Source organism: Pseudomonas sp. BW7P1 (assembly GCF_024981055.1).
Taxonomy (GTDB): Bacteria; Pseudomonadota; Gammaproteobacteria; order Pseudomonadales; family Pseudomonadaceae; genus Aquipseudomonas; species Aquipseudomonas bananamidigenes.
On sequence record NZ_CP103374.1, the window covers coordinates 5,621,951 to 5,662,500 of the forward strand.

General features: G+C 55.5%; 47 protein-coding genes, 4 tRNA genes and 2 rRNA genes (2 of these 53 running past the window's edge). 1 reads left to right on the forward strand and 52 read right to left on the reverse strand.

Going from position 1 to position 40,550, the window contains the following annotated elements; translation table 11 throughout:
* Positions 1-1,404, forward strand: partial view of an excinuclease ABC subunit UvrA gene (gene uvrA / locus NWV16_RS25360; protein WP_260521199.1) — the final stretch only. 1,431 nt of this gene lie to the left of the window's left edge; only the last 1,404 of its 2,835 coding nucleotides appear in the window; its start codon lies off the left edge, out of view; the stop codon is at positions 1,402-1,404.
* Positions 1,405-1,469: 65 nt separating this feature from the next.
* On the opposite strand, the gene bfr is transcribed toward uvrA, so the two are convergent.
* The 52 genes from bfr to NWV16_RS25620 all read right to left on the reverse strand — a co-directional run.
* Positions 1,470-1,937 carry a bacterioferritin gene (bfr, locus tag NWV16_RS25365; protein WP_065259514.1) on the reverse strand — a complete coding sequence of 156 codons (468 nt, stop codon included), beginning with the start codon at positions 1,935-1,937 and terminating at the stop codon, positions 1,470-1,472.
* A gap of 149 nt (positions 1,938-2,086) precedes the next feature.
* Entirely contained in the window at positions 2,087-3,541 is a 1,455-nt protein-coding gene (locus NWV16_RS25370; RefSeq protein ID WP_260521200.1) for a catalase, read from the reverse strand.
* A gap of 237 nt (positions 3,542-3,778) precedes the next feature.
* Positions 3,779-4,165, reverse strand: a complete 387-nt coding sequence (gene rplQ / locus NWV16_RS25375) for a 50S ribosomal protein L17 (protein WP_007955635.1) — start codon at positions 4,163-4,165, stop codon at positions 3,779-3,781.
* Between the two features lie 42 nt (positions 4,166-4,207).
* Positions 4,208-5,209, reverse strand: coding sequence for a DNA-directed RNA polymerase subunit alpha (locus NWV16_RS25380; RefSeq protein WP_003186012.1), 1,002 nt, complete (start codon positions 5,207-5,209; stop codon positions 4,208-4,210).
* Between the two features lie 22 nt (positions 5,210-5,231).
* A complete protein-coding gene (rpsD, locus tag NWV16_RS25385; protein WP_065259512.1) occupies positions 5,232-5,852 on the reverse strand; it encodes a 30S ribosomal protein S4 in 621 nt (206 codons plus the stop codon).
* Positions 5,853-5,870: 18 nt separating this feature from the next.
* Entirely contained in the window at positions 5,871-6,260 is a 390-nt protein-coding gene (gene rpsK / locus NWV16_RS25390; RefSeq protein WP_002555466.1) for a 30S ribosomal protein S11, read from the reverse strand.
* 30 nt (positions 6,261-6,290) lie between these two features.
* Positions 6,291-6,647 (reverse strand): 30S ribosomal protein S13, encoded by a 357-nt coding sequence (gene rpsM / locus NWV16_RS25395; protein ID WP_003186020.1) that lies wholly within the window; start codon positions 6,645-6,647, stop codon positions 6,291-6,293.
* A gap of 130 nt (positions 6,648-6,777) precedes the next feature.
* Positions 6,778-6,894, reverse strand: a complete 117-nt coding sequence (rpmJ, locus tag NWV16_RS25400) for a 50S ribosomal protein L36 (RefSeq protein ID WP_002555468.1) — start codon at positions 6,892-6,894, stop codon at positions 6,778-6,780.
* A 27-nt stretch (positions 6,895-6,921) separates the two neighbouring features.
* The gene (gene secY / locus NWV16_RS25405) at positions 6,922-8,250 is read right to left on the reverse strand and encodes a preprotein translocase subunit SecY (RefSeq protein WP_003228718.1); all 1,329 of its coding nucleotides are present in this window, start codon (positions 8,248-8,250) and stop codon (positions 6,922-6,924) included.
* Positions 8,251-8,688 carry a 50S ribosomal protein L15 gene (gene rplO / locus NWV16_RS25410; protein WP_011336169.1) on the reverse strand — a complete coding sequence of 146 codons (438 nt, stop codon included), beginning with the start codon at positions 8,686-8,688 and terminating at the stop codon, positions 8,251-8,253.
* A 3-nt stretch (positions 8,689-8,691) separates the two neighbouring features.
* Positions 8,692-8,868 carry a 50S ribosomal protein L30 gene (gene rpmD, locus NWV16_RS25415; RefSeq protein ID WP_003176408.1) on the reverse strand — a complete coding sequence of 59 codons (177 nt, stop codon included), beginning with the start codon at positions 8,866-8,868 and terminating at the stop codon, positions 8,692-8,694.
* Between the two features lie 2 nt (positions 8,869-8,870).
* Positions 8,871-9,371: a 30S ribosomal protein S5 gene (gene rpsE / locus NWV16_RS25420; protein ID WP_007955637.1), complete on the reverse strand. Its 501-nt coding sequence runs from the start codon at positions 9,369-9,371 to the stop codon at positions 8,871-8,873.
* A 3-nt stretch (positions 9,372-9,374) separates the two neighbouring features.
* Positions 9,375-9,725, reverse strand: coding sequence for a 50S ribosomal protein L18 (gene rplR, locus NWV16_RS25425; RefSeq protein ID WP_003186037.1), 351 nt, complete (start codon positions 9,723-9,725; stop codon positions 9,375-9,377).
* A gap of 10 nt (positions 9,726-9,735) precedes the next feature.
* The gene (gene rplF / locus NWV16_RS25430; protein WP_065259511.1) at positions 9,736-10,269 is read right to left on the reverse strand and encodes a 50S ribosomal protein L6; all 534 of its coding nucleotides are present in this window, start codon (positions 10,267-10,269) and stop codon (positions 9,736-9,738) included.
* A 12-nt stretch (positions 10,270-10,281) separates the two neighbouring features.
* Positions 10,282-10,674, reverse strand: coding sequence for a 30S ribosomal protein S8 (gene rpsH / locus NWV16_RS25435; RefSeq protein WP_260521201.1), 393 nt, complete (start codon positions 10,672-10,674; stop codon positions 10,282-10,284).
* Positions 10,675-10,882: 208 nt separating this feature from the next.
* On the reverse strand, positions 10,883-11,188 hold the full coding sequence (rpsN, locus tag NWV16_RS25440; protein ID WP_065259510.1) for a 30S ribosomal protein S14: 306 nt from the start codon (positions 11,186-11,188) through the stop codon (positions 10,883-10,885).
* 13 nt (positions 11,189-11,201) lie between these two features.
* Entirely contained in the window at positions 11,202-11,741 is a 540-nt protein-coding gene (gene rplE, locus NWV16_RS25445) for a 50S ribosomal protein L5 (protein ID WP_003194642.1), read from the reverse strand.
* 20 nt (positions 11,742-11,761) lie between these two features.
* Complete coding sequence (gene rplX / locus NWV16_RS25450) at positions 11,762-12,076, reverse strand: 50S ribosomal protein L24 (protein ID WP_003186046.1); 315 nt, start codon at positions 12,074-12,076, stop codon at positions 11,762-11,764.
* Between the two features lie 11 nt (positions 12,077-12,087).
* Positions 12,088-12,456, reverse strand: a complete 369-nt coding sequence (rplN, locus tag NWV16_RS25455; protein ID WP_002555479.1) for a 50S ribosomal protein L14 — start codon at positions 12,454-12,456, stop codon at positions 12,088-12,090.
* A 23-nt stretch (positions 12,457-12,479) separates the two neighbouring features.
* Positions 12,480-12,746: a 30S ribosomal protein S17 gene (gene rpsQ / locus NWV16_RS25460; RefSeq protein WP_065259509.1), complete on the reverse strand. Its 267-nt coding sequence runs from the start codon at positions 12,744-12,746 to the stop codon at positions 12,480-12,482.
* A 2-nt stretch (positions 12,747-12,748) separates the two neighbouring features.
* Positions 12,749-12,940 carry a 50S ribosomal protein L29 gene (gene rpmC, locus NWV16_RS25465; RefSeq protein ID WP_002555481.1) on the reverse strand — a complete coding sequence of 64 codons (192 nt, stop codon included), beginning with the start codon at positions 12,938-12,940 and terminating at the stop codon, positions 12,749-12,751.
* Positions 12,940-13,353, reverse strand: a complete 414-nt coding sequence (gene rplP / locus NWV16_RS25470) for a 50S ribosomal protein L16 (RefSeq protein WP_003228729.1) — start codon at positions 13,351-13,353, stop codon at positions 12,940-12,942. Before rplP ends, rpmC begins: the two co-directional genes overlap by 1 nt.
* Positions 13,354-13,365: 12 nt before the next feature.
* Complete coding sequence (gene rpsC, locus NWV16_RS25475) at positions 13,366-14,052, reverse strand: 30S ribosomal protein S3 (RefSeq protein ID WP_007924192.1); 687 nt, start codon at positions 14,050-14,052, stop codon at positions 13,366-13,368.
* Between the two features lie 13 nt (positions 14,053-14,065).
* The gene (rplV, locus tag NWV16_RS25480) at positions 14,066-14,398 is read right to left on the reverse strand and encodes a 50S ribosomal protein L22 (RefSeq protein ID WP_003304070.1); all 333 of its coding nucleotides are present in this window, start codon (positions 14,396-14,398) and stop codon (positions 14,066-14,068) included.
* Between the two features lie 11 nt (positions 14,399-14,409).
* Entirely contained in the window at positions 14,410-14,685 is a 276-nt protein-coding gene (rpsS, locus tag NWV16_RS25485; protein WP_011336172.1) for a 30S ribosomal protein S19, read from the reverse strand.
* Positions 14,686-14,701: 16 nt separating this feature from the next.
* The gene (rplB, locus tag NWV16_RS25490) at positions 14,702-15,526 is read right to left on the reverse strand and encodes a 50S ribosomal protein L2 (RefSeq protein WP_065259508.1); all 825 of its coding nucleotides are present in this window, start codon (positions 15,524-15,526) and stop codon (positions 14,702-14,704) included.
* 14 nt (positions 15,527-15,540) lie between these two features.
* A complete protein-coding gene (gene rplW, locus NWV16_RS25495) occupies positions 15,541-15,840 on the reverse strand; it encodes a 50S ribosomal protein L23 (RefSeq protein WP_002555488.1) in 300 nt (99 codons plus the stop codon).
* Entirely contained in the window at positions 15,837-16,439 is a 603-nt protein-coding gene (gene rplD, locus NWV16_RS25500; protein ID WP_260521202.1) for a 50S ribosomal protein L4, read from the reverse strand. The genes rplW and rplD overlap by 4 nt, the downstream gene beginning before the upstream one ends.
* 12 nt (positions 16,440-16,451) lie before the next feature.
* Positions 16,452-17,087 carry a 50S ribosomal protein L3 gene (rplC, locus tag NWV16_RS25505; protein ID WP_065259507.1) on the reverse strand — a complete coding sequence of 212 codons (636 nt, stop codon included), beginning with the start codon at positions 17,085-17,087 and terminating at the stop codon, positions 16,452-16,454.
* 80 nt (positions 17,088-17,167) lie between these two features.
* A complete protein-coding gene (gene rpsJ, locus NWV16_RS25510; RefSeq protein ID WP_003186070.1) occupies positions 17,168-17,479 on the reverse strand; it encodes a 30S ribosomal protein S10 in 312 nt (103 codons plus the stop codon).
* Between the two features lie 156 nt (positions 17,480-17,635).
* Positions 17,636-18,829, reverse strand: coding sequence for an elongation factor Tu (gene tuf / locus NWV16_RS25515; protein WP_010951775.1), 1,194 nt, complete (start codon positions 18,827-18,829; stop codon positions 17,636-17,638).
* Between the two features lie 33 nt (positions 18,830-18,862).
* A complete protein-coding gene (fusA, locus tag NWV16_RS25520; protein ID WP_065261905.1) occupies positions 18,863-21,010 on the reverse strand; it encodes an elongation factor G in 2,148 nt (715 codons plus the stop codon).
* Between the two features lie 30 nt (positions 21,011-21,040).
* Positions 21,041-21,514, reverse strand: coding sequence for a 30S ribosomal protein S7 (gene rpsG / locus NWV16_RS25525; RefSeq protein ID WP_007957592.1), 474 nt, complete (start codon positions 21,512-21,514; stop codon positions 21,041-21,043).
* Positions 21,515-21,623: 109 nt separating this feature from the next.
* Positions 21,624-21,995 (reverse strand): 30S ribosomal protein S12, encoded by a 372-nt coding sequence (rpsL, locus tag NWV16_RS25530; protein ID WP_003186084.1) that lies wholly within the window; start codon positions 21,993-21,995, stop codon positions 21,624-21,626.
* A 215-nt stretch (positions 21,996-22,210) separates the two neighbouring features.
* On the reverse strand, positions 22,211-26,410 hold the full coding sequence (rpoC, locus tag NWV16_RS25535; RefSeq protein ID WP_260521203.1) for a DNA-directed RNA polymerase subunit beta': 4,200 nt from the start codon (positions 26,408-26,410) through the stop codon (positions 22,211-22,213).
* A gap of 63 nt (positions 26,411-26,473) precedes the next feature.
* A complete protein-coding gene (gene rpoB, locus NWV16_RS25540; protein ID WP_260521204.1) occupies positions 26,474-30,547 on the reverse strand; it encodes a DNA-directed RNA polymerase subunit beta in 4,074 nt (1,357 codons plus the stop codon).
* Positions 30,548-30,767: 220 nt separating this feature from the next.
* Complete coding sequence (gene rplL, locus NWV16_RS25545; protein WP_065261908.1) at positions 30,768-31,139, reverse strand: 50S ribosomal protein L7/L12; 372 nt, start codon at positions 31,137-31,139, stop codon at positions 30,768-30,770.
* Between the two features lie 78 nt (positions 31,140-31,217).
* Positions 31,218-31,718, reverse strand: a complete 501-nt coding sequence (rplJ, locus tag NWV16_RS25550; RefSeq protein WP_040071288.1) for a 50S ribosomal protein L10 — start codon at positions 31,716-31,718, stop codon at positions 31,218-31,220.
* A 201-nt stretch (positions 31,719-31,919) separates the two neighbouring features.
* The gene (gene rplA, locus NWV16_RS25555) at positions 31,920-32,615 is read right to left on the reverse strand and encodes a 50S ribosomal protein L1 (RefSeq protein WP_065261909.1); all 696 of its coding nucleotides are present in this window, start codon (positions 32,613-32,615) and stop codon (positions 31,920-31,922) included.
* Positions 32,615-33,046, reverse strand: coding sequence for a 50S ribosomal protein L11 (gene rplK, locus NWV16_RS25560; RefSeq protein ID WP_003228756.1), 432 nt, complete (start codon positions 33,044-33,046; stop codon positions 32,615-32,617). Before rplK ends, rplA begins: the two co-directional genes overlap by 1 nt.
* A gap of 117 nt (positions 33,047-33,163) precedes the next feature.
* Positions 33,164-33,697 carry a transcription termination/antitermination protein NusG gene (gene nusG / locus NWV16_RS25565; RefSeq protein ID WP_007957598.1) on the reverse strand — a complete coding sequence of 178 codons (534 nt, stop codon included), beginning with the start codon at positions 33,695-33,697 and terminating at the stop codon, positions 33,164-33,166.
* A 9-nt stretch (positions 33,698-33,706) separates the two neighbouring features.
* The gene (gene secE, locus NWV16_RS25570; RefSeq protein WP_007916493.1) at positions 33,707-34,075 is read right to left on the reverse strand and encodes a preprotein translocase subunit SecE; all 369 of its coding nucleotides are present in this window, start codon (positions 34,073-34,075) and stop codon (positions 33,707-33,709) included.
* A 45-nt stretch (positions 34,076-34,120) separates the two neighbouring features.
* Positions 34,121-34,196 (reverse strand) — tRNA-Trp (locus tag NWV16_RS25575).
* A gap of 53 nt (positions 34,197-34,249) precedes the next feature.
* Positions 34,250-35,443: an elongation factor Tu gene (gene tuf, locus NWV16_RS25580; RefSeq protein ID WP_010951775.1), complete on the reverse strand. Its 1,194-nt coding sequence runs from the start codon at positions 35,441-35,443 to the stop codon at positions 34,250-34,252.
* 84 nt (positions 35,444-35,527) lie between these two features.
* A tRNA-Thr gene (locus NWV16_RS25585) sits at positions 35,528-35,603 on the reverse strand.
* A gap of 27 nt (positions 35,604-35,630) precedes the next feature.
* Positions 35,631-35,704 (reverse strand) — tRNA-Gly (locus tag NWV16_RS25590).
* A gap of 25 nt (positions 35,705-35,729) precedes the next feature.
* Positions 35,730-35,814: transfer RNA gene (locus NWV16_RS25595), tRNA-Tyr, on the reverse strand.
* Between the two features lie 144 nt (positions 35,815-35,958).
* On the reverse strand, positions 35,959-36,396 hold the full coding sequence (locus NWV16_RS25600; RefSeq protein ID WP_260521205.1) for a hypothetical protein: 438 nt from the start codon (positions 36,394-36,396) through the stop codon (positions 35,959-35,961).
* Positions 36,397-36,403: 7 nt separating this feature from the next.
* The gene (locus NWV16_RS25605) at positions 36,404-37,150 is read right to left on the reverse strand and encodes a pantothenate kinase (RefSeq protein ID WP_260521206.1); all 747 of its coding nucleotides are present in this window, start codon (positions 37,148-37,150) and stop codon (positions 36,404-36,406) included.
* Positions 37,140-38,093 carry a bifunctional biotin--[acetyl-CoA-carboxylase] ligase/biotin operon repressor BirA gene (gene birA, locus NWV16_RS25610; protein WP_260521207.1) on the reverse strand — a complete coding sequence of 318 codons (954 nt, stop codon included), beginning with the start codon at positions 38,091-38,093 and terminating at the stop codon, positions 37,140-37,142. Before birA ends, NWV16_RS25605 begins: the two co-directional genes overlap by 11 nt.
* 131 nt (positions 38,094-38,224) lie before the next feature.
* Positions 38,225-38,340 (reverse strand): 5S ribosomal RNA (rrf, locus tag NWV16_RS25615).
* 150 nt (positions 38,341-38,490) lie between these two features.
* Positions 38,491-40,550 (reverse strand): 23S ribosomal RNA (locus NWV16_RS25620); it runs 831 nt beyond the window's last position.

Here is a 40,550-nt window from a genome sequence, read left to right on the forward strand (position 1 = left end):
TCGCTGGATCGCAGCGCCGATACCCTGTCCGGCGGCGAAGCCCAGCGGATTCGTCTGGCCAGTCAGATCGGCGCCGGACTGGTCGGGGTTCTGTACATCCTCGATGAGCCGTCCATCGGCCTGCACCAGCGCGACAACGATCGCCTGCTCGGCACCTTGAAGCATCTGCGCGACATCGGTAACACGGTGATCGTGGTCGAGCACGATGAGGACGCGATCCGTCTGGCCGACTACGTCGTGGATATCGGGCCGGGTGCCGGGGTTCATGGCGGGCAGATCGTCGCCGAAGGCACGCCGGACGAAGTCATGGCGCACCCGGATTCGCTGACCGGCAAATACCTGTCGGGCCGGGTCAAGATCGAAGTGCCGGCCAAACGTACTCCCCGCAACAAGAAGCAGGTGCTCTCGCTCAAGGGCGCTCGTGGCAACAACCTGCGCAACGTCGATCTGGAGATTCCGATCGGCCTGCTGACCTGCGTGACCGGTGTTTCCGGCTCGGGCAAGTCGACGCTGATCAACAACACGCTGTTCCCCCTGAGCGCCACGGCACTCAACGGTGCAACCACCCTGGAAGCCGCGGCCCACGACAGCATCAAGGGTCTGGAGCATCTGGACAAGGTTGTCGATATCGACCAGAGCCCGATCGGGCGCACACCACGCTCCAACCCGGCGACCTATACGGGCCTGTTTACGCCGATCCGCGAACTGTTCGCCGGCGTGCCCGAGTCCCGCTCCCGTGGTTATGGCCCGGGGCGCTTCTCGTTCAACGTCAAGGGCGGTCGTTGCGAGGCCTGTCAGGGCGATGGCCTGATCAAGGTGGAAATGCACTTCCTGCCGGACATCTACGTGCCGTGCGACGTGTGCAAGAGCAAGCGCTACAACCGCGAAACCCTGGAAATCAAATACAAGGGCAAGAGCATCCACGAAACCCTCGAGATGACGATCGAGGAAGCGCGGGAGTTCTTCGACGCGGTGCCGGCGCTGGCGCGCAAGCTGCAGACGCTGATGGATGTGGGTCTGTCGTACATCAAGCTCGGGCAGTCGGCCACGACGCTGTCCGGTGGTGAGGCCCAGCGGGTCAAGTTGTCTCGCGAGCTGTCCAAGCGCGACACCGGCAAGACCCTGTACATCCTCGATGAGCCGACCACCGGTCTGCACTTCGCGGATATCCAGCAACTGCTCGATGTGCTGCATCGCCTGCGCGACCACGGCAACACCGTGGTCGTGATCGAACATAACCTCGACGTGATCAAGACCGCCGACTGGCTGGTCGATCTCGGCCCGGAGGGTGGTTCGAAAGGCGGTCAGATCATTGCTACCGGTACGCCGGAGGAAGTGGCCGAGATGAAGCAGTCTCATACCGGCCATTACCTCAAACCGCTGCTGATCCGCGATAGAGCCTGATTGACGGGCACGAAAAAGCCCCTGTCACTTCATCAGTGACAGGGGCTTTTTTGTAGCAGCTGCAATCAGGAGGTGTGGGATTGCAGATAGTTCTGGATACCGATCAGCTTGATCAGGCCCAACTGCTTTTCCAGCCAGTAGGTGTGATCTTCTTCAGTGTCGTGCAACTGAAGCTTGAGGATATCGCGACTTACGTAGTCGCCGTGCTTCTCGCAGAGCTCGATGCCTTTGCACAGTGCGGCACGCACCTTGTACTCCAGGCGCAGATCCGCTTCGAGCATGGTTTCCACCGTGGTGCCGACATCCAGATCATCAGGACGCATGCGCGGCGTGCCTTCGAGCATCAGAATGCGGCGCATCAAAGCGTCGGCATGACCGGCTTCTTCTTCCATCTCGTGGTTGATTCGTTCGTAGAGCTTGGTGAATCCCCAGTCCTCATACATCCGCGAGTGAACGAAATATTGGTCACGCGCGGCCAGTTCGCCGGTCAGCAACGTGTTGAGGTAATCGATAACGTCTGGGTGGCCTTGCATCGCCCTACATCTCCCTTCTTGAAAGTCTGTAGTTTGAACCAACCTGACTGTCAGGTCACTTACTTCGCGCAATAAAAGCGAAGAAATTCTGAGAAAAGCAGGTTAAATAACGCAAAAACCGCCCTAATGAGGGCGGTTCTGCTTCTCGTTTAGACTTCGTTAAGCTGTACGTTGAGCAGCTTTGCGATTGCTTCTCCATACGCCAGGTCGGCCTTGTGGAAATGCTGCAACTGACGGTCTACCACGTCACTCGAAACACCTGCCATCGCACCCGCGATATTGCTGACCAGCAGGGCTTTCTGCTCCTCACTCATCAAACGGAACAGTGCACCGGCATGGCTGTAGTAATCGGTGTCTTCCCGGTGATCGTAGCGATCAGCAGCACCGTTCAAGGCCAGTGCGGGTTCGGCGTAGTGCGACGCCTGTTTCGGCGACTCCACGTAACTGTTCGGCTCGTAATTGGGGGTCGCACCGCCGTTACTGCCGAATGCCATCGAGCCATCGCGCTGATAGGTGTTGACCGGACTGCGCGGAGCGTTCACCGGCAGTTGCTGGTGATTGGTGCCTACACGGTAGCGATGCGCATCGGCATAAGCGAACACTCGGCCTTGCAGCATGCGATCCGGCGAAAGGCCTACGCCTGGCACCATGTTGCTCGGACCGAACGCAGCCTGCTCGACCTCCGCGAAATAGTTGAGCGGATTGCGATTCAACTCCAGCTCACCGACTTCGATCAGCGGGAACTCTTTCTGCGACCAGGTCTTGGTCACGTCGAACGGGTTCTCGTAATGCGCCGCGGCCTGAGCTTCGGTCATGATCTGGATGCAGACCCGCCATTTCGGGAAATCACCGCGCTCGATGGCCTCGAACAGGTCACGTTGTGCGTAGTCTGGATCTGTGCCTGCCAGGCGTGCCGCCTCAGCCGGGGCGAGATTCTTGATTCCCTGCATGGTCTTGTAGTGCCACTTCACCCAATGACGCTCACCTTGTGCGTTGATCAGGCTGTAAGTATGACTGCCGAAACCATGCATATGGCGGTAGCCGTCCGGAATGCCGCGATCAGAAAACAGGATGGTGACCTGGTGCAGCGCTTCAGGTGAGTGCGACCAGAAATCCCACATCATCTGCGCACTTTTCAGGTTGCTTTGCGGCAGACGCTTCTGGGTGTGGATAAAGTCGGGGAATTTCAGTGGATCGCGAATAAAGAACACCGGAGTGTTGTTACCAACGATGTCCCAGTTACCTTCTTCGGTATAGAACTTCAGAGCGAATCCACGAGGATCACGCTCGGTGTCAGCCGATCCGCGCTCACCACCCACCGTGGAGAATCGCAGGAAAGTCGGTGTCTGCTTGCCTACAGCAGAAAACAGCTTGGCGCTGGTGTACTGCGTGATATCGCGTGTGACGGTGAAAGTACCGTAGGCGCCCGAGCCTTTGGCGTGTACACGGCGCTCCGGAATGTTCTCCCGGTTGAAGTGGGCAAGCTTCTCGATCAAGTGAAAATCATCGAGCAGCAACGGACCACGTGGCCCGGCGGAACGAGAGTTCTGGTTGTCGGCGACAGGCGCGCCGCTGGCAGTCGTAAGCGTCTTGTTCTGGCTCATGCGATTTTCTTCCTCTGTCAGTCTTGAACTGCCGGCTAATCGGCTTGTTGGGAGTATCGATCATCACTATGACAGCCACAAATTCATTAACTTATGGCTATCAATAGAAAAATACTAACGATAAACCCCGACATATAGTGCAGACCTCAACAGGGTAGAAGCTTGTACGAACGGCGCATTTCTTACAGACACAAAAAACCGGGCACTGGGCCCGGTTTTTTGTTTCAGACTGACGTCTTACTCAGCGGATACAGCTTCACCACCGACAGCACGATCAACCAGTTCGACATACGCCATAGGCGCGTTGTCGCCAGCGCGGAAACCGCACTTGAGGATGCGCAGGTAGCCACCCTCACGGGTAGCGTAACGCTTGCCCAGGTCGTTGAAGAGCTTACCAACGATAGCTTTCGAACGAGTACGGTCGAAAGCCAGACGACGGTTAGCAACGCTGTCTGTCTTGGCCAGAGTGATCAGCGGCTCGGCAACGCGGCGCAGTTCTTTGGCTTTTGGCAGAGTAGTTTTGATCAGCTCGTGCTCGAACAGCGACACAGCCATGTTTTGGAACATGGCCTTGCGGTGCGAGCTGGTGCGGCTCAGGTGGCGACCACTTTTACGATGACGCATGGTTCATTCCTTACCAAACACTACGTTCGGTGATTACGACGATCAGGCAGTCGCCTTGTCGTCCTTCTTAAGACTTGCAGGCGGCCAGTTGTCGAGGCGCATGCCGAGGGACAGACCGCGGGAGGCCAGAACGTCCTTGATTTCAGTCAAGGATTTCTTGCCCAGGTTCGGAGTCTTCAACAGCTCTACTTCGGTACGCTGAATCAGGTCGCCGATGTAGTAGATGTTTTCCGCCTTAAGGCAGTTAGCCGAACGTACAGTCAGTTCCAGATCGTCAACCGGGCGAAGCAGGATCGGATCGATCTCGTCTTCCTGCTCGACAACCACTGGCTCACTGTCACCTTTGAGGTCCACGAACGCAGCCAACTGCTGTTGCAGGATGGTTGCAGCACGACGGATAGCCTCTTCAGGATCCAGAGTACCGTTGGTTTCCAGATCAATAACCAGCTTGTCCAGGTTGGTACGCTGTTCCACACGGGCGTTTTCCACCACGTATGCGATACGGCGAACCGGGCTGAACGAAGAGTCAAGCTGCAAGCGACCGATGCTGCGGCTTTCGTCTTCATCGCTCTGACGCGAGTCGGCTGGTTCATAACCACGACCACGAGCTACGGTGAGCTTCATGTTCAGGGCGCCGTTAGACGCCAGGTTAGCGATTACGTGATCGGGATTAACGATCTCGACATCATGATCCAGCTGAATATCGGCAGCGGTAACCACCCCCGAACCCTTCTTCGACAAGGTCAGCGTAACTTCGTCACGGCCGTGCAGCTTGATAGCCAGACCTTTAAGGTTCAACAGGATTTCAATTACGTCTTCCTGTACACCTTCGATGGCGCTGTACTCGTGGAGCACACCGTCAATCTCGGCCTCGACTACTGCGCAGCCGGGCATTGAGGACAACAGGATGCGGCGCAGCGCGTTGCCCAGGGTGTGGCCGAAACCACGCTCGAGAGGCTCGAGAGTGATCTTGGCGCGGGTTGGACTGACAACCTGCACATCAATATGGCGGGGTGTCAGGAACTCATTTACCGAAATCTGCATGGATGCACCTATTTTCTAGCCCTTACTTGGAGTAGAGCTCGACAATCAGGCTTTCGTTGATGTCGGCGGACAGATCACTGCGAGCAGGAACGTTCTTGAAAACGCCCGACTTCTTCTCAGTGTCTACTTCTACCCACTCTACGCGGCCACGTTGAGCACACAGATCGAGAGCTTGGACAATGCGAAGTTGATTTTTTGCTTTCTCGCGAACAGCGACCACGTCACCAGCACGAACCTGGTACGAAGGAACGTTTACGGTTTGACCGTTAACGCTGATCGACTTGTGAGATACCAGCTGACGGGATTCGGCACGAGTCGAGCCAAAGCCCATACGGTATACGACGTTGTCCAGACGGCATTCGAGCAGTTGCAGCAGGTTTTCACCGGTTGCACCTTTCTTGCTGGCAGCAGTTTTGTAGTAGCTGCTGAACTGACGCTCGAGAACGCCGTAGATACGACGAACCTTCTGCTTCTCACGCAGCTGGGTGCCGTAGTCGGACTGGCGACCGCGGCGCTGACCGTGGATACCAGGTGCTGCTTCAATGTTGCACTTCGATTCGATCGCGCGCACGCCGCTCTTCAGGAAGAGATCGGTGCCTTCGCGACGAGCGAGTTTGCATTTTGGACCAATGTAACGAGCCATTCTTTACAATCTCCTGGATTACACGCGGCGCTTCTTCGGCGGACGGCACCCGTTGTGCGGGATTGGCGTCACGTCGGTGATGCTGGCGATCTTGTAGCCACAGCCGTTCAAAGCGCGGACTGCGGATTCACGACCTGGACCTGGGCCCTTGACGTTTACGTCGAGGTTTTTCAGGCCATATTCCAGCGCAGCTTGACCAGCACGCTCAGCAGCTACCTGAGCAGCGAACGGGGTGGACTTGCGGGAACCGCGGAAACCCGAACCACCGGAGGTAGCCCAGGAAAGAGCGTTACCTTGACGGTCGGTAATGGTCACGATGGTGTTGTTAAAAGAGGCATGGATGTGGGCGATGCCATCAACCACTGTCTTTTTAACTTTTTTACGAGGACGAGCAGCAGGTTTTGCCATGATTAAATTCCTGTCGATTCGCTGGGGCGATTACTTGCGGATCGGCTTACGCGGACCTTTACGGGTACGCGCGTTGGTCTTGGTACGCTGACCGCGTACTGGCAGACCACGACGATGACGCAGACCGCGATAGCAACCGAGGTCCATCAAGCGCTTGATTTTCATGTTGATTTCGCGACGCAGATCACCTTCAGTGGTGAACTTCGCCACTTCGCCACGCAGCTGTTCAATTTGCTCGTCGCTCAGATCCTTGATCTTTGCTGCTGGGTTTACCCCAGTCACTGCACAGATTTTCTGCGCAGTAGTGCGACCAACACCATAGATGTAGGTCAGCGAGATAACAGTATGCTTGTTATCTGGAATGTTAACGCCTGCAATACGGGCCATTCAGTGGGACTCCAATTGACAGCTACCTACGCCCCGGAAGCCAAGAAATAGGGCGCGAGATAATATCGCTGTAATAACAAATAATCAACCCGGCAGCGCACTAGCTGCCGGGCTTGAAGCACAATCACACTCAGCCTTGGCGCTGTTTGTGACGCGGTTCCGCGCTGCAAATTACTCGAACAACACCTTCGCGGCGAATAATCTTGCAGTTACGGCACAGCTTTTTCACCGATGCACGAACTTTCATCACCAACTCCTCGAACCTTATGGGTACTCAGCGCAACATGCCGCTGCCGTAACCCTTCAGGTTGGCTTTCTTCATCAGGGATTCGTACTGGTGCGAAACGAGGTGCGATTGTACTTGGGACATGAAGTCCATCACAACCACGACCACGATCAGCAACGAGGTCCCGCCAAGGTAGAACGGAACGTTTGCCGCAACCACCAGGAACTGGGGCAACAGACACACGGCCGTCATGTAAAGAGCACCGAACATGGTCAAACGAGTCAGAACGCCATCAATGTAGCGCGCAGACTGCTCGCCTGGACGGATGCCCGGAATAAAGGCACCGGACTTCTTCAGGTTTTCCGCTACGTCTTTCGGATTGAACATCAACGCCGTATAGAAGAAGCAGAAGAAAATAATCCCTGCACTAAACAGCAGAATATTCAACGGCTGACCAGGAGCGATCGACTGCGAGATGTCCTGCAACCAGCCCATACCTTCAGACTGACCGAACCAGGCACCCAGCGAAGCCGGGAACAGCAGAATGCTGCTCGCGAAAATAGCCGGAATAACACCGGCCATGTTCACTTTCAGCGGCAGGTGGCTGGTCTGCGCAGCGAAAACCTTACGGCCCTGCTGACGCTTGGCGTAGTGAACAGCGATACGACGCTGGCCACGCTCAATGAACACCACGAAACCGATAATCGCTACTGCCAGCAAACCGATGGCAACCAGAGCGAAGATGTTGATATCACCCTGACGCGCAGACTCGAAAGACTGCCCGATCGCTCTCGGAAGACCGGCGACGATACCCGAAAAAATCAACATCGAGATACCGTTGCCTACACCACGCTCAGTAATCTGCTCACCCAGCCACATCATGAACATCGCGCCAGCCACAAACGTGGATACCGCGACGAAATGGAAGCCAAAGTCACCAGTGAACGCAACGCCCTGCCCCGCCAGACCAATGGACATGCCAATGGCCTGAACGAGAGCGAGGACGACGGTGCCGTAGCGGGTGTACTGGCTGATCTTGCGACGGCCAGCTTCACCTTCCTTCTTCAACTGCTCCAGCTGCGGGCTGACGGCAGTCATCAGCTGCATGATGATCGATGCCGAAATGTACGGCATGATCCCCAGTGCAAAGATGCTCATCCGCTCCAGCGCGCCGCCGGAAAACATGTTGAACAAGCTAAGAATGGTCCCCTCATTCTGTCGAAACAGGTCCGCGAGTCGGTCCGGGTTGATACCTGGAACCGGGATGTGTGCGCCTATTCGGTAGACGATAATCGCCAGGAACAGAAAACGCAGACGAGCCCAGAGTTCAGACATACCGCCTTTGCCGAGCGCAGAGAGAGCACCTTGCTTAGCCATTTATTCCTCGAACTTGCCGCCAGCTGCTTCGATAGCCGCACGCGCACCTTTGGTGGCGCCGATTCCCTTGCCGATAGTGACAGCGCGAGCCACTTCACCGGACAGCATGATTTTCACACGCTGTACGTTGACGTTGATCACGTTGGCATCTTTCAGGGACTGCACGGTGACGATGTCGCCTTCCACCTTAGCCAGTTCGGACAGACGCACTTCTGCGCGATCCATGGCCTTCAGGGAGACGAAACCGAACTTCGGCAGGCGACGATGCAGCGGCTGTTGACCGCCTTCAAAGCCTGGAGCAATGGTGCCACCGGAGCGGGAGGTCTGACCTTTGTGACCACGGCCACCAGTCTTGCCCAAACCACTACCGATACCACGGCCCGGACGATGCTTTTCGCGGCGGGAACCCGGCGCTGGACTCAGATCATTGAGTTTCATCGATTAACCCTCGACACGCAGCATGTAGTAAGCCTTGTTGATCATCCCGCGATTCTCGGGAGTATCCTGGACTTCTACAGTGTGACCGATGCGACGCAGACCCAGACCCTTAACGCACAGTTTGTGGTTAGGGATGCGGCCGGTCATGCTTTTGATCAGCGTAACTTTTACGGTAGCCATGATTACTTGATCTCCTCAACACGCAGACCACGCTTGGCCGCAATGGATTCAGGAGATTGCATGGCCTTCAGACCCTTGAAAGTGGCGTGAACCACGTTTACAGGGTTGGTCGAGCCGTAGCACTTGGCCAGAACGTTCTGGACGCCAGCAACTTCGAGGACAGCACGCATTGCGCCGCCAGCAATGATACCGGTACCTTCAGAAGCAGGCTGCATGTACACCTTCGAAGCGCCGTGGGCGGACTTCATTGCGTACTGCAGAGTGGTGCCGTTCAGATCAACCTGGATCATGTTGCGGCGAGCAGCTTCCATTGCCTTCTGGATCGCAGCAGGCACTTCACGCGACTTGCCACGGCCGAAGCCAACACGGCCCTTACCATCACCAACCACGGTCAACGCGGTAAAAGTGAAGATACGGCCGCCTTTAACGGTTTTTGCTACGCGGTTAACTTGAACCAGCTTCTCGATGTAGCCTTCGTCGCGCTTTTGGTCGTTATTTGACATAACTTAGAACTCCAGCCCAGCTTCACGAGCAGCATCAGCCAGCGCTTTAACGCGGCCGTGGTACTTGAAGCCAGAGCGGTCGAAAGCCACCTGCGAGACGCCAGCGGCCTTAGCACGCGTAGCGACCAGCTGGCCAACCTTAGTGGCCGCGTCGATGTTGCCAGTGGCGCCATCACGCAGTTCTTTATCCAAAGTCGAGGCGCTTGCCAGGACTTTGTTGCCGTCGGCCGAAATGACCTGGGCGTAGATGTGCTGCGAAGAGCGGAACACGCAGAGACGCACGACTTCGAGTTCGTGCATTTTCAGGCGTGCTTTGCGAGCGCGACGCAGTCGAGTAACTTTTTTGTCGGTCATTTGCTATGCCCTACTTCTTCTTGGCTTCTTTACGACGGACGACTTCGTCCGCGTAGCGCACACCCTTGCCTTTGTACGGCTCTGGTGGACGGAAGTCGCGGATCTCGGCGGCCACTTGACCCACCAGCTGCTTGTCGATGCCCTTGATCAGGATATCGGTCTGGCTAGGAGTCTCAGCGGTGATGCCTTCCGGCAGTTCGTAATCCACTGGGTGCGAGAAGCCAAGAGCCAGGTTCAGCACCTGACCTTTTGCTTGCGCCTTGTAACCAACACCGACCAGCTGGAGCTTGCGCTCGAAGCCTTGGCTTACGCCCTGGACCATGTTGTTTACCAACGCACGAGTGGTACCGGCCATTGCGCGAGTCTGCTGATCGCCATTGCGAGCAGCAAAACGCAGCTCACCGGCTTCTTCAACGATTTCAACGGACGAATGGACGTTCAGTTCAAGAGTACCCTTGGCACCCTTCACCGAAAGCTGCTGGCCTGCGAATTTTACTTCGACACCGGCTGGCAGCTTAACGGGGTTCTTAGCGACGCGAGACATGCTTATCCCCCCTTAGAACACAGTGCAAAGAACTTCGCCGCCGACACCGGCAGCGCGCGCAGCACGATCAGTCATCACACCCTTGTTGGTGGAGACGATAGACACACCGAGACCGCCACGTACTTTTGGCAGTTCTTCGACGGACTTGTACTGACGCAGGCCTGGACGGCTAACGCGCTTGACTTCTTCGATAACCGGACGGCCTTCGAAATATTTCAGCTCGATAGACAGCTGCGGCTTGGTTTCGCTGCTGATCTGATAACCCGCGATGTAACCTTCGTCCTTCAGGACTTTGGCAACAGCCACCTTCAACGTGGAAGAAGGCATGCTTACGACGGACTTTTCAGCCATCTGGGCATTACGGATTCGAGTTAGCATGTCCGCTAACGGGTCCTGCATACTCATGGGCTAGACGCTCCTAATACAGAAAAATTAGCCTTGCGGCTACTACTTGTCGCCGAGAAACTCCGGGCAGAAAAACACGGGCTCAGGCGAGCCGGTCATTCTAGACACACCCCAGAAATGAATCAAGCCCCAAAAGGGGCTTGATTCATCTTCAAGGTCACCGATGGTCAGGCTCCTGAGATCCCGACCATCGAGACGCTGACAGCGATTACCAGCTGGCTTTGACCAGACCTGGAACGTCACCACGCATTGCAGCTTCACGCAGCTTGTTGCGGCCCAGGCCGAACTTGCGGTAAACGCCGTGCGGACGACCAGTCAGACGGCAGCGGTTACGCATGCGCGAAGCGCTTGCATCACGTGGCTGCTTCTGCAGAGCTACGGCAGCTTCCCAACGCGCTTCTGGACTTGCGTTCAGATCCACGATGATTGCTTTCAGCGCTGCACGCTTGACGGCGTACTTGGCAACGGTGAGCTGACGCTTCAGCTCACGGTTTTTCATGCTCTTCTTGGCCATTTTCCTACTCCAATCAGTTGCGGAACGGGAATTTGAAAGCACGCAGCAGAGCGCGGCCTTCGTCATCGTTCTTGGCAGTGGTGGTCAGGGTAATGTCCAGACCGCGGAGAGCATCGATCTTGTCGTAGTCGATTTCCGGGAAGATGATCTGCTCTTTCACGCCCATGCTGTAGTTGCCACGACCATCGAAGGACTTGGCATTCAGGCCGCGGAAGTCGCGAACCCGAGGCAGGGAGATCGACAGCAGACGATCCAGGAACTCGTACATACGCTCACGGCGCAGAGTCACTTTGACACCGATCGGCCAACCCTCGCGGACTTTGAAGCCAGCGATGGATTTGCGAGCGTAGGTCACAACGACTTTCTGGCCGGTGATCTTTTCCAGGTCAGCAACAGCGTGCTCGATGACTTTTTTGTCACCGATCGCTTCGCCCAGACCCATGTTCAGGGTGATTTTGGTAACGCGCGGAACTTCCATCACGTTGCCAAGCTTCAGTTCTTCCTTCAGCTTGGGAGCGATTTCCTTCCGGTAAATCTCTTGTAGTCGTGCCATGGTCTTCTACCTAGCAGTGTTCAAGCATCAACCGCTTTTTGGGTCGACTTGAAGACACGAATTTTCTTACCGTCTTCCACTTTGAAACCAACGCGGTCAGCCTTGTTGGTTTCGCCGTTGAAGATGGCAACGTTGGAAGCGTGCAGTGGCGCTTCTTTCTCGACGATACCGCCTTGTACGCCCGACATCGGGTTAGGCTTGGTATGACGCTTGACCAGGTTCAGACCACCAACAACCAGACGGTTGTCAGCCAGAACCTTCAGCACCTTACCGCGCTTGCCTTTGTCTTTGCCGGCGATCACGATGATCTCGTCGTCACGACGAATCTTTTGCATGTCGGATCTCCTTACAGCACTTCTGGGGCGAGCGAGACGATCTTCATGAACTTCTCAGTACGAAGTTCACGGGTCACTGGCCCAAAGATACGGGTGCCGATCGGCTCTTGCTTGTTGTTCAACAGAACAGCAGCGTTGCCATCAAAGCGGATAATGGAGCCATCAGCACGGCGTACGCCGTGACGAGTGCGGACTACAACAGCAGTCATCACTTGGCCTTTTTTCACCTTACCGCGAGGAATTGCTTCCTTCACGGTAACTTTGATGATGTCACCGATACCAGCGTAACGACGATGGGAGCCACCCAGCACCTTGATGCACATAACGCGGCGAGCGCCGCTGTTATCGGCCACATCGAGCATGGATTGAGTCTGAATCATATAATTTCTCCGACCCCTAGCCCTTAGACTTCCACAGCGCGTTCGAGAACTTCAACCAACGCCCAAGACTTGGTCTTGGCCATCGGACGAGTTTCACGAATAGTGACCTTGTCGCCGATGTGGCACTGATTGGTTTCGTCGTGCGCGTGCAGCTTAGTCGAACGCTTAACGTATTTACCGTAGATCGGGTGCTTCACGCGACGCTCGATCAGAACGGTGATGGTTTTGTCCATCTTGTCGCTGACAACACGGCCAGTCAGCGTACGGACAGTTTTTTCGGCTTCAGCCATGATCACTTACCTGCCTGCTGGTTGAGCACAGTCTTCACGCGAGCGATGTCACGCTTAACTTGCGAGAGCAGATGAGACTGCCCCAACTGGCCAGTTGCTTTCTGCATACGCAGATTGAACTGGTCGCGCAGCAAGCCGAGCAGTTGCTCGTTCAGCTGCTGTGCGGATTTTTCACGAAGTTCATTCGCTTTCATCACATCACCGTCCGCTTAACAAAGGAGGTGGCGAGCGGCAGCTTTGCAGCAGCCAGGGCGAAAGCCTCACGCGCCAGCTCTTCAGAAACACCCTCGATTTCATACAGGACTTTGCCTGGCTGAATCTGGGCAACCCAGTATTCCACGTTACCCTTACCTTTACCCATACGAACCTCGAGAGGCTTCTTGGAGATCGGCTTGTCCGGGAATACACGGATCCAGATCTTGCCACCACGTTTTACGTGACGGGTCAGAGCACGACGCGCTGACTCGATCTGACGAGCGGTGAGACGACCACGAGCAACAGACTTCAGCGCGAACTCGCCGAAGCTGACTTTGCTACCGCGCAGCGCCAGACCACGGTTGTGGCCGGTCATCTGCTTGCGGAACTTCGTACGCTTTGGTTGCAACATTTGGCGTACCCCTTACTTAGCAGCTTTTTTACGAGGCGCTGGTGCTTGTGGTTTCAGTTCTTCTTGGCGACCACCAATTACTTCGCCTTTGAAGATCCAAACCTTTACACCGATCACACCGTAAGTGGTGTGAGCTTCGTAGGTGGCATAGTCGATATCGGCACGCAGGGTGTGCAGTGGCACACGACCTTCGCGATACCATTCAGTACGTGCGATTTCAGCACCGCCGAGACGACCGCTCACTTGGATTTTGATGCCTTTGGCACCAATGCGCATGGCGTTCTGTACGGCGCGCTTCATGGCGCGACGGAACATCACACGACGCTCCAGCTGCTGAGCTACGCTCTGGGCAACCAGCATACCGTCGAGCTCCGGCTTGCGGATCTCTTCGATATTGATGTGCACAGGCACACCCATTTGCTTGGTCAGGTCCTGACGCAGTTTCTCAACATCCTCACCTTTCTTCCCGATTACGATACCTGGGCGAGCGGTGTGAATGGTGATGCGTGCAGTTTGAGCCGGACGATGAATGTCGATACGGCTTACGGACGCGCTTTTTAGTTTGTCTTGGAGATATTCACGCACATTCAGATCTGCGAGCAAATAGTCCGCATAAGTCCGACCGTCTGCGTACCAGACGGAGGTGTGCTCCTTGACGATTCCCAGGCGAATGCCAATGGGATGTACTTTCTGACCCATCTCTTCGACTCCGTTACTTGTCAGCAACCTTGACAGTGATATGGCAAGACCGCTTGACGATGCGATCAGCACGGCCTTTGGCACGTGGCATGATGCGCTTCAGCGAACGCCCTTCGTTGACGAAAACAGTGCTGACCTTCAGGTCATCAACGTCTGCGCCTTCGTTATGCTCGGCGTTGGCCACGGCCGACTCCAGCACTTTTTTCATGATCTCGGCGGCTTTCTTACTGCTGAAAGCCAACAGGTTGAGCGCGTCGCCCACCTTCTTCCCGCGGATCTGGTCGGCGACCAAGCGGGCTTTCTGGGCGGAGATTCGAGCGCCCGACAACTTAGCGGCTACTTCCATTTCCTTACCCCTTAACGCTTGGCTTTCTTGTCTGCCACGTGCCCGCGATAGTTGCGGGTACCGGCGAACTCGCCCAGTTTGTGGCCGACCATGTCTTCGTTAACGAGAACTGGGACGTGCTGACGACCGTTGTGTACTGCGATGGTCAGACCGACCATTTGTGGCAGGATCATCGAACGACGCGACCAAGTCTTAATTGGTTTGCGATCGTTCTTTTCCGCCGCCACTTCGATCTTCTTCAGTAGGTGAAGATCAATAAAAGGACCTTTTTTCAGAGAACGTGGCACTGTCGTATCCCTCTATTTACTTGCGACGACGGACGATCATTTTGTCGGTACGCTTGTTACCACGAGTCTTCGCGCCCTTAGTCGGGAAGCCCCATGGCGATACCGGATGACGACCACCAGAGGTACGACCTTCACCACCACCATGTGGGTGGTCAACCGGGTTCATGGCAACACCACGAACGGTTGGGCGAACGCCACGCCAGCGCTTGGCACCAGCTTTACCCAGCGAACGCAGGCTGTGCTCGGAGTTCGAGACTTCACCCAGGGTCGCGCGGCATTCAGCCAGCACTTTACGCATTTCACCGGAACGCAGACGCACGGTAACGTAAACACCTTCACGAGCGATCAACTGAGCCGAAGCACCAGCGGAACGAGCGATCTGTGCACCTTTACCTGGCTTCAGTTCGATGCCGTGTACAGTGGAACCAACCGGAATGTTGCGCAGTTGCAGAGCGTTGCCTGGCTTGATTGGAGCCAGAGCACCCGCTACCAGCTGATCGCCAGCGCTCACGCCTTTAGGGGCGATGATGTAGCGGCGTTCGCCGTCTGCGTAGCACAGCAGAGCGATGTGAGCAGTACGGTTTGGATCGTATTCGATGCGCTCGACGGTGGCGACAATGCCATCCTTGTCGTTGCGACGAAAATCGACCATACGGTAATGCTGCTTATGACCACCACCAACGTGACGAGTGGTAATGCGGCCATTGTTGTTACGACCACCAGACTTCGACTTCTTCTCGAGCAGCGGTGCGTGAGGAGCGCCTTTGTGCAGCTCCTGGTTGACCACCTTGACCACAAAACGGCGGCCAGGGGAAGTCGGTTTGCATTTAACGATTGCCATGATGCACCCCTTCCTTACTCAGCACTGCTGCTGAAATCGAGATCTTGGCCTGGCTGAAGGGAGATAACTGCCTTCTTCCAGTCATTACGCTTGCCCAGACCGCGAGCGGTGCGCTTGCTCTTACCCAGGACATTCAGGGTAGTAACACGCTCAACTTTCACGCTGAACAGGCTTTCGACGGCCTTCTTGATTTCCAGCTTGGTTGCATCGGTAGCAACCTTGAAAACGAACTGGCCTTTCTTGTCCGCCAGAACCGTAGCCTTCTCGGAAACGTGCGGGCCAAGCAGAACTTTAAATACGCGTTCCTGGTTCATCCCAGCAGCTCCTCGAATTTCTTCACGGCCGACACGGTGATCAACACCTTGTCGTATGCGATCAGACTAACTGGATCGGAACCTTGCACATCACGTACATCTACGTGCGGCAGGTTGCGAGCAGCCAGGTACAGGTTCTGATCAACAGCGTCCGACACGATCAGTACGTCGTTCAGGCTCATGTTGTTCAGCTTGCCCAGCAGGTCTTTGGTTTTCGGAGTTTCAACTGCGAAATCCTGAACCACGACCAGACGATCAGTACGCACCAGCTCAGCAAGGATGGAACGCATTGCTGCGCGATACATCTTCTTGTTCAGCTTCTGGGAGTGATCCTGTGGACGAGCTGCGAAAGTGGTACCGCCGCCACGCCAGATTGGGCTACGGATAGTACCGGCACGAGCACGGCCAGTACCTTTCTGACGCCATGGGCGCTTACCGCCACCACGAACGTCGGAACGGGTCTTTTGCTGCTTGCTACCTTGACGGCCGCCAGCCATGTAGGCCACGACTGCTTGGTGAACCAGCGTCTCGTTGAACTCGCCGCCAAATGTCAGTTCGGAAACTTCGATCGCTTGAGCGTCATTTACATTTAATTGCATGTCAGCTTCCCCTTAACCGCGAGCCTTGGCTGCTGGACGTACAACCACGTTGCCGCCAGTAGCGCCAGGAACAGCACCCTTGACCAACAACAGATTGCGTTCAGCGTCCACGCGCACTACTTCCAGGGACTGCACGGTCACGCGCTCAGCGCCCATATGACCGGACATTTTTTTGCCCTTGAATACACGACCAGGAGTCTGGCACTGGCCGATAGAGCCTGGGACGCGGTGGGATACGGAGTTACCGTGGGTGTTATCTTGCCCGCGGAAATTCCAGCGCTTGATCGTACCCTGGAAGCCTTTACCCTTGGACTGACCGGTTACATCAACCAGCTGACCAGCAGCGAAGATTTCAGCGTTGATCAGGTCACCGGCCTTGTATTCGCCTTCTTCAAGACGGAATTCCAGCACGGTACGACCGGCAGCAACGTTCGCCTTGGCGAAGTGGCCAGCCTGAGCAGCTGTTACACGGGAAGCACGACGCTCGCCGACAGTGACTTGCACTGCACGATAGCCATCGGTTTCTTCAGTTTTGAACTGGGTGACGCGATTCGGCTCGATCTCAATGACCGTGACCGGAATGGAGACACCTTCTTCGGTGAAAATACGGGTCATACCCGCTTTACGACCGACTACACCAATAGTCATGTTGTAAACCTCATGAGTGTACGGGGCTTTCACCCGCTATGGCCGCCCATTTCAGAGCGTTACACGACCAAGACCGAGTCTTAGCCGAGGCTGATCTGCACTTCCACACCGGCCGCAAGATCCAGCTTCATAAGTGCATCAACGGTTTTATCCGTTGGCTGAACGATGTCCAGAACGCGCTTATGAGTGCGGATTTCGTACTGGTCACGCGCGTCTTTGTTGACGTGCGGGGAAACCAGAACGGTAAACCGCTCTTTACGGGTAGGCAGTGGAATTGGACCACGCACTTGAGCACCAGTACGTTTCGCGGTTTCCACGATTTCCTGGGTTGATTGGTCGATCAGGCGATGGTCAAAAGCCTTCAACCTGATACGGATTTGCTGATTTTGCATTGGATTTCAGACTCCGGCTGCTATTCCCACCGGGCGCAATACGCCCGTTAAAAGGAGGCGCAATTCTATAGACGCCCCAGATAGGTGTCAACCCAATAAAAAAGCCCCCGCTGAGCGGGGGCTTTTTCAACTCATCAAGCCATCTCGAAAAAGAGATTACTCGATGATTTTGGCTACGACGCCAGCGCCGACGGTACGACCGCCTTCACGGATAGCGAAACGCAGACCATCTTCCATCGCGATGGTTTTGATCAGGGTAACAGTCATCTGAATGTTGTCACCTGGCATTACCATTTCAACACCTTCTGGCAGCTCGCAGTTACCGGTCACGTCAGTAGTACGGAAGTAGAACTGTGGACGGTAGCCTTTGAAGAACGGAGTGTGACGACCGCCTTCTTCCTTGCTCAGAACGTAAACTTCTGCGGTGAACTTGGTGTGCGGCTTAACCGAACCTGGCTTGACCAGAACCTGACCACGCTCAACGTCGTCACGCTTGGTACCACGCAGCAGAACGCCGCAGTTCTCGCCAGCACGGCCTTCGTCCAGCAGCTTGCGGAACATCTCAACACCGGTGCAGGTGGTGGTGGTGGTGTCACGCAGACCAACGATTTCCAGTGGATCCTGAACGCGAACGATACCGCGCTCGATACGACCGGTCACAACAGTACCGCGACCCGAGATCGAGAACACGTCTTCGATCGGCATCAGGAATGGCTGGTCGATAGCACGAACCGGCTCAGGGATGTAGGCATCCAGAGTCTCTACCAGCTTCTTGACAGCGGTAGTACCCATTTCGTTGTCGTCTTTGCCTTCCAGCGCCATACGAGCAGAACCGATGATGATCGGAGTGTCGTCACCTGGGAAGTCATAGGTGGACAGCAGGTCGCGAACTTCCATCTCAACCAGTTCCAGCAGCTCTGCGTCGTCTACCAGGTCAGCCTTGTTCAGGAAAACCACGATGTACGGAACACCTACCTGACGGGACAGCAGGATGTGCTCACGAGTTTGCGGCATCGGACCATCGGCAGCCGAGCAAACCAGGATCGCGCCGTCCATCTGGGCAGCACCGGTGATCATGTTCTTCACGTAGTCAGCGTGACCTGGGCAGTCAACGTGAGCGTAGTGACGAATGTTCGAGTTGTACTCAACGTGCGCGGTGTTGATGGTGATACCGCGAGCTTTTTCTTCTGGAGCGCTGTCGATCTTGTCGAATTCAACTACGGCCGAACCGAAAACTTCGGAGCAGACGCGAGTCAGAGCAGCGGTCAGAGTGGTTTTACCGTGGTCAACGTGGCCGATGGTGCCAACGTTTACGTGAGGTAGGGAACGATCAAATTTTTCTTTAGCCACGACAATTAACTCCTAGCCTAAAGGGGGGCTGAATCAGCCTTGTTTTTTAACGAGAGCTTCGACGATGTTCGACGGAGCTTCGGCGTATTTGGAGAATTCCATGGAGTAGCTCGCGCGACCCTGAGACATGGAACGAACGTCGGTTGCGTAACCGAACATCTCTCCGAGCGGAACTTCAGCACGAACGACACGGCCGGAGACCGAGTCCTCCATGCCCTGAACCAGACCACGACGGCGGTTCAGGTCACCCATCACGTCACCCAGGTAGTCTTCCGGAGTAACGACTTCCACCTTCATGATCGGCTCGAGAACCACGCCACCACCCTTCTGGGCCAGTTGCTTGGTTGCCATCGATGCAGCGACCTTGAACGCCATCTCGTTGGAGTCGACGTCATGGTAGGAACCGTCAAACACGGTAGCCTTCAGGCCGATCAGCGGATAGCCGGCAACAACGCCGTTCTTCATCTGCTCTTCGATACCCTTCTGGATCGCCGGAATGTATTCCTTAGGAACCACACCACCAACAACTTCGTTGGTGAAAACCAGACCTTCGGTGATGTTGCCTTTTTCGTCGGCATCCGGTTCGGAGAAGCGGATCCAGCAGTGACCGAACTGACCACGACCACCCGACTGACGAACGAACTTGCCTTCGATCTCGACGTTGGACTTGGTGATCTTCTCGCGGTACGAAACCTGCGGCTTGCCGATGTTGGCCTCAACGTTGAACTCGCGCTTCATGCGGTCAACGAGAATGTCCAGGTGCAGCTCACCCATACCGGAGATGATGGTCTGACCGGTTTCTTCATCGGTCTTGACGCGGAACGACGGGTCTTCCTGAGCCAGCTTGCCCAGTGCGATGCCCATCTTCTCCTGGTCCTGCTTGGTTTTCGGCTCAACGGAGAGCGAAATCACAGGCTCAGGGAAATCCATACGCTCGAGGATGATCGGCTTGTCGGCGTTGCACAGGGTATCACCGGTAGTGACGTCCTTCATGCCGATCAGAGCGGCGATATCGCCCGCACGCACTTCCTTGATTTCTTCACGCTGGTTGGCGTGCATCTGCACCATACGACCAACGCGCTCTTTCTTGCCCTTGACCGAGTTGATGACGGAGTCACCGGAGGTCAGGAAGCCCGAGTAAACGCGAACGAAGGTCAGAGTACCCACGAACGGGTCGGTGGCAATCTTGAACGCCAGCGCCGAGAACGGCTCGTCGTCATCAGCGTGACGCTCGTCGTACTGCTCTGGCTTGACTTCGTCTTTCGGCACGTCGATCAGATCAGGGTGAATACCCTTGATCGCAGGGATCTCGGTCGGAGCAGGCAGGAAGTCGATAACAGCGTCGAGAACCAGGGGAACACCCTTGTTCTTGAACGACGAACCGCAGACAGCCGGAACGATCTCGCTAGCCAGGGTGCGCGCACGCAGGCCTGCCTTGATCTCTTCGACGGACAGCTCACCTTCTTCAAGGTACTTGTTCATCAGTTCTTCGCTGGCTTCGGCAGCAGCCTCGACCATGTTGTTGCGCCACTCGTTGGCCAGTTCTACCAGATGCGCAGGAATTTCTTCCTCACGATAGGTAGTGCCCTTGTCGTCTTCGTTCCAGTAGATAGCCTTCATCTTGATCAGATCAACCTGACCTTCGAAGTTATCTTCAGCACCGATGGCCAGCTGGACCGGAACCGGGGTGTGACCCAGACGGTTCTTGATCTGGCCGACAACGCGCAGGAAGTCCGCGCCGGCGCGGTCCATCTTGTTCACGTAAACAACACGTGGAACGCCGTACTTGTTGGCTTGACGCCATACGGTTTCGGACTGAGGCTCGACACCGGAGGTGCCGCAGAAAACAACGACAGCGCCGTCGAGTACGCGCAGGGAACGTTCTACTTCAATGGTGAAGTCAACGTGACCCGGTGTATCGATAACGTTTACGCGATAGTTGTCATACTGACCACGGGAACCTTTCCAGAAAGTGGTAACAGCAGCGGAAGTAATGGTAATACCCCGCTCCTGCTCCTGCACCATCCAGTCGGTGGTCGCGGCGCCATCATGCACCTCGCCCATTTTGTGGCTCAGACCTGTGTAAAACAGGATCCGCTCGGTAGTAGTGGTCTTGCCCGCGTCAACGTGAGCACAGATACCAATGTTACGGTAGCGGTTGATTGCAGTAGTACGAGCCATAAAGCCCTCGCAAAATTAGTGAAGCTAAAATTAGAAGCGGTAGTGCGAGAAAGCCTTGTTAGCTTCGGCCATACGGTGCACGTCTTCACGCTTCTTAACAGCAGCACCTTTACCTTCAGCAGCATCCAGCAGTTCGCCAGCCAAACGCAGAGCCATGGACTTCTCGCCGCGCTTGCGGGCGAAGTCTACCAGCCAGCGCATTGCCAGAGCGTTACGACGCGAAGGACGAACTTCGACCGGAACCTGGTAAGTAGCACCGCCAACACGGCGCGACTTCACTTCGACCAGCGGAGCGATGGCGTCGAGTGCTTTTTCGAAGAGTTCCAGGGGATCGGTGCCGGTCTTGCGAGCTGCAACGGTTTCCAGGGCACCATAAACGATACGTTCGGCAACGGCTTTCTTGCCGCTTTCCATAACGTGGTTCATGAATTTGGCGAGGATTTGGCTTCCGTATTTCGGATCGTCCAGAATCTCACGCTTTGCTGCTACGCGACGTCTTGGCATTGATAAGCCCTCAAACGGTCTTCAGGTTAGTTCGGGACAGATCCGCGAGGATGCGCGCCCGACCTTACTCTTATCGACTCAGTAAAATAAAAAACTGCAAAACGACCGATTACTTCGGACGCTTGGTACCGTACTTCGAACGACCCTGGTTACGACCTTTAACGCCGGAAGTATCCAAGGAGCCGCGAACGGTGTGGTAACGAACACCTGGCAAGTCTTTTACACGACCGCCACGGATCAGAACCACGCTGTGCTCTTGCAGGTTGTGGCCTTCACCACCGATGTACGAGGAAACCTCGAAACCGTTGGTCAGACGCACACGGCATACTTTACGCAGTGCCGAGTTAGGTTTTTTCGGCGTAGTGGTGTACACACGGGTGCACACGCCACGACGTTGCGGGCAGTTCTGCAGCGCAGGCACGTCGGATTTCTCGACGATACGCTTACGCGGCTGACGTACCAGCTGGTTGATAGTTGCCATCTACTAGCTCCACTGTTGTCTTGCGACGCTATTGTCTTGCAAGAAAAGCAAAATGGCAGGAACGGATTCCCGCCAAATTTAGGGGATCAAGAGTCTAAAGAGGATCTTGCCCCCAGTCAAGGCAAGGCCCCGACCTCCCCGCCCATCGAACTTCGACAAACTGTCTCGATTCGATGAACGGCGCGATCAGGGCCTCAGCTCATTTATCGCAGAACTCAGTTACCGCTCGAGTTCAGCGCTTCGGTCAGTGCAGCTTCCACTTCACTGGCGCTTACGCGCAACGGTTTGTCCGCATCACGACGACGCTTGCGCTCGCTGTGATAAGCCAGACCGGTACCGGCCGGGATCAGACGACCCACGACCACGTTTTCTTTCAGGCCGCGCAGGTAATCGCGCTTGCCGGTTACCGCCGCTTCGGTCAGTACGCGGGTGGTTTCCTGGAAGGAAGCCGCCGATATGAACGATTCGGTCGACAACGACGCCTTGGTGATACCCAGCAGAACTCGGGTGAACTTGGCGACAAACTTGTCTTCCGCATTCAGACGCTCGTTCTCTACCAGTACGTGAGTCAGTTCCATCTGGTCGCCCTTGATGAAGCTGGAATCGCCGGATTCAGAGATCTCAACCTTACGCAGCATCTGACGCAGAATGGTCTCGATGTGCTTGTCGTTGATCTTCACGCCTTGCAGACGGTAAACGTCCTGGATTTCGTTCACGATGTACTTGGCCAGCGCGCTGACACCCAGCAGACGCAGGATGTCGTGAGGATCGCTCGGGCCGTCGGAGATAACTTCGCCGCGGTTTACCTGTTCGCCTTCGAACACGTTCAGGTGACGCCACTTCGGAATCAGCTCTTCGTACGGATCGCTACCGTCGTTCGGAGTGATGACCAGACGGCGCTTGCCCTTGGTCTCTTTACCGAACGCGATGGTGCCGCTGACTTCAGCCAGAATCGACGCCTCTTTTGGACGACGGGCTTCGAACAGGTCGGCTACACGCGGCAGACCACCGGTGATGTCGCGAGTCTTCGAAGTCTCTTGCGGAATACGCGCAACAACGTCACCCACTGCGATCTGAGCACCATCCGCCACACCAACCAAAGCGTTGGCAGGCAGGAAGTACTGAGCCGGAACGTCGGTACCTGGCAACAACAGATCCTTGCCGTTGGCATCGACCATCTTCACGGCAGGACGAATATCCTTGCCGGCAGCCGGACGATCTTTCGGATCGAGCACTTCGATGTTGGTCATACCGGTCAATTCGTCGGTCTGACGCTTGATCGTGATGCCTTCTTCCATGCCCACGAAGGTCACAGTACCTTTCATCTCGGTAACGATCGGGTGAGTGTGCGGATCCCACTTGGCCACGATGGCACCAGCGTCGACCTTGTCACCTTCTTTAACCGAAATCACCGCACCGTATGGCAGCTTGTAACGCTCGCGCTCACGACCGAAGTCATCTGCGATCGCCAGCTCACCGGAACGCGACACAGCAACCAGGTTGCCATCCACACGCTCAACGTGCTTCAGGTTGTGCAGACGGACGGTACCGCCATTCTTCACCTGAACGCTGTCGGCCGCGGAAGTACGGCTCGCCGCACCACCGATGTGGAACGTACGCATCGTCAGCTGGGTACCCGGCTCACCGATGGACTGGGCAGCGATTACGCCAACCGATTCACCGATGTTCACCAGGTGACCACGAGCCAGGTCACGGCCGTAGCACTTGGCGCAGATGCCGTAGCGGGTTTCGCAGCTGATAGGCGAACGCACGATCACTTCGTCGATGCTGTTCAGCTCGATGAACTCGACCCACTTCTCGTCTACCAGGGTGCCCGCAGGAACGATGACGTCCTCGGTGCCCGGCTTGAATACGTCACGGGCAATGACACGACCCAGTACACGTTCACCCAACGGTTCTACAACGTCGCCGCCTTCAATGTGCGGAGTCATCACCAGGCCGTGCTCGGTGCCGCAATCGATCTCGGTCACGACCAGATCCTGCGCCACGTCTACCAGACGACGAGTCAGGTAACCGGAGTTAGCGGTTTTCAACGCGGTATCCGCCAGACCCTTACGAGCACCGTGGGTCGAGATGAAGTACTGGAGTACGCTCAGACCTTCACGGAAGTTCGCGGTAATCGGCGTTTCGATGATGGAACCGTCCGGCTTGGCCATCAGACCACGCATACCGGCCAGCTGACGAATCTGTGCTGCGGAACCCCGCGCACCCGAGTCGGCCATCATGTACATCGAGTTGAACGATTCCTGCTCGACTTCGTCACCGTGACGGTCGATGACTTTCTCTTTCGAGAGGTTGGCCATCATCGCCTTGGAAACTTCGTCGTTCGCTTTCGACCAAAGGTCGATCACTTTGTTGTACTTCTCGCCCTGGGTTACCAGGCCGGAGGCGTACTGGCTCTCGATTTCTTTCACTTCATCGGTGGCAGCACCGATGATGCGAGCTTTCTCGTCCGGGATGACGAAGTCGTTCACACCGATGGAAACACCGGAAATGGTCGAATAGGCGAAACCGGTGTACATCAACTGGTCAGCGAAGATCACGGTCTCTTTCAGACCCACCACGCGGTAGCACTGGTTGATCAGCTTGGAGATCGCCTTTTTCTTCATCGGCAGGTTGACGACGTCGAACGACAGACCATTTGGCACAACCTGGAACAGCAGCGCACGGCCGACGGTGGTGTCGACGATACGGGTGTTGTTAACGCTGTTGCCGTCACGGTCGTTCACGGTTTCGTTGATACGAACCTTGATCTTGGCGTGCAGTGCGGCTTCGCCGGCACGGAACACACGGTCAACTTCCTGCAGATCCGCGAACACACGACCTTCGCCCTTGGCGTTGATCGCTTCACGAGTCATGTAGTACAGACCCAGTACAACGTCCTGCGACGGAACGATGATTGGCTCACCGTTGGCTGGCGACAGAATGTTGTTGGTCGACATCATCAACGCACGCGCTTCGAGCTGGGCTTCCAGTGTCAGCGGTACGTGCACGGCCATTTGGTCGCCGTCGAAGTCGGCGTTGTACGCGGCGCAGACCAGAGGGTGCAGCTGAATAGCCTTACCTTCGATCAGTACCGGTTCAAACGCCTGGATACCCAGACGGTGGAGGGTCGGTGCACGGTTGAGAAGAACCGGGTGTTCGCGAATCACTTCAGCGAGAACGTCCCAGACCTCTGGCAGTTCGCGCTCGACCATTTTCTTGGCCGCTTTGATGGTGGTCGCCAGACCACGCATTTCCAGCTTGCCGAAAATGAACGGTTTGAACAGCTCCAGAGCCATCTTCTTCGGCAGACCGCACTGGTGCAGACGCAGGGTCGGACCTACGGTAATTACCGAACGACCGGAGTAGTCAACGCGCTTACCGAGCAGGTTCTGACGGAAACGACCCTGCTTACCCTTGATCATGTCGGCCAGGGATTTCAGAGGACGCTTGTTCGAACCGGTGATGGCGCGGCCACGACGACCGTTGTCGAGCAGTGCATCGACAGCTTCCTGCAACATACGCTTTTCGTTGCGCACGATGATGTCCGGAGCGGACAGATCCAGCAGGCGCTTCAAACGGTTGTTACGGTTGATCACTCGACGATACAGATCGTTGAGGTCGGAAGTCGCGAAGCGACCGCCATCCAGTGGAACCAGTGGACGCAGATCCGGCGGCAGAACCGGCAGAACGGTCAGCACCATCCACTCTGGCAGGTTGCCGGACCCCTGGAAGGCTTCCATCAACTTCAGACGCTTGGACAGCTTCTTGATCTTGGTTTCAGAGTTGGTTTGCGGAATCTCTTCACGCAGACGGCCAATCTCGTGTTCCAGGTCGATAGCGTGCAGCAGTTCGCGGACAGCTTCGGCACCCATGCGGGCGTCGAAATCGTCACCGAATTCTTCCAGCGCTTCGAAGTATTGCTCGTCGTTCAGCAGCTGACCTTTTTCAAGCGTGGTCATGCCCGGATCGATAACGACATAGCTCTCGAAGTAGAGAACGCGTTCGATATCGCGCAGGGTCATGTCCATCAGCAGGCCGATACGGGACGGCAGCGATTTCAGGAACCAGATATGGGCAACCGGCGAAGCCAGTTCGATGTGCGCCATGCGCTCACGACGAACCTTGGCCAGTGCAACTTCAACGCCGCACTTCTCGCAGATCACACCACGATGCTTCAAGCGCTTGTACTTACCGCACAGGCACTCGTAATCCTTTACCGGGCCAAAGATCTTGGCGCAGAACAGACCGTCACGCTCAGGCTTGAACGTACGGTAGTTGATGGTTTCCGGTTTTTTAACTTCACCGAACGACCACGAGCGGATCATCTCAGGCGAGGCCAATCCGATACGGATGGCGTCGAACTCTTCGACTTGACCCTGGTTTTTCAGCAAATTCAGTAGGTCTTTCAAGGCCTTTCCTCCTGGCGGAGCAGAGAGCGGGCAGTCCTGCCCCGCTCTCGATCGCGTCACGTGTTATTCGGTTTCCAGATCGATATCGATGCCGAGGGAACGAATTTCCTTGATCAACACGTTGAAGGACTCGGGCATGCCCGGCTCCATACGGTGATCGCCGTCCACGATGTTTTTGTACATCTTGGTCCGACCGTTCACATCGTCCGACTTCACTGTGAGCATTTCTTGCAGAGTGTAAGCAGCACCGTATGCTTCCAGTGCCCAGACCTCCATCTCCCCGAAACGCTGACCACCGAACTGCGCCTTGCCACCCAGCGGTTGCTGGGTAACCAGGCTGTACGAACCGGTAGAACGCGCGTGCATCTTGTCGTCTACCAAGTGGTTCAGCTTCAGCATGTACATGTAGCCAACGGTAACTGGACGCTCGAACTTGTTGCCGGTACGGCCGTCGGTCAGCTGCATCTGGCCGCTTTCTGGCAGATCCGCCAGTTTCAGCATGGCCTTGATTTCAACTTCCTTGGCACCGTCGAACACCGGAGTGGCCATAGGAACGCCGCCACGCAGGTTCTTCGCCAGATCCAGGATCTCCTGATCGGAGAAACTGTCCAGATCTTCGTTGCGACCGCCGATCTGGTTGTAGATCTCGTCCAGGAAAGTACGCAGCTCAGCGACCTTGCGCTGCTCTTCGACCATCCGGTTGATCTTCTCGCCCAAGCCCTTGGCTGCAAGGCCCAGGTGGGTTTCAAGGATCTGACCGACGTTCATACGCGAAGGTACGCCCAGCGGGTTCAGGACTACGTCGACCGGGGTGCCATTGGCATCGTGCGGCATGTCTTCAACCGGCATGATCACAGAGACCACACCCTTGTTACCGTGACGACCGGCCATCTTGTCGCCCGGCTGGATGCGACGACGGATTGCCAGATAAACCTTGACGATCTTCAGTACGCCCGGAGCCAGGTCATCGCCCTGCTGCAGCTTGCGCTTCTTGTCTTCGAACTTGTCGTCCAGCAGCCGGCGGCGATCAACGATGTAGGCCTGAGCCTTCTCGAGCTGCTCGTTCAGAGCATCTTCAGCCATACGCAGTTTGAACCACTGACCATGCTCGAGACCGTCGAGCACTTCGTCGGTGATGTCCTGACCTTTCTTCAGACCCGCGCCGCCTTCGGCCTTGTGGCCTACCAGAGCGGAACGCAGACGTTCGAAGGTTGCGCCTTCAACGATGCGGAACTCTTCGTTCAGATCCTTGCGGATCTCGTCCAGCTGGGACTTTTCGATCGACAGGGCACGGCTGTCGCGCTCAACGCCATCACGGGTGAAAACCTGAACGTCGATGACAGTACCTTTGGTGCCGGTCGGCACGCGCAGGGAAGTGTCTTTAACGTCGCTGGCCTTCTCACCGAAAATTGCGCGAAGCAGCTTTTCTTCCGGCGTCAGTTGAGTCTCGCCTTTCGGAGTGACCTTACCGACCAGAATGTCGCCCGGGCCGACTTCGGCACCTACGTAAACGATACCGGCTTCGTCCAGTTTGTTCAGTGCAGCTTCACCCACGTTCGGGATGTCCGCAGTGATTTCCTCTGGGCCAAGCTTGGTGTCACGAGCCACACAGGTCAGTTCCTGGATGTGGATCGTGGTGAAGCGGTCTTCCTGAACCACACGCTCGGACAGGCAGATGGAGTCTTCGAAGTTGAAGCCGTTCCATGCCATGAACGCGATGCGCATGTTCTGACCGAGAGCGAGTTCACCCATATCGGTGGACGGACCGTCGGCCATGATGTCGCCGCGTTGAACGCGATCACCCTTGCTCACCAGCGGACGCTGGTTGATGCAGGTGTTCTGGTTCGAACGGGTGTACTTGGTCAGGTTGTAGATGTCGACACCCGCTTCGCCGGTTTCAACTTCGTCATCGGCAACACGGACCACGATACGGCTGGCATCCACGGAGTCGATCACGCCGCCGCGGCGAGCCACGACGCAAACGCCGGAGTCGCGAGCCACGTTACGTTCCATGCCGGTACCTACCAGCGGCTTGTCGGCACGCAGGGTTGGTACAGCCTGACGCTGCATGTTCGAACCCATCAACGCACGGTTGGCGTCGTCGTGCTCGAGGAACGGAATCAGCGACGCCGCAACCGAAACGACCTGCTTCGGCGAAACGTCCATCAAGGTGACTTCTTCAGGCGCCTTGACGGTGAACTCGTTCAGGTGACGAACGGCAACCAGCTCGTCGACCAGGCGTTTCTGCTCGTTCATGGTCGCCGAAGCCTGCGCGATCACATGATCGGCTTCTTCAATAGCGGACAGGAACACGATGTCGTCGGTGACCACACCCTCTTTCACCACACGGTACGGGCTCTCGAGGAAGCCGTACTGGTTGGTGCGTGCATAAGCAGCCAGCGAGTTGATCAGACCGATGTTCGGACCTTCCGGCGTTTCAATCGGGCAAACACGACCGTAGTGGGTCGGGTGAACGTCGCGGACTTCGAAGCCTGCACGCTCACGAGTCAGACCACCAGGGCCGAGTGCAGAAACGCGACGCTTGTGGGTGATCTCGGACAGCGGGTTGTTCTGGTCCATGAACTGCGACAGCTGGCTGGAACCGAAGAACTCTTTCACCGCCGCCGCAACCGGCTTGGCGTTGATCAGGTCCTGCGGCATCAGGCCTTCGCTTTCGGCCATCGACAGACGCTCCTTGACCGCGCGCTCAACGCGTACAAGGCCAACACGGAACTGGTTCTCGGCCATTTCGCCTACGCAGCGAACACGGCGGTTACCCAAGTGGTCGATGTCATCGACGATGCCTTTGCCGTTACGGATATCGACCAGGGTCTTCAGGACCGCAACGATATCTTCCTTGCTCAGGACACCGGAACCTTCGATCTCGGTGCGACCGATACGGCGGTTGAACTTCATCCGGCCGACCGCAGAGAGGTCATAACGCTCAGCGCTGAAGAACAGGTTGTTGAACAGCGTTTCGGCAGCGTCTTTGGTTGGCGGCTCGCCTGGACGCATCATGCGATAGATCTCGACCAGCGCTTCCAATTGGTTGCCGGTGGAGTCGATCTTCAGCGTGTCGGAGATGAACGGACCGCAGTCGATGTCGTTGGTGTACAGGGTTTCAAGACGAACCACACCAGCCTTGGCGACTTTCGCCAGAACTTCGGTTGTCAGCTCGGTGTTGCACTCTGCCAGGATCTCACCGGTTGCCGGATGCACGATGACCTTGGCGGTGGTGCGACCCAGAACATAGTCCAGAGGTACATCCAGCTCCTTGATCCCGGCTTTTTCCAGCTGGTTGATGTGACGGGCAGTGATACGACGACCCTGCTCGACAATCACCTTGCCATTGCCGTCCTGGATGTCGAGGACCGCTACTTCACCACGCAGGCGCTGAGGCACCAGCTCCAGGCTCAGGCTTTCGCCCTTAACGTGGAATACGTTGGTGGTGTAGAAGGCGTCCAGTACTTCTTCGGTGGTATAGCCGAGCGCGCGCAGCAATACCGAAGCCGGCAGTTTGCGGCGACGGTCGATACGTACGAATACGCAGTCTTTCGGGTCGAATTCGAAGTCCAGCCACGAACCGCGGTAAGGAATGATGCGTGCGGAGTACAGCAGTTTGCCGGAGCTGTGCGTCTTGCCACGGTCGTGGTCGAAGAACACGCCCGGGGAGCGGTGCAACTGGGAAACGATCACACGCTCGGTACCGTTGATTACGAAGGTACCGTTCTCAGTCATCAGGGGGATTTCACCCATGTAGACTTCTTGCTCTTTGATGTCCTTGATCGCTTTGTTCGACGATTCTTTGTCGAAAATGATCAGGCGCACTTTTACCCGCAAAGGTACGGCGAAAGTTACACCGCGCAATACGCATTCTTTGACATCAAATGCCGGTTCGCCCAGGCGATAACCGACGTACTCCAGCGCAGCATTGCCGGAGTAGCTGATGATCGGGAAAACGGATTTGAAGGCCGCATGCAGGCCCACGTCGCGGAACTGATCTTTAGTCGCTCCCGCTTGCAAGAATTCACGATACGAATCCAGCTGGATGGCCAGGAGGTAAGGCACATCCATGACGTCCGGCAACTTGCTAAAGTCCTTGCGGATACGTTTTTTCTCAGTATATGAGTAAGCCATCAGCGTTCCCCAGCTTGGTCACCTGCTTGTTTGGCCCCTCCCGGCGGGAGCAGCCAGAAAATCGTGCAAACCCCATGGTTTGCGCCACCACATCGGGTGGTTTCAGCTCGTTATCAGCACCGACCTGGTCGGTCGCCAATAACGGAAAAAGGCCGGTGGCATAAGCCACCAGCCATCAGCCTGTCGCTTGACGCTCGGGCTGGAGGAGCAAAGTCGATGCTTACTTCAGCTCGACTTTAGCGCCTGCTTCTTCCAGCTTCTTCTTGGCGTCTTCAGCGGCTTCTTTCGAAACGCCTTCAGCTACAACCTGAGGAGCGCCGTCGACTTTCTCTTTGGCTTCTTTCAGGCCCAGACCGGTCAGTTCACGAACTGCCTTGATCACGTTTACTTTCTTGTCGCCGGCTTCAACCAGAACAACGTTGAACTCGGTTTGCTCTTCAGCAGCAGCGGCAGCACCAGCAGCTGGACCAGCAGCTACGGCAGCAGCAGCGGTCACGCCGAAGGTTTCTTCCATTGCCTTGATCAGCTCAACGATTTCCATTACGGATTTCTGGCCGATCGCTTCGATGATTTGCTCGTTAGTCAGAGACATGACTCAATTCCTGAATTGGGGGACAGCCTGTGCGGCCATCGAAATAAACAAAAAACGCGAGAGAGGAAACGCTCAGCCTCAGGCTGCAGCAGCTTCTTTCTGGTCGCGAATTGCCGCCAGAGTACGAGCCAATTTGCTGGTAGCGCCTTGAATCACGCTCATCAGCTGAGAAATTGCTTCGTCGCGGGTCGGCAGAGTTGCCAATACGTCGATCTGGTTAGCTGCGAGGAACTTGCCCTCGAACGCAGCTGCCTTGATTTCGAACTTGTCCTGACCCTTTGCGAACTCTTTGAAGATACGGGCAGCAGCGCCCGGGTGTTCTTTCGAGAATGCAATCAGGGTCGGGCCTTTGAACACGTCGTTGAGAACCGAGTACTCGGTGCCTTCAACGGCGCGCTTGAGCAGGGTGTTACGCACGACACGTACATAAACACCAGCTTCGCGGGCCTCTTTACGGAGTCCGGTCATCGCGCCTACTGTTACGCCACGGGCATCGGCCACGACAGCGGACAGAGCGACTTTGGCAGCCTCGTTGACTTCAGCGACGATGGCCTTCTTGTCTTCGAGTTTAATTGCCACGGGTTTAACTCCTGCTTGTTACCGTTTCATTCGATCGAAACCGAATGTCGTTTTGGTGTCTGATTCGGTAAGGAATCGGGAGCACCATCTGCGTAGGCTTGATGGTTTAAGACTTGCGTCGCCTACGGTCTTGGATAGCCCCCGCCAGGCAGGGACCCCAATTTTTTTCAATTGACGCGAACAACCGCGTCAACGCTTGTCTTACGCGTTCAGCGAGCTCTGGTCGATGACCAGGCCTGGACCCATGGTGGTGCTCAGGGTAACGCGCTTGACGTAGATACCTTTCGAGGAAGCTGGCTTGATACGCTTCAGATCAGCGATCAGAGCTTCAACGTTTTCCTTCAGCTTGCCAGCTTCGAAGCCGACCTTGCCAACGGAAGTGTGGATGATGCCGTTTTTGTCGGTGCGATAACGAACCTGACCAGCCTTGGCGTTTTTGACCGCGTTGGCTACGTCTGGCGTTACGGTACCGACTTTCGGGTTAGGCATCAGGCCACGTGGACCGAGGATCTGACCCAGTTGACCTACAACGCGCATGGCATCCGGGGATGCAATCACTACGTCGTAGTTCAGGTCGCCACCTTTCATTTCGGCAGCCAGGTCATCCATGCCTACACGGTCAGCGCCGGCAGCCAGAGCGGCTTCAGCAGCTGGACCCTGGGTGAATACGGCAACGCGAACGGTCTTGCCAGTGCCATGCGGCAGCACAGTAGCGCTACGAACGACCTGATCAGATTTACGCGGATCCACACCCAGGTTAACGGCGATGTCAAAAGACTCGACGAACTTGGCAGCTGGCAGCGAAGCCAGCAGAGTTGCGGCCTCTTCGAAGTTGTAGGCCTTGCCTGCTTCGATTTTTTCGGCAATAGCCTTTTGGCGCTTGGTCAGCTTAGCCATTACACACCCTCCACGTTAAGGCCCATGCTACGAGCAGAACCGGCGATAGTACGCACGGCTGCATCCATATCAGCTGCAGTCAGATCCGCGTTTTTGGTTTTCGCGATTTCTTCCAGCTGAGCACGGGTAACAGTGCCAACCTTAACGGTGTTCGGACGAGCGGAGCCGCTGGTCAGACCGGCCGCCTTCTTCAGCAGAACCGAAGCAGGGGTGGATTTGGTTTCGAAAGTGAAGCTGCGGTCGCTGTAGACAGTGATGATCACTGGAGTCGGCAGACCAGCTTCCAGACCCTGGGTACGGGCGTTGAAAGCCTTGCAGAACTCCATGATGTTCACGCCGTGCTGACCCAAAGCAGGGCCAACAGGTGGGCTTGGGTTAGCCTGAGCGGCCTTCACTTGCAGCTTGATGTAAGCGGTAATCTTCTTGGCCATGAGGCACTCCAATTACGGGTTCGAACGCCTCGAGAGGCTCCCCGGTTACTTGCGCGTTTATCCCAGTGACGACAAAACCCCACAGCCTAGGGCTGCGGGGTTGGGATGCTTGCTCAGTTAGACCTTTTCGACCTGACTGAACTCCAACTCTACCGGGGTAGAGCGACCGAAAATGAGCACAGCCACTTGGATCCGGCTCTTCTCGTAGTTAACTTCTTCAACGACACCATTAAAGTCTGCAAACGGTCCGTCATTGACGCGAACAGTTTCGCCCGGCTCAAACAGCGTCTTCGGCTTCGGCTTGTCACTGCCGTCAGCAACGCGACGCAGGATAGCTTCCGCTTCTTTATCAGTGATCGGTGCAGGCTTGTCAGCGGTACCACCGATAAAGCCCATCACACGAGGAGTATCCTTGACCAAGTGCCAAGTACCCTCATTCATATCCATCTGAACCAGCACATAACCTGGGAAGAATTTGCGCTCACTCTTGCGCTTCTGGCCATTACGCATCTCAACCACTTCTTCAGTGGGAACCAGAATTTCGCCGAAGCCATCTTCCATGCCAGCCAGCTTTACGCGCTCAATCAGCGAGCGCATGACATGCTTCTCGTAACCCGAGTAAGCATGCACAACGTACCAACGCTTAGCCACGAGACACCCTTAGCCGACAATCAAGGAAACGAGCCAACCCAGCAGGGAATCAAGCCCCCACAACAACAACGCCATAACCAAAACAACAGCCACAACGATCAACGTGGTCTGAGTGGTTTCTTGACGGGTTGGCCATACGACTTTACGAATTTCGGTGCGAGCTTCCTTAACCAGTACAAAGAAAGACTTGCCCTTGGCAGTCTGCAGGCCTACAAAGGCAGCCACAGCAGCAATAACAAGCAAAGCGAGTACACGGTACAGGATCGGCGAAGCAGAATAATACTGATTGCCTACAACGCCAACAACCACCAAAGCGACCACTACAAGCCACTTAAGCAGATCGAAGCGAGAGCCTTGAGCTTCAGCTTTAGGAGTCATCTATGAGGATCCTGTGAAAAGAAAGCCAGACACACCTGGTGAATCTGGCAGGTCAGGAGGGAATCGAACCCCCAACCTACGGTTTTGGAGACCGTCGCTCTGCCAATTGAGCTACTGACCTAAAACAAAATCAGGCCGACCATTATGCCGGCCCGAAAAATACATTACAACTACTTACTCGATGATTTTGGCTACGACGCCAGCGCCGACGGTACGACCGCCTTCACGGATAGCGAAACGCAGACCATCTTCCATCGCGATGGTTTTGATCAGGGTAACAGTCATCTGAATGTTGTCACCTGGCATTACCATTTCAACACCTTCTGGCAGCTCGCAGTTACCGGTCACGTCAGTAGTACGGAAGTAGAACTGTGGACGGTAGCCTTTGAAGAACGGAGTGTGACGACCGCCTTCTTCCTTGCTCAGAACGTAAACTTCTGCGGTGAACTTGGTGTGCGGCTTAACCGAACCTGGCTTGACCAGAACCTGACCACGCTCAACGTCGTCACGCTTGGTACCACGCAGCAGAACGCCGCAGTTCTCGCCAGCACGGCCTTCGTCCAGCAGCTTGCGGAACATCTCAACACCGGTGCAGGTGGTGGTGGTGGTGTCACGCAGACCAACGATTTCCAGTGGATCCTGAACGCGAACGATACCGCGCTCGATACGACCGGTCACAACAGTACCGCGACCCGAGATCGAGAACACGTCTTCGATCGGCATCAGGAATGGCTGGTCGATAGCACGAACCGGCTCAGGGATGTAGGCATCCAGAGTCTCTACCAGCTTCTTGACAGCGGTAGTACCCATTTCGTTGTCGTCTTTGCCTTCCAGCGCCATACGAGCAGAACCGATGATGATCGGAGTGTCGTCACCTGGGAAGTCATAGGTGGACAGCAGGTCGCGAACTTCCATCTCAACCAGTTCCAGCAGCTCTGCGTCGTCTACCAGGTCAGCCTTGTTCAGGAAAACCACGATGTACGGAACACCTACCTGACGGGACAGCAGGATGTGCTCACGAGTTTGCGGCATCGGACCATCGGCAGCCGAGCAAACCAGGATCGCGCCGTCCATCTGGGCAGCACCGGTGATCATGTTCTTCACGTAGTCAGCGTGACCTGGGCAGTCAACATGAGCGTAGTGACGAATGTTCGAGTTGTACTCAACGTGCGCGGTGTTGATGGTGATACCGCGAGCTTTTTCTTCTGGAGCGCTGTCGATCTTGTCGAATTCGACTACGGCCGAACCGAAAACTTCGGAGCAGACGCGAGTCAGAGCAGCGGTCAGAGTGGTTTTACCGTGGTCAACGTGACCGATAGTTCCGACGTTGACGTGCGGTAGGGAACGATCAAATTTTTCCTTAGCCATCGATATCACCCCTAACAGAAGAAATAAGCAAACAACCCTAACCATTAAAACAAAGGCAGATATTTTCATATCTGCCTTGTTATATGGAGCTCTTGAGCGGATTTGAACCGCTGACCTCACCCTTACCAAGGGTGTGCTCTACCAACTGAGCTACAAGAGCGTAACACTTTTGCATATTCTGCAAACTTGGAGCGGGTAGCGGGAATCGAACCCGCATCATCAGCTTGGAAGGCTGAGGTTCTACCACTAAACTATACCCGCGGAGCCTGCAGCTCACGCTAAAATCTGGTGGAGGGAGAAGGATTCGAACCTTCGAAGTCGTAGACGTCAGATTTACAGTCTGATCCCTTTGGCCGCTCGGGAACCCCTCCTGATCAGGCCGGCATTCTATACTATGCCAAACCCTTGTCAAGCATTTTCTCATTTAAAAACTTGAGGTTAGCTGCATTGACATCGCCCCGCCGCGCTAACCTTTTCATGGTCTTCGCTGTGGAGCGGGCGCCATTCTATGCAAACTATTCGGTAGGTGCAACCCCCTCGCATAGCATTATTTTGTGTTTTAACTCATTGAATTCCTTGGAAAGGTTTTGCAGTTGAGCATCCCCCAGTGAACGCTGGGTCTCGGGCGTAATTCGAAACCAGTACAGGTCACTAGAAAGCTCCTTGGGTACTGGCAGCGCCTTCGCTCCGAACTCCGTCAAACGCTGTTCCAATGCCTGAGCGGAGTCCTGACGCACCAAACCACCTATATACAGACATTGCCCTTCAGCCCTCCCACCAGATCGTCTTTCACGCGAGACATCGCCTGCCTCGCTCAATAAACGAATATCCTGCTGCGAACCCCGATAGAGACTCAGAGGCGTTACATCCTTTGCGCGCAACGGAGCCTCTTGCTGATGCCAGACGTAATAAAAAATATTGAGTACCAGGAGCAGCAGAAACAACCAACGCATACAAACCTCAGGACAAAGGGCACGCCATAGCCAATCCCACGAATACCAGATCGGAAACAACCCGAGCATCTGGTGCTACATCAGAAACCAGCTCCGCATCCCCGCCAGTAATGAATACAGTGAAGGACTCCCCCCAGTAGGAGCGAGCCAACTCGAGCTGAGTTAACACGAACCCCCTCAGCATCAGCGAACAACCTCGCTCTACCGCTTCAACAGTGTTACGCCCGGGAGCCTTGCTGAGCAAGGCCTGCTCTGCGGCTTGATCCCCATAGCGAATCTTGCGTGTGTGTGTACGCAATTGGTTTCGCATGAGCGGCATACCAGGACAAATGAAGCCTCCCAGATGCTCGCCATCCAATGAAATGAAATCAGAAGTCACCGCTGTTCCGAAATCCAGCACCACACAGGCACCGCCGGCCAAATGAAAGCCGCCCAGCATCGCGAGCCAGCGATCAAGCCCCAGGCGTTCGTAGTCCTCATAACCATTCTTGACACCGGACATCTCAAGGGCGGGCGCAGCACAAACGACAGAAATACCAAACTCCCGCCTGAGCAACGCGATAAGTTCACTGGTTTCGTCGTCGGTTCTGACGCTGACGAGTCGACACTTACTTAATGAGATTCCCGGCGAGCGCAGCGCGTCGACCAGCGCCTTATCAGAATCAACCACGCCCTCCCTGACCAAAGTACCGGCCTGAGCTTGCAGTACGCGCCACTTGATAAAACTGTTGCCGCAGTCGAGCTCAAGAATCATCACGCAACCTCAAGCTGAGCTCGCCGCCACTAAAGACTTTTTCCACACCATCAACCTTCAGCCGAAGCGCACCCTGATTATCGATACCCAGCACCACGCCATTCACCTGAGCGGCACCTGCGGTCAGCTCAACCGATTGTGCCTGCCAGAGATGATTCGCCTCCCACTCTGCCCGAAGCGAAGTAAAACCGCCTGACTGATGGCGCTGCAAATAGAGCTGCAACTGCTTGCTCAACCCCACCACCAGATTATTACGATCGCAATTTCGACCCGACTCCAGGCGAATCGAGGTCCATTGCTGATCGACTTCATCAGCGGACTGCATGTTCACGTTGATACCAACTCCCATCACCACGTGACATACGTCTGCCGGATCCCCTACAAGCTCAAGCAGAATCCCGGCGATCTTCTTTCGACCAACGAGAACATCATTGGGCCACTTCAACCCTGCACCAGAAACCCCAACCGAACGCAGGGTTTGCATGACAGCAAGCCCCACGACCAGGCTCAAGCCCTCAAGCTGACGCATTCCGCCATCAATGCGCAATACGAGACTGTAATAAAGGTTCTCGGCAAATGGACTGACCCACTTTCGCCCCCTGCGCCCACGTCCGGCAATTTGTCGCTCAGCCAGCACTAGAAAAGGCGCCGCCTGACCACGATCGATCGCACGTAATGCTTCGGCGTTGGTAGAGTCGATTGAGTCAAAGAGACTGATAGGCCAGCCGACAAGATTTGCCTCAATTCTGGGCAAATCAAGCAATGTCAAAGGCGAAGCCAATTGATAACCTCGACCTCGAACTTTATGTATGGTCAGCCCGAGTTCGGCCTCCAAGTGCTGTAACTGCTTCCAGACCGCACTTCGACTGATTCCCAGAGCAACACCCAAAGTCTGACCAGAATGGAATCGACCATCCTTCAGAAGATTCAACAACCTCAGCATGCGGGCCTCACCTCACAATGAGGTCCGAATAATAGCCACGCACCGAGCCGTTGCATAGAAATCAAACAGCCGTTTTTCTGCGCGCAAAACAAAACCCCGACTGCTTTCGCAATCGGGGTTTCGGAATTTAATCTTGACGATGACCTACTCTCACATGGGGAAACCCCACACTACCATCGGCGATGCATCGTTTCACTTCTGAGTTCGGGATGGGATCAGGTGGTTCCAATGCTCTATGGTCGTCAAGAAATTCTGTGTGCCGAGTCGTGACAAGATGGCCTCGCTTCAGCAAATCGGGTATGTGACAGCCATCGGTGTTTGTGAACTCGAACTTTCGGTTCGTTTCGTCTTCACACACCGCAATCTGGCTTTTAAGCGCAAATTGCTTGGGTGTTATATGGTCAAGCCTCACGGGCAATTAGTATTGGTTAGCTCAACGCCTCACAGCGCTTACACACCCAACCTATCAACGTCGTAGTCTTCGACGGCCCTTCAGGGAACTCAAGGTTCCAGTGAGATCTCATCTTGAGGCAAGTTTCCCGCTTAGATGCTTTCAGCGGTTATCTTTTCCGAACATAGCTACCCGGCAATGCCACTGGCGTGACAACCGGAACACCAGAGGTTCGTCCACTCCGGTCCTCTCGTACTAGGAGCAGCCCCTCTCAAATCTCAAACGTCCACGGCAGATAGGGACCGAACTGTCTCACGACGTTCTAAACCCAGCTCGCGTACCACTTTAAATGGCGAACAGCCATACCCTTGGGACCGGCTTCAGCCCCAGGATGTGATGAGCCGACATCGAGGTGCCAAACACCGCCGTCGATATGAACTCTTGGGCGGTATCAGCCTGTTATCCCCGGAGTACCTTTTATCCGTTGAGCGATGGCCCTTCCATACAGAACCACCGGATCACTAAGACCTACTTTCGTACCTGCTCGACGTGTCTGTCTCGCAGTCAAGCGCGCTTTTGCCTTTATACTCTGCGACCGATTTCCGACCGGTCTGAGCGCACCTTCGTACTCCTCCGTTACTCTTTAGGAGGAGACCGCCCCAGTCAAACTACCCACCATACACTGTCCTCGATCCGGATAACGGACCTGAGTTAGAACCTCAAAGTTGCCAGGGTGGTATTTCAAGGATGGCTCCACGCAAACTGGCGTTCACGCTTCAAAGCCTCCCACCTATCCTACACAAGCAAATTCAAAGTCCAGTGCAAAGCTATAGTAAAGGTTCACGGGGTCTTTCCGTCTAGCCGCGGATACACTGCATCTTCACAGCGATTTCAATTTCACTGAGTCTCGGGTGGAGACAGCGCCGCCATCGTTACGCCATTCGTGCAGGTCGGAACTTACCCGACAAGGAATTTCGCTACCTTAGGACCGTTATAGTTACGGCCGCCGTTTACCGGGGCTTCGATCAAGAGCTTCGCGTTAGCTAACCCCATCAATTAACCTTCCGGCACCGGGCAGGCGTCACACCCTATACGTCCACTTTCGTGTTTGCAGAGTGCTGTGTTTTTAATAAACAGTCGCAGCGGCCTGGTATCTTCGACCGGCATGGGCTTACGGAGCAAGTCCTTCACCCTCACCGGCGCACCTTCTCCCGAAGTTACGGTGCCATTTTGCCTAGTTCCTTCACCCGAGTTCTCTCAAGCGCCTTGGTATTCTCTACCCAACCACCTGTGTCGGTTTGGGGTACGGTTCCTGGTTATCTGAAGCTTAGAAGCTTTTCTTGGAAGCATGGCATCAACCACTTCGTCGCCTGAAGGCAACTCGTCATCAGCTCTCGGCCTTAAGATCCCGGATTTACCTAAGATCTCAGCCTACCACCTTAAACTTGGACAACCAACGCCAAGCTGGCCTAGCCTTCTCCGTCCCTCCATCGCAATAACCAGAAGTACAGGAATATTAACCTGTTTTCCATCGACTACGCTTTTCAGCCTCGCCTTAGGGACCGACTAACCCTGCGTCGATTAACGTTGCGCAGGAAACCTTGGTCTTTCGGCGTGGGTGTTTTTCACACCCATTGTCGTTACTCATGTCAGCATTCGCACTTCTGATACCTCCAGCAAGCTTCTCAACTCACCTTCACAGGCTTACAGAACGCTCCTCTACCGCATCACTTGCGTGATACCCGTAGCTTCGGTGTATGGTTTGAGCCCCGTTACATCTTCCGCGCAGGCCGACTCGACTAGTGAGCTATTACGCTTTCTTTAAAGGGTGGCTGCTTCTAAGCCAACCTCCTAGCTGTCTAAGCCTTCCCACATCGTTTCCCACTTAACCATAACTTTGGGACCTTAGCTGACGGTCTGGGTTGTTTCCCTTTTCACGACGGACGTTAGCACCCGCCGTGTGTCTCCCATGCTCGGCACTTGCTGGTATTCGGAGTTTGCATCGGTTTGGTAAGTCGGGATGACCCCCTAGCCGAAACAGTGCTCTACCCCCAGCAGTGATACAT

Bases quoted from the DNA above. Each gene is read 5' to 3' on its own strand.
- bfr (WP_065259514.1), bottom strand. From the start codon at position 1,937: ATGCAAGGCCACCCAGACGTTATCGATTACCTCAACACGTTGCTGACC.
- NWV16_RS25370 (WP_260521200.1), bottom strand. From the start codon at position 3,541: ATGAGCCAGAACAAGACGCTTACGACTGCCAGCGGCGCGCCTGTCGCC.
- rplQ (WP_007955635.1), bottom strand. From the start codon at position 4,165: ATGCGTCATCGTAAAAGTGGTCGCCACCTGAGCCGCACCAGCTCGCAC.
- NWV16_RS25380 (WP_003186012.1), bottom strand. From the start codon at position 5,209: ATGCAGATTTCGGTAAATGAGTTCCTGACACCCCGCCATATTGATGTG.
- rpsD (WP_065259512.1), bottom strand. From the start codon at position 5,852: ATGGCTCGTTACATTGGTCCAAAATGCAAACTCGCTCGTCGCGAAGGC.
- rpsK (WP_002555466.1), bottom strand. From the start codon at position 6,260: ATGGCAAAACCTGCTGCTCGTCCTCGTAAAAAAGTTAAAAAGACAGTG.
- rpsM (WP_003186020.1), bottom strand. From the start codon at position 6,647: ATGGCCCGTATTGCAGGCGTTAACATTCCAGATAACAAGCATACTGTT.
- rpmJ (WP_002555468.1), bottom strand. From the start codon at position 6,894: ATGAAAGTTCGTGCATCGGTGAAAAAGCTGTGCCGTAACTGCAAGATT.
- secY (WP_003228718.1), bottom strand. From the start codon at position 8,250: ATGGCTAAGCAAGGTGCTCTCTCTGCGCTCGGCAAAGGCGGTATGTCT.
- rplO (WP_011336169.1), bottom strand. From the start codon at position 8,688: ATGAAACTCAATGATCTGAGTCCAGCGCCGGGTTCCCGCCGCGAAAAG.
- rpmD (WP_003176408.1), bottom strand. From the start codon at position 8,868: ATGGCTACCGTAAAAGTTACGCTGATCAAAAGCATGACCGGCCGCATC.
- rpsE (WP_007955637.1), bottom strand. From the start codon at position 9,371: ATGTCAAATAACGACCAAAAGCGCGACGAAGGCTACATCGAGAAGCTG.
- rplR (WP_003186037.1), bottom strand. From the start codon at position 9,725: ATGACCGACAAAAAAGTTACTCGACTGCGTCGCGCTCGCAAAGCACGC.
- rplF (WP_065259511.1), bottom strand. From the start codon at position 10,269: ATGTCTCGCGTCGCTAAGAACCCCGTTAAGCTGCCAGCCGGTGTCGAA.
- rpsH (WP_260521201.1), bottom strand. From the start codon at position 10,674: ATGAGTATGCAGGACCCGTTAGCGGACATGCTAACTCGAATCCGTAAT.
- rpsN (WP_065259510.1), bottom strand. From the start codon at position 11,188: ATGGCCAAGAAGAGCATGAAAAACCGTGAGCTGAAGCGTCAGCTCACC.
- rplE (WP_003194642.1), bottom strand. From the start codon at position 11,741: ATGGCACGACTACAAGAGATTTACCGGAAGGAAATCGCTCCCAAGCTG.
- rplX (WP_003186046.1), bottom strand. From the start codon at position 12,076: ATGCAAAAGATTCGTCGTGACGACGAGATCATCGTGATCGCCGGCAAA.
- rplN (WP_002555479.1), bottom strand. From the start codon at position 12,456: ATGATTCAGACTCAATCCATGCTCGATGTGGCCGATAACAGCGGCGCT.
- rpsQ (WP_065259509.1), bottom strand. From the start codon at position 12,746: ATGGCTGAAGCCGAAAAAACTGTCCGTACGCTGACTGGCCGTGTTGTC.
- rpmC (WP_002555481.1), bottom strand. From the start codon at position 12,940: ATGAAAGCGAATGAACTTCGTGAAAAATCCGCACAGCAGCTGAACGAG.
- rplP (WP_003228729.1), bottom strand. From the start codon at position 13,353: ATGTTGCAACCAAAGCGTACGAAGTTCCGCAAGCAGATGACCGGCCAC.
- rpsC (WP_007924192.1), bottom strand. From the start codon at position 14,052: ATGGGTCAGAAAGTACATCCCATTGGCATTCGCCTGGGAATCGTCAAG.
- rplV (WP_003304070.1), bottom strand. From the start codon at position 14,398: ATGGAAGTAGCCGCTAAGTTGTCGGGCGCTCGAATCTCCGCCCAGAAA.
- rplB (WP_065259508.1), bottom strand. From the start codon at position 15,526: ATGGCAATCGTTAAATGCAAACCGACTTCCCCTGGCCGCCGTTTTGTG.
- rplW (WP_002555488.1), bottom strand. From the start codon at position 15,840: ATGAACCAGGAACGCGTATTTAAAGTTCTGCTTGGCCCGCACGTTTCC.
- rplD (WP_260521202.1), bottom strand. From the start codon at position 16,439: ATGCAATTAAATGTAAATGACGCTCAAGCGATCGAAGTTTCCGAACTG.
- rplC (WP_065259507.1), bottom strand. From the start codon at position 17,087: ATGACTATTGGTGTAGTCGGTCGTAAAGCGGGTATGACCCGTATTTTC.
- rpsJ (WP_003186070.1), bottom strand. From the start codon at position 17,479: ATGCAAAATCAGCAAATCCGTATCAGGTTGAAGGCTTTTGACCATCGC.
- fusA (WP_065261905.1), bottom strand. From the start codon at position 21,010: ATGGCTCGTACTACTGCAATCAACCGCTACCGTAACATTGGTATCTGT.
- rpsG (WP_007957592.1), bottom strand. From the start codon at position 21,514: ATGCCAAGACGTCGCGTAGCAGCAAAGCGTGAGATTCTGGACGATCCG.
- rpsL (WP_003186084.1), bottom strand. From the start codon at position 21,995: ATGGCAACTATCAACCAGCTGGTACGTCAGCCGCGTAAGCGTATCGTC.
- rpoB (WP_260521204.1), bottom strand. From the start codon at position 30,547: ATGGCTTACTCATATACTGAGAAAAAACGTATCCGCAAGGACTTTAGC.
- rplL (WP_065261908.1), bottom strand. From the start codon at position 31,139: ATGTCTCTGACTAACGAGCAAATCATCGAAGCGATCGGCCAGAAATCC.
- rplA (WP_065261909.1), bottom strand. From the start codon at position 32,615: ATGGCTAAGCTGACCAAGCGCCAAAAGGCTATTGCCGAAAAAATCGAA.
- rplK (WP_003228756.1), bottom strand. From the start codon at position 33,046: ATGGCCAAGAAGATTACCGCTTACATCAAGCTGCAAGTGAAGGCCGCT.
- secE (WP_007916493.1), bottom strand. From the start codon at position 34,075: ATGACTCCTAAAGCTGAAGCTCAAGGCTCTCGCTTCGATCTGCTTAAG.
- tuf (WP_010951775.1), bottom strand. From the start codon at position 35,443: ATGGCTAAGGAAAAATTTGATCGTTCCCTACCGCACGTCAACGTCGGA.
- NWV16_RS25600 (WP_260521205.1), bottom strand. From the start codon at position 36,396: ATGCGTTGGTTGTTTCTGCTGCTCCTGGTACTCAATATTTTTTATTAC.
- NWV16_RS25605 (WP_260521206.1), bottom strand. From the start codon at position 37,150: ATGATTCTTGAGCTCGACTGCGGCAACAGTTTTATCAAGTGGCGCGTA.
- birA (WP_260521207.1), bottom strand. From the start codon at position 38,093: ATGCTGAGGTTGTTGAATCTTCTGAAGGATGGTCGATTCCATTCTGGT.